Genomic DNA, 57,671 nt, shown 5'->3' with positions numbered 1-57,671 from the left:
CTGAATGCGTCAAATAACTCCTATGAGTTTGATCTTAGAAAAGCGCTTGATCATCCTGATGGCAATCAGCAAAACAACATTGTAATCGAACTGCCAATCACCGTGACTGACGGTGATGGCGATGTATCACCAGTGTTCACGTTACCAATTACGGTGGTAGACGATGTACCCGTGGTAACGAATATAGACAGCTTACAAGTGCATGAAGATGATTTGCCGCTGGGCTCAGACGAGACCAAGGAGCCTTTAACGGTTTCTGGTCAGTTTGAAGTGACCAGCGCGGATGGTATCGACTCATTTGTACTGGCTCTCAATTCCAATCTACTGCCTGCGCTTACTTCTGGCGGCGAGAGCATCGCGATTACTCAAGACGCTACAGCGTCAACGAGTGATGCTTTGGTTTATGTCGGAAAAACCGTTGGTGGCGACACCATTTTCACGCTGACATTGCATCAAGACGGACGCTACGATTTTGAATTGTCTGGCGCGCTCGATCATGCAACGAATTCTGATGACCTGACCATCAATCTGCCGATTGTGATTACCGACGGCGATAACGACTCCGTTAACGCGACGTTGCCAGTCACTATTTTGGATGATAAGCCGACGATTGAAGCTATTCGTCCAGGAAGTCACTTGTCCATTGATGAGGATGACATTCCGAACAAAGGGTCGGATGGTCAAGGTGATCATATTATCGGCGGACATTTTGATGTCGTTGACGGCGCAGATTCTATCGTTAGCTTCCAATTGGAGGATCTTGTCTCACCAGTTGCTGGGTTAACGTCAGCAGGTCAGCCACTAGAGCTTGTTGAATACTCAAACGCGAATGGCGTGATTGAGTACCGTGCGTACGTGCAAGGCACTACCGATATCGTGTTTAAACTTACGTTAAATGCTGGAGATGATAGGTATCAATTTGAATTATTTGCTCAGCTAGACCATCCAAATGGCAATGGTGAAAACGAGCTAGTGATTGATTTTCCTGTTAATGCCACGGATTTTGATGGTGATGTGTCGAACACGATTAGTTTGCCAATTACCGTTGTTGATGATGTGCCGTCTATCACTGGGGTGGATAACAGTAGCCAGCTGACGATTGACGAAGATGATTTACCTGCTGGCTCTGATACTTCTGGCTTACGAGTGTTAGATGGACACTTTAACGTTGTTGCTGGCGCTGATGAAATCGTCAGTTATCACGTTTCTGACTTAGCTGGCGCGGTCGCTGGTTTGCAGTCAAATGGTCAAGATGTGGAACTAAGACTGGTCTCTGAAGCCGACGGTGTAAGTACCTATGAAGCGGTGATTGTTGGCACGAACACGCAGATTTTCACCCTAACGTTGGATGCAAAAGACAATAGCTACCAATTTGAGTTAGTGGGTCCTGTGGATCATCCTGCTGGCGCGGGCGAAAACAGTCTAACGTTAGATATTCCTATTTCTGTTACTGACTTCGATGGTGATACATCGGCATCTTTGAACTTGCCAATCTCCATCGTGGATGACGTGCCGGAAATCAAAACGGCGACTCCGTTGTTCTTAGATGAAGATGACTTGCCTTCAGGCTCAGAGCTGAGCAAAGACAGCCTAGAAGCAAGCGGCAGCTTTGATAGCGTAGAAGGCGCGGATACGATAGTTTCTTACCAGTTAGATTTGTCAGGCAACCCAATCAGCGGGGTAACGTCAGGCGGCCAAGCGGTCACGCTGGTACAAACTGGTGTGAATAACAACAACTACACTTACCAAGGTCAAACGCCAGATGGAAAATCGGTATTTACTCTGGTGTTAAATGCTGACGGAACATACAAATTCACGCTAGAAGGCGTACTGGATCATGGTGTTCAGGGCGAAGATTTATTGACGCTCAATCTGCCTGTGTTTGCTACGGATGTGGATGGCGATACCGCTGGTATCAATCTTCCTGTGACGATCACAGATGATGTTCCAACGATTTACGATAGTTCCATCACTCGTGTTGAAGGGCAGGGAACGCGAACCGTTCAACTGTTCCAAGACCCTGTAGAAGGCGACTTAAATTATGGGGCAGATGGCAGTGAGCTGACCTCATTTAGCGCAGACGATTCAGGTATCTATTTCAAACAGAATGGAATAGATATGACAACCGTTGATCTTAACGGCAGCAATCAAACGGTTTTTGTACATAAAACCCTAAACGGCGTTGACACTGAAATTGGGCGTTTGATTGTTCGAACTGATGGCTCTATTAGCTTTAGACCAAATGACGATCTTGATCATACCGATGCGGCTTCAATCGATTTCACGGTTCATGTTACGGCTTCCGATGGTGACGGCGATACGAGTACCGCCGATCTCGACATCTCCGTGACAGACAGAAATGCACAAATCGATACCTCATCGGTGTTGTCTTTCGAAGATAAAGGACGTGATGGTTCTATCCTTGGTACTGAGAATGCCAATACGCAAGATAACTTATCTGGTCTAGATACTACGCCAGCGAAAGTCGATCTAGTGATTAACTTGCACGACCTCGATAGAAATGAAAGCCTAGGCGATATCACGATTCGCGATGCGAGCACGCACAACGGCACGTTCTATTATCGAAATGCCAATGGTGAGTACATTGAACTTACGCCAGTCAATGGCTCTGTTGTGTTGGACGGTTCGAATGTCATTCAATCATTCAATGGTGAGTTCGTTACGCTTGAGAACCTCTATTTTGTACCTGACCGCCATTTTGCGACGGGCGATAGTGGCATAGATCCACGTATCCGAGTTGAGATCCTTAATAACGGTGTGTTTGACCACATCATCAATGGCAGGCTTAACATTCAAGTGGAAAGCGTTGCAGACATCGCGACTTGGAGGGCAAACAGTACCTTTAACTACACGGTTGATGAAGATGGTAACAACGTTTCTCTGAACATCAGCGCGCAAACACAAGACAGCAGTAACCCAGAAAGCATCGTGTACGAACTTGTCTTTACTCAAGGTGAGGGCAACGCAACGCTAGTTTACTCAGATGGCAGTGCCATCACGCAAACGGGTGGGGTATACCTTGTTGATGCAAGTCGAATTGGCGATGTGCAAGTCGATCCAATTGATAACTTCTCGGGTGAAATAAAAATTGATGTCACTGCGATCACCACGGAGAGCGTGAATCCACTGACAGGTAAAGAAATGGCTCGCTCAGAAACGGAAACCATCGTCATTGATGTCACTCCGGTCGCTGATGCTGGCAGCTTTACCGTGAATCGCATCAATATTTTCGAGGACAACGCTCGCACTCAAGATACGGTCGATCCGGTTACTGACCACGACCCACTTCAATTAAGCGAAGTGATTTCAATGAAACCATCCGCGGATATGGATGGTTCAGAAGAGCTGTTTGTTCGCATCTCGAATTTCTCTATCGACGGCGTGACGCTTGTTTGGCTCGATGGCGCGAATCCTTCACAGATTGTTGAAGTGACGGATGGCAACGGCAATGTGCTGTATTACGAAATTCCTGAGTCACAGCTGACGAATGTAGAAGTGCTGCCACCACTGCACAGTAACGACGATTTCACCTTCAACGTAGAAGGCATCGTAAAAGACAGCGCTTCGCTTTCAACAGGCTCTGCGCAAGATGTACTTTCACTCGGGAACAAAACCGTCATTGTTGATGTGAAAGGCGTAGCGGATATACCAATCGTTGAACTCAATGATAAATCAGGCATTTGGCAAGAGTTTGATGATGGCAACGTACGTGGCGTTCAAACATTTGTGGATGAAAATGGCCAAGTTGATATTTCGTTCAGCATTCTTTCTGGAGAAGTCAAAGACAACCCGAACGACCACTCTGAAACGGTAACTGTACTGCTTTCCAACATTCCTGATGGCGTTGAGATATTTGATAATGATGGCAACTCGGTCGATTTAACGTTCGTTGGGTACGATGGTAATAACCAGCCAATCTATGAAGCGAATATTACGCAAGCAAATATCAACTCGGGCATTGTGATTAAACCGGAAGCATCGTCTACCGAGAATATTCACATCACAGCAACCACGATCGTTACTGAAAACGATGGTCATACGCGCACCTCAACTGGGGAAATTCGTGTGATTGTTGGCCCTGTGATTGACGCAAGAAATAACTATACCGTGGTTTCGGAAGGTGACGAAGATACGCGCTTCAACATCGACTGGAAACCAACGACCAGCCAAAGTCCAGATGCCGATGAGTTCTTCTCAGAAGTGACGATTTCTGGCTTCCCTCCGAGTTGTACCGTGTTCGTGGATGGTGTAGCGCAAACGCTCGTCGCTGGTACGTTAACATTAACGCCGCAAGCCAATGAATCTGAGCAAGACTTCTCTGCTCGCGTTACGCAGAGTGGTTATGTTCAAGTTGAGTTGGAACAAGATTCCAGTACCGACTTTGATTTGAGCACAACGTTGACCGTGAAAGAGATTGACCATGAGTACGTTGATGCGGCAAATCCAGGACAAGGGATTGCAGAAGCGGTGATTACAGGTTCGGTTCACGTTCAAGTGAATCCGGTTGTTGAACCAGAAGATACCTCTGGTGCGATAGGCGATCAAACGCGCTTGTTGGTCACCGAAAGTAATGGTACTGCGATAGACGTTGTTAAATCGGATGCGCAAGGTGCAATCGACTTTACAATCAACACCTCTGCGGGTGGCCAAGCTGGTGCAAACATCATTAAATATCAAGAGTTTGATGCTTCTTCGGATGAGGTGGTAACTGAACTGGTTGTTCAGTTGCACACGACCGATCCTGCCATTCTTAACCAGCTAGTCATTATCGGAGCACTGAATGAAGGTGACGGCCGTTGGACGATCATTGATGAGGAGAATTTCTGCATCAAAGCGCCATCTGGCCTTGATTTGACGCCGAACGACGACACTGACAATGGTGATAACGGTGGTTTATCGCAAATTGGTTTGACGATTTACGCGCGTGTGAATGACTTAGGTGAAGATTCGGTTGAAAAAGACGCAACTGAAATAAGACAAACGGACGTGATGTTGGAGTTCCCAACGGTTCTTACTCCGCAAACCAGTGTCGCTGCCGAAATTGACGTGACCGATGACGTACAAATTGAAGGCTCAGAAGACAACTTTGTCGATCTTGGTGCTCAGCTTACTTCCAAGATTGATGTGATCAATCCTGATGGTGTGGAAGACGTATTGACCATCATCATTGACCCATCTTCACCTGGTATTCCACCGGGCCTAATCATTACGGGTACGGACGTTGATTTTATTAACGGAAAATACGTTTTCCAAGCGGATATCGACGCAAGCGGAAACATTGTTGGCCTTGAAGGCTTAACGATGCGCATGGCTGAAGATTATGCTGGCGACTTCGTTTTGCCTGTGAGATTTGTGACTAAAGATACGGGCTCTGCAGATGAAAAATCGTCCACAGAACTGATTCCGGTGCAAATTCTGCCAGTTGCTGACGTGCCAAGCTCGGCAGGCGACCAGCCGTTGGATCGCAATATCACGCCAGATGTCACAGTCGATATTACTGGAACACTTGGTCTTGATGCGAACAAGCAACCTGTTGATGATCTCAATAACGATGTTCCAACCGCTGATGGTATTGGTTACGAAGATGGATTAATTCAGCTTAATTTGAACGTCGATTTTGCAGATGGCTTCAACAACACATTAGGCGGTAGAGAAACGTTAACCAACATCAAGTTGACGCTTGATGACACGACACAGGGTGAGTTTGTCGATAGCAATGGTAATAGTCTGGGCACGAGTATCGAATTTAATGAAGCCGATATTTTAGCGGGAGCGTTGGACAACGTTCTGTTCAAACCGAGTGAAAACTACCCGGTTGGTGGTGGCCAAAATACGGTGAAAATTAACATCGAAGGCGAAATCACAGACGTTGCCGTGTTTGACCAATCGACATTGATCAATCCGGGCGATAACGTAGATGTACGCACCTTTACTGACGACGTGACATTTGAAGTCACGCCTGTCGTGGATGACATTGTAATTACGGGAACCGATCCAAGTCAGCCTATCGTCGTGACGGGTGATGAAGATACGTTGATTTCACTCAACCAGTCAGGTACTGGCGTTACGATCAGTCTGACCGACGATGATGGCTCTGAAAGCTTTGTTTCACTTAAGCTGACAGGCATTCCGAATGACTTTGTTGTTGAGTCTAATTCATCCGATTACATTGTGAAAAACGCAGGCAATGGCGAGTGGAGCATTCAAGTTAAAGACTTGACGCAAACTTCTATCGACTTGAGCGATATTCAAATTAAGCCGCCAAAACACTTTAGTGGTGAAGTTGAAATCGGTATCTCTGTCTTCATTCAAGAAGAGTTGTTGAAAGTGCCTACCGAGCGAAACAGCAACTTTACGTTAGTCGTTAACCCGATTGGCGACGACGTGGATGTTAACCCTGATACCCAAGTCTCAGGCAATGAAGGCGAAGACATTACCATCAACGTGAATGCGCTGGTGGTGGATAACAAAGAGTCGATTGGCGACGGTGCAAATTATCAAGAGAATGATCCAGAAACACTGAGGGTTGAGATTTCAAACGTACCAGATGGTGCGAGCTTGTCACTTCCAGATGGAACGACATTTGTTGATCAAGGTAGTGGTGTTTTTGTCCTTGAAATCAATGCACAAGACCTAGATCAAATCGTCTTTAATTCTGGTGACAGAAATGACAATTCTTGGGCTGGCTCGCTTCATTTTAAAGTGCAAGCGGTCGATACCGGCCTAGACGGCAGCCAAAGCTTGGGTAATGCGGAAGAGTTTGATGTGTCCGTCGATGTTACTGCGGTAAACGACAGACCTGATTTCGTTAATGTTGTCGATGTGGAAACACCTGAAGACAACGCCTTATTGCTAAATAGCTTCGGTATCTCTGATGTCGATGCGGTACTTGATAACCCGAATGCAGAGTATGTTCTTAATGTAGCGGTAGATAGCGGGTATCTGGCATTGAACGCTAACGTTATCTCGAAATATGGTTTGACGGTTCAGGGTGACGGTACAGGAGCGGTTGAGCTAAAAGGTTCAGTCGCAGATCTCAATGCCGCCATTGCTGAAGGATTGATTGAGTTCAACCCTGATCTCAACTTCTTCGGCGATGTTACTGTGAACATTACAGTCGATGATCAAGGCAACGAAGGCGTTGTTATTAGTGGTGTGGATGACACTTTAAACACCAACAGCAGCAGTTTTGTTATTGATGTTACAGCCGTGAACGATGCGCCTGAAACGTCGCCAGTTACCTTGACCAGTATTGGTGAAGACAGTGGTGTATTTGCAATTTCTGCATCAGATTTGCTTGTGAATGCCACTGATGTGGAAAACGACAACTTGACGGTGAGTAACGTTCAACTTGTGGACCCTAGTTCTGGCTCTTTGGCGTTTAACTCAGCCACAGGGAATTGGGAATTTACGCCAGCGCCAGGTTACAACGGCCCTGTCGAGCTGACTTACGATATTACGGACGATGGCACAACAAATGGTGTATCCGATCCTAAGACGGTATCGGGTTCTGCATCTTTTGAAGTGTTCGATGTAAACGATGCGCCTCAAACATCGGAAGTGACGCTTTCTTCGATAGAAGAAGACAGCGGCGCTGTAAGCATTACCGCCTCGGAACTATTGGCAAACGCGACCGATCCGGAAAACGATAACTTGGCGGTCAGTAATGTCACGCTTGCGGATCCATCGGCGGGAACGATCACGCAGATTAGCGCGACGGAATGGCGCTTTGAACCATCAGCAAACTTCAACGGCGACGTGAGTTTTGTCTATGACATTACTGATGATGGCACAACCAATGGAGCACCGGATCCAATCACAATCAGTGGCTCTGCGGTCATGAACGTTCAAGCGGTTAATGATGCTCCAGAGATTGATGGATCATTAGTAACCAGCACGATCTTCGAATCGGCAGGTCAAAAAATATCAGGCATTACGATAGCGGATGTGGATTTCACTGGTATCCATGAGAACGAGATCATGACGATTTCCCTCAGCACGAGTGAAGGTGATGTCAGTGTTATCGCGCCATCTGGCAGTGGTGTGACGCAAGGTGTTGGTTTAGCGGGTGAAACCGTGTTGATGGGAACGTTGTCCCAACTTAATGCGGTGTTGACTTCGACAGATCCAAATGTCGGTGTTTTTGTCGATGCAAGTGACGTGAACAGTTCAGCGATTTCATTGACGGTTACAGCGGACGATAATGGAATTTACTACGAGAACTCCACGGGAACGTCGCTGCAAACCACCGAAACGTTTGATATCAACGTGACACCTGTGGCAGACAAACCGACGCTTGCCTTTGACGCGAACTTTAATTACATCCAGCGCATTACTGCTAGCCAAAGTGCGAGTTTTCAGGGCGTAGCGTTAGTCGGCATTATTGCTGCACTGACGGATTTGGATGAAGTCTTAGCGTTAGAGGTTACAGGCGTTCCAAGAGACGCAACGCTAACGAGTGATGCAACCACATCGAGCATCAGTTTTGATAGCGCGACTTCGACTTGGACAGTGCCTGCTGATGAAATTGATACGCTTCACATCGATAACGTGCGCCAAGGTGATCACGATATCACGCTGACTGCGGTTTCAACGGAATCGAATGGCGATCAAGCGTTCTCAGACCCAATCGACATCAGCATCAATGTTACGTCCAACAACCGTGACATCGATGTTTCTTCTGAAACGGAAGATAATCTGTTACTTGGTAGTGATCGCGGAATTTCCCTCATCGGCGGCGCGGGTGATGACCGCATTATCGGTGGTGACGGCGATGATATTCTCATCGGTGGTCTGGGTTCGGACATCCTAACGGGTGGCGGTGGTAACGATATCTTTAAATGGACTCAAGATACCGTTGACGAAGGTGCAGTGGATACCATCACCGACTTTACGCTTAATGAAGACACGATCGATCTTAAAGACGTGATTGCGGATTTAAATGACCCAATGGCAGGAATTGATGAGTTACTTGCGCATATTCAAGCGGACTACGATGCCACGACAGACAATGTGTCTTTGAGCATTACTACTGATGCTAACGTTCATCAGACCATTGTGGTTGAGAACTTAGGTCAGGCAATAGACTTTAATGGATTAAGCTCAAACGAGATTGTTGAATCGCTTCTTAATCGAGGTGTTATTGATAACGGATAAAGTGATTTGAGAAATGAAAAGTGCGGCGGTTAGATTTGACCGCTGCGCTTATTAGCGTTTGGTGCTCTTGAATATCTGGAAAGGGAGTTGGGTATTATTTTTGAGCTTGGTTTCTTTAGACGTGAATGTCGAGAAGGCTGCCAATTACTTCGTTATTTTTCTCCACAACGGATGCACCAATACGGTTGTAACTTGCGGCTTGAGTAACTTCGATAAGAGGCTCGATAACAGTGACATGTGCGGCTAGAGAAGGATTCGCGGCGAAAGCCACGTTTTTAGCGAGTTCGACTTTATTGAATGATAAGTCTTCACCGCCTTTTGCGAAGGTTTGTTGAATCTCATGTGCAGCTTTATCCGCCATCTTGTGCGATAACTGCATGATTTGTTGACCGGAGTGAATCCCTGAAACTGGCATGATTATAATTCCACTTATTATGCTGCTGTTAGCATAGGAAGTGTTTATAAAACGTGCAAGTTATTTATATCAATAACTTAATCAAACAAACAGTTTAGATAACATTTCACGCTCTTCAGTGGAGAGCAATGGCTTTTCCTTTTTGTTCAGTGTCATGCTGATTTCGCCTTGCAATGTTTTTAACTGACTTGCCGTCAGGTCTCCAAGCTTCTTCTTTAGCTCTTTAAATTGTTGCGCTTTCATCTCTGTATCCTCGCTGTACTCAGGTTTATCCTTCATGTCCTGTCTAACGGCCTCCGTGGCCACACAACATACTTATTCAATAGAATTAGATTAGAATTTGAACGATGGTTTTTTGTCCGAGTATTGTCAAGGTGCGTTAAGTGATACGTAAGACTTTTCCTATGAAAGGTAATTTTACCTACTTCGGGTTATCTTAAATTAAAAAGGGAAGCAAAGAGTGCTTCCCTAATTGCATAAAGAACGTGTGTTAAGTCACATGCACCTTTAAGTTAGTCTCTCTAAGGTCGAGTTAGTTCACACGAACGGCAAATTTGCTCGCCAGCGAGTGAAGCTCAGGCAACATGCGATAAATAAGGTGGAGTTGTTGAAGCACCATACGCGCCGAGCTGTCATCCTCATCGCGCCATTCGTTCAAACGCTGCTCAAGTCCAGCATCGTCAATGTTGGATAAATCGCATTCTTCGCAATGTTGGTGTAATTGTTGATGCAACACATCCAAATGCTGGTGGATACAACGGTGAGCATCCAGAACCAGTTTATGAATGGATTCATCTTCGATGCGAGTACGATGTGCGCCTAAAGCAGAGATGTAGCTGAGCATGGCGTGGTTGAGCGTCAGAAAGCGGAAGCTCTCATCGACGGCTGCGCGATACTTACCTGGTTCAGCAAGCATTGTGCTGATTGCTGACGTCAATGTCGCATCATTATTGTGAGCCTGACGACGAGCAATGCGATAGCTCAGGTTGTCTTTCTTACCGATACGATATTGGCCGATGATCTGATCCAAATACTGTTTATTCGCATCTATCGCATCAGACATCACTTTATGCAGTCTTCGCGATTGCCAGTCAGGTAAAATGAACATCACAGCCGCGACGGCTAACGCGCAGCCAATCAGTGTATCGGCAAGCCGAGGAAGCACCACTGCGTAGCCTTCACCTAACTGGTTGAACAGGAACAAGACTAACAAGGTGATAAATCCGGTCGCGTAGCCATAATTGTTCATCCTAAATGCAAAGAACATCACGCCCGAAACAACGATAAACACCAGCTGACTTTCTTGAGAAGGGAAGAACGTTAGCAGCGGTACGCCAATCAATAACCCCGCTAAAGTACCGATCACACGAGCCGTAAGTTTTTGGCGCGTTGCACTGTAGTTCGGCTGACACACAAACAGCGTTGTAAGCAAAATCCAGTAACCACGGTCAATATCAAACAGCTGAATGATGCCGTACCCAATAGTAAGTGCAATTGACATACGTAGCGCATGTCGAAACAGCATCGAATCTTTATGAAGGTTAGCCGAAATGCGTTGCCACATCGCTTTCAACGTATGTGGGTTAGTATCGGCAAGCGTGTCTTCTTCTAGGCGTTCGGCATCTGGGTTATTGATGTTGTTTAGCTGCTTTTCAACCGTAGCGAGGTTATTGAACAGGTAAGTTAGCTGCATTAACAAACGCTTCCAATGACCTTGTTGCTGCTCTTCCAAATACGCCAGTGAATTTTGTAGTTCTGCTAAAGCCAGAATCGACTCATCGGTGTGAGTGTATTCGTTGCCGAGTTGAATGGCTTGAGCAATATCTCGGCAAGCTTGCGCTTGTGTCTCAAGAAGATATTTAAAGCGGAACAGTACGTCTGAACGCTCGAACTCCGTTGCCAAATCTTGGTAGCGGTAGTGGCTCGAACTCACGCGTTCGTGAATGTCTTGCGCGATAAAATAGATATTCAAGAATCGGTCACTTGGGCCGTCTACATGACCACGCTTGGAACGGGTGAGTAGCGTTGCTTTACACGCATTGAGTGCGGTGACCGTTGCAGCATTAAGGCGAGCCGCTTCAATACGCATTGGTTGCGGTGCAAGGTTCGTGACTGGGTGGAAAAGCTTGGCTTTGGCATCGAGATAATTCGCAAGCGCAAGAAACACGTTCGCGAGGCTTAATTGCACCGGCTGCAACGGCCAGAACATTTGCCAGATCATCGACATAAAGTAATACCAAGCGGCACCAGTTAGCAGTAACAACGGCTGGAACCAAATATTCGTGCTTTCGTGCGCGCCGAGCATGGTGTAAATGGCGATCAGCAACGAACCAAATGCGATACTGGCATACTTTGGCCCAATTGCGCCAAGCATGATAAAGCCAAACGTGGAAATAAACAGACCCGTGGCAAACAGCCAAGGGGTGTGAAACAGTATTTCAATAGAGAAGGCCGCAACTGCGAAACAGATAAACGTGAGAATCAGAGCTTTGATTCGTCCCATAAAGCTGTCATCACTTTCCGCTAGCGCAGCGGCAATCACACCTAGTATGAGAGGAGTGATCAAGGTGTTTTGTCCGAAGTACCAAGCAGGAATAACGACACCCAACAGGGTGATCAATATAAGAATGCTGTAGTTTATGGTTTTATTTGCCCAATAGAGGCGAAATTTAGAAGCTGCTTGCACAATGCGCCTTACATTTCCGATAAAAACGGAGAAAAATTTCCAATTTCACTCAAGGATGACGGCGTTAGAAAGTTGACGTTCTCACGGTTAACGCTCACTAATTGAGCCTTAAAACAAACGGCTTTCACGGGCGCTATCATCTTGAAGTTGTTTGGATATGTTACCAAGCTCACTATAGCGCGTTTATGATTTAATTTAAGAAAAAATCACGCTTGGTTATGAAATCGACAGAAATGTCATTGACTTAAGAATGCAGAGCAGTTTTCGGATGCGAAAACCGTCTAGAGTTTGGGTTTATAGCGTTGAAGCAATGACAATTATGTTCACAAAATCAGCAGTAATGTGAATTTTATTAAAGAATCAAGGAAGATGCGTATTTAGGTGGCGGTCGCTGCTACAATTTGAAGCCCTAAAATGATATAAATCGACAACTTCTCACTTAAAAGGCGCACGTTTCATGCAGCTTACTGCCACCAGCAAAGCACAGTTTTTTATTCAAAATGAGTATTATCATGTCGAAATAAAAGAGAACAGTGTTTTATTAAGCTCAATTGGCAGTGAAGAGCATATTCCTTTCACCGTCTGGAACGGTAAAGTCAACGTGAAACGCGGCCTGTTTTGGAGCTCGCTTCAGTTCTTTGCTCACGAGCAAGATGGCAAGCAACAAAGTTGGTTAGTACAAGGTTTACCTTGGCCTCAATGTCGCAAGTTTGCGTTAGAAGCTGTGCGTCAATATCAAGAGTGGCACAACACTCAGTGCCGAAAACTGGCGGAGTACCTTCCTAAATGGGAAGAAGAGTTGTACCAGCTCAAACACCTTCCTGCCTATCTTTCTCATTCTCAAGTTATGGCGTGGGTAGAGAAACTCAATCAAGAACTCGCAGAAATCAAGACCAGCCTAGACGAAGCTAAAATGCGCATGCCTAATCGCATGGGTGAAATTGAGCCTTGGTTGGTTGACACCTCTCATACGCTGGGAGAACGCAATCACGAATGGTTGGAAAACGAACGTCCTAATTGGGAAGTCTTGTTCAACCGCATTGAATCGTCTCCGCTGAACTTGTCGCAACAATACGCAGTGTTGCTCAATGATGATCACAACCTTGTTTTGGCTGGGGCAGGCTCGGGTAAAACTAGCGTATTGACTGCAAGAGTGGCTTACTTACTTCAAAGCCATCAAGCTCAAGCGGAAGAACTTTTGATGCTTGCGTTTGGCCGAGATGCCGCGAAAGAAATGAAAGAGCGTTTGGTTGATAAAGTCGGTTTGGCGGCAGAAGGCGTAAGAGTCAATACCTTTCATCAACTCGGCTTGTACATTCTTAATCAAGTCGAGCAGCAGCCTGTCGAAATTAGCCCTCTTGCATTAGACGATAACCAACGCACGGCTTGGTGTGTCGACTGGTTGAAAAAGCACTGGATGACACCAACAAATTTCAAACGTTGGCAAAAGCATTTAGATAAATGGCCTATTGCTTATCTGAAAGGTGATGATGAGCTGGGTAGCCATTCGGAAAATCCGAAGCTAATTGCTTGGTTGGATTCTCAATTGTCGCATTTAGCTGCTGTTGGTTTAACGAAAAAGCAAGTGCAAGAGAAGTTGGTAGATCACCAAGACTATACGCGCCTCAATAGCGAATTAGCACTGTGTTGGCCGTGTTTTTCTGCATGGCAAAAAATGCTCAAAGAGAGCAATCAAGTCGATTTCCCAACCATGATAAGTCGAGCAACGGATTACGTGAATAAAGGGAAGTTCGTATCGCCTTGGCGTTTTGTTATGGTCGATGAGTATCAAGACATCTCTCCAGATCGTTTGGCGTTGATCGAAGCGTTATGTGAATCAACAGAGAAGCAGCCTGGCGCAACCTTGTTTGCCGTGGGCGATGACTGGCAAGCGATTTACCAGTTTGCGGGCGCAGATGTGGACTTGATTACTGGGTTTAAAGAGCGATTCGCTCACTCTACGGTACATCACCTAGACACGACCTATCGTTTCAATAATCAAATTGGCGATGTAGCGAATACGTTCGTGCAGCAAAACCCATCACAGTTACCGAAGACACTCAACAGCCACAAACAACGCAAGCAAAAGAGCGTGCACACAGCGCCAAGCAACCAAGTTGAGAAAATCCTCGATCAGTTAAATCAACAAGCGAAACAAACTAAGTCTGTATTGCTGCTTGGCCGTAACCATTACCACAAACCCGATTTGTATGATGACTGGTTAAGACGATTCCCGAATCTCGATATTCGTTTTATGACTTGTCATGCGAGTAAAGGTCGAGAAGCCGATTTTGTGATTATTTTGGCTGTGGATGAAGGGCAGTTCCCTGCGAAGAAGAAGCAGATTCACATAGATGGTGCGTTGACCGAGTCCAAAGACAAATTCCCGTATGCCGAAGAGCGCCGACTGTTCTATGTCGCAATTACGCGTGCAAAAGAGAAAGTGTGGATCACGCATACGGGGGCAGGTTCTGCATTTGTGCAAGAACTCGTAAGTGGCGACTACCCAATCGTTACCTCACGTTAAACGCACTTTTTCAACCGTTAAAAACAACAAAGGCGATACTCAGTATCGCCTTTGTTTTATCTATTTGATTACGTCGATTTACATGCGTTCTGCAAGGTAAGCTTCGTAATCTGGCACTTCGATGTCGACTTCTTGTTCTAGAAGAGGAGAGTCGAAGAGGAATTTTGCCGTTGCACGGTTAGTCGCAACTGGGATGTTCCAAACACTCGCGATACGAAGTAGGGCTTTCACATCAGGGTCGTGAGGTACGGCGTTTAGTGGATCCCAGAAGAAGACCAATACATCGATTTTACCTTCCGAAATCAATGCACCAAGTTGTTGGTCGCCACCCATCGGGCCGCTGATCATGCTCTTAATTGCTAAGCCAGTTTCTTTGCTCAGCATGTGGCCAGTTGTGCCTGTAGCGTACAAGAAATGGCGTTGCAGCTTTTCTTTATTCTCTTTTACCCAGCGAAGGAGCTCAGGTTTGCAATTGTCGTGGGCAACCAATGCCACGTGTTTATGCGCAGGCATGGTACGAGTCGTTTTTTGCATCAAGTTATTCCGATTTTATGATTATGAACTGGTTATCTATCAATAAAACACTTTTTTAGCGCATCAATCAACAGCCTTTATGCTGAATGTCGGCCTATATTCTGACGGAGATAACGATTCTTCAATTGTGTCATCGTGAAGCGTCTTTGGCGTCAGTGGTTTGATGATTGGCGATGCCTGTTTTTCATACGGTTGATGGCGTAAATAGTGAGCCGCTTGCATGACAGACAGGCGGCCTTGTTGCACCATTTTGTCTGTCGGAGCAAAAAGCACTTTATTGCGCAGAAGGCCACGATACACACCGTGACTCAAATACACCGATACCAAACCAATATCATGGGTTTTATCTGCGCTGCGCAATTCACTGATGGCTGCTTCTATGGCGACCGCACTGCCGACGATGTAGTCGATGTTACCCATATCAATCACGCGTTGCACTAGGTTACGCTGTAACTCTTTATCGTTGTCTGCCCAAAAGGAGTCAACGATGTGGATGTCGCTGTTTTTGATAGCTTCATAAAACCCCGTTGTGACAGGCTTAGTGCCACCACGAGTACGTGGGCCAAGCAGTAGGGCAATATTGGTTTTACCTGAGCCTTTTGGATGGCGCTTGGCTAAGTACTTACCGGCCTCGTAACCCATCCAATACCAATCGACACCGACTTCGCCTTTGAGCAGTGTGCTCTGTTCTTCATCAAGATCGAGTTGGTTGACTGTTGCAAATACGGGCGTGTTGCCGACCCAACTTTTTAAGTTGTGTTCATAGGCGTGAGGATCAACCGTGCCTAAAATAATGGCATCTGCACCCCATTGGGTACACAGCGCAAGTTGCTGCTCTTGACGACTTTTATTTGGGTAGCCACCTGCTTCTAATACGCGCAGGTTGACGCCTTGTTTCTCTGCTTCAGAGACCATTCCATAGTTTACTGATAACCAGTAAGAATCCTTTAAATGAGGGTAGATCGCACAGATCTTTTCAGCGGCCACAGAAGGTAGTGAAGCGCAAAGTGACGCTGCCAAGACTGAATGCTTGAAAATTGTACGAATTGAGCGTTGATTTATAACCATGAAATGAAGTTCGTTGGCATAGATTAAGTAAACACTGCAAAATATAACGTAATATGTCGCCGAACACGAACATTAAGGTCATGAAAATATGTTGCTAGCAACCGCAAGCATCGGTCGTAAACTTCTGTTGTCATTCATCGCGATGGCAATGCTGGTCATGTTATCAGCATTGATTGGCGTATCCGGCTTCTCGCTGGTGGCAAAAACAGAAAGGAACGTGGTAGATGCCGCGATCCCCGCCATGATAGAAGCGCGACAAGTCTCGGAATTGAGTACTCGAATCATTTCATCGGTGCAAATGCTCTCTAATGCGCAAAATGAGCAAGAGAGGAAAGAAGCCGGGCGAGTGTTGTTCGAACAGCTTGAATCGCTGTTGACGCACATTAAAGAGTTAGGCGGTGAGTCATTTGATTCAAAACTGCTCGATGCACTTGAAAGCAATGTTCAGAATGTGATCAATAACCTCGCGGAGCTTGGTGTCACGGTTGAAAGAAAGTTGTGGCTAGCGAAAGAAATTGATACTCGTGTTGAAGAAATGCGCCTGCTGAGTGAAGAGTTAGAACAGCTCACTCGCACTCAAGTTCAAAACACCAGCACGATTGCGGTTGCTAACGTAACCCATATTTATGACCTGTTAGAAGCGAATAAAAAAGACCAAGTCTATCAAGCGCTCGATGCCTTGGTTGAAGTCGATCTTGACCTAACCGAGCGTCTGCACGAACTGCATCTTCTCGCTTTTAAAATGCTTAATCAAATTGAAGAAGCACGCACTCTGACCAACGTTGATCGTATCCAACAAATCCAGACGGCGTTTGAAAACAATCTTAAGATCATGAAGCGCCGCGTCTTAGCGGTCGAAGACCCAACACGTTCAAAACAGATGAGCCAATTGCTCACCGAGCTCGGTAAGCGCCAAGTGGTATTTACCATTTTGCTGCAACAATACGAAAACAACGAGCAATCTCAACAGTTGATGCAGAAAACGCTGGAGCTGTTTTCTGAATTGAACAGCACGGTGAACAAGCTGGTGGACGATTCCAACAAAACCACCACGTTTGCCGTTGACCAGCTGACCAATACGCTGAAATTTGCCCAATGGTCGCTAACGGTGATCTCGATTGTCGGCTTGATTGTGGTTGTGCTTATCCTTTGGCGCGTGGTGTACGTGTCGGTAGTGAAACGTCTGGCGGAATACTCTGCTGCGCTGCTTTCTGTTGCTCAAGGTAACTTGGCTGTTGAACTAGAAGTTAAAGGCAAAGACGAACTCGCGCACATGGGGCAAGCTATCATCACCGCCCGCAATACCGCCCAAGCACTCAAAGTGGTGGCAGAAGGGGAAGCAAAAGCCAAACGAGAGCTGGAAGAACACAAAGAACACCTTGAAGAATTGATTGAGCAGCGCACTTCGCAGTTGAGACAAGCTAACCTGCGCTTGAATGAAGAGGTCGTGAACCACGCTCAGGCGCGTAATGAAGCCGAGCAGGCGAGCCGCGCGAAATCGGCCTTCTTAGCGACAATGAGCCATGAAATTCGAACGCCGATGAACGGCGTGCTCGGTACTGCTCGTTTGTTAATGGATTCTGGTTTAAACCCAATTCAAAAGCGTTACGCGGAGATCATCAACCGCAGTGGTAAAACCTTGCTTGCCATCTTAAATGACGTTCTGGATTACTCGAAAATTGAAGCCGGCCATCTTGAGATTCGCCGATTGGGCTTCGACCTACATCAAATGGTTGAAGACACGTTCCAACTGATGAACAGCCGAGCACAAGAGAAGCAACTGCTGTTCTCTTACCACATTGAAAGTGACGTCAGCCGATACTGGAAAGGGGATGTAACGCGCATTAGCCAAGTGCTGAACAATCTAGTGGGTAACGCGATCAAATTCACTGAAGACGGTGAAATTGATATTTACGTCAGCCTGAATCCAGAAGACGAATCGCAAGTGCTATTTGAAGTCTCAGACACAGGTATCGGCATTTCGAAAAAAGATCAGAAAACTCTGTTTGATGCCTTCACGCAAGCAGAAGGAGGTCTGAACCAAATCGGTGGTACAGGGCTTGGTTTGGCGATCAGCAAACGCATCGTAGAAGCAATGGGCGGCGTGCTAGAAGTCGACTCAGAAGAGGGCGAAGGCAGCCGTTTCTGGTTCTCCATCCCACTTGAAGAAAGCGAGCCTGTGGAAATCGGTGTTGTGGCGAGCGCTCGCTGCAAGGTGAAAGCCAAAGTGCTGTTGGTCGAAGACAATGAAGTAAACCGCGTGGTGGCGGAAGGTTTCCTCCAGAGTATGGGGCACCAAGTTGTGATGGCGGAAGATGGCCTGCAAGCTGAACGAATCATTGATAAACAAGATTTTGACATCGCGCTTGTTGACATCAATTTACCTGATTGCGACGGCACGGATTTGATTCAACGCTTAAAACGCATCGAACGTAACAAGCCAAGTGACAAAGCGTTGTCACCGACACCTATGATTGCGGTGTCTGCTCATGTTTTTGCGGAAGAAGTGGAACGCTACTTGGCCGCGGGTTTTGATGGTTACTTGCCAAAACCGGTTGAGAAAGAAGCCCTTGCTACGTTGATTCAGGATGTTCTGGATGGCAAACAATTACTGCTTCCGCAAAGTGGAGAATGCTTACCTCTGAGCGAAACGAGCGATACCAATCTAACTATTGAAAATCAGGTCGAACAAGACCACCAACAACGAGAGGAACCAGAAATGGTCATCATTAATCCAAGCGTGATCCAGTCCGACATGAAGATTTTAGGCAGAGAAAAAATGCTGCATATCATCGACTTGTTCAGAAATACCAGTGCGGATGTACTTGGACAGTTGGTTGAGTCAGCAGAAAAAAATGACAGCCTAGCAGTGAAAAATCTCGCTCATAAACTAAAAGGCAGTGCGGGGAGTTTAGGTCTTACTGCGTTAATGAACACTTGCCAAAGTATCGAGATTGCTGCTGAACCGCTAGATACATACAACTCTCAGCAAGGTTTATTGGACGAGCAAGTTGCTGCGTCAGTTAATGCACTTGATGAACTGATGGCAGAGTAAAGCTTTGCTTTTTAAACCTAAACCTAAACCTAAGCCTAAGCCAAACCTAAAAACAAAAACCTCCGGTAAATGCCGGAGGTTTTTTCTATTTGGTCATGTCATCTTCCCACTCGAATCGAGTGTCTAAGGCATAAGGGTCATCATCTAATGGATGTTCCACTTTGCCACGCAAGTATTCGAGTTGATGCTCAAGCATGTTGACCGTCTCGTAGTCTCCCTCTGAACAGGCAACGTAAATTTGTTGCTCCAGAGCGGCAATGTTGTCTCGGATACCCATGAGAACCCCCTTAAATCATCATCGATTCTCAAAACGATTATAGTCAAGTAATCCAAATTCGATCGGTTGATTTGTACGGTACCAATTGTGGATACGATCGCTAAACGGCCAGAATTTTTCCGAGCTACGGCGAATCGCAAAATTATCCAACAACTTAACGTAATCGGCTTCGTTTTGAATCGCGCTAAACTGATCGACAAATTCTTTTACTTGGTTTTCTTTAAGGGAGAAAAATGCTGCTGGGTAGCTACCGACAACGCCACGCACGATGGTCATATCGTCGTTGGCGAAGTCTCGGTTGCTTTCTTCATCAAACAAACTCGAAATATTAGTGTGCGCATTGTTGTGAAGTAGGGTGAACAGTTCGTCCTTACCTGACTTACTACGCACCATCAGCATCGTGATTTGTGGGACGGTTTGTAGCCCTTCACCACGCACTTGACCGATGCGTTTTAACTCTGTTCCCGTTTTATCTGAAAGCGCAGTATCGGTAATCTCATAACGCGGCAACAGCACTGGCGATAAGCGTTTGCGCATCATGTTCAGTAGCTCGGTTTTTGGATCGTCCGTTTTGTAAACAACGCTGGTCGGTTGATTAAAAGGCTTCACGTTACGTTGCAAAAAGTCACTAAGCTGAGGGCTTTGATCTTGATACCAGCTCGATTGAAGCTGGTGACGCATATCCGCAGGCAGCAAGGTGACAAAGTTACTCTCGCCTTCAAGACGTAAGAAGTCCATGAACATACGCGTCATCAACTGGTGACCAAAGTTACCGTATACGTCAAACCCTGCTACCAATAGGTAGTGAATACGCTCCAGCAAAGCGTAATCTAAGATCCAGACTGTTTTGGGCTGCTCGCCAACCAACCCTTGAACTACAGATGCACTGTCGAAATGACGGAATACTGTTAATGCTGCATTTGGGTTGGTACCGTTACCGTCCCAAATGACGTCAGTCGATAGGTTTTCGCCATGCTTAAACCAATTGTTCGTGAACTCAGATTTCGCCTCAAGATAACGCGCTTGTTGGCGTGCGTACTTAACCCAGTTTGTGACTGGAAGCGTATTACTTTCTTGTTCGGCTGGCAGTTTTAAGTTATCTGCTTGTGAACGGTAGAACTCGTTAACCTCAGGAATGTCAGCTTTGTCTGGGTCTAAGAAGAATACCCAGAAGCGATCATTTATGACGTTAAGTGCAAGCTGACCACGACAAACAGGGCCTTTAATGTACGCCATTATGGTGTTTTGCGCGTTATCAAGCATGAATTTGAAGCGAGACTTCACTGGCATATCAATGAATGCCGTCATCGGGTTAGCTGCAACTTCTGGCTCGTAGCTAGGTAGCTGAGTAACGGAGTAATCCGCTTCAATAAACCACTTTTTCCAGTTGCTGATGCGCTGTTTGTTGAGCGCAAATGGCATGTGCGTTTTGTCAACAATAGTGCCTTGTTCTGGAATGATTCGGTAGTAAACGCGTTCAACGCCCGGATCGTCGTAAGGGCGGCGAGTGGAAATGCGTTTTACTGGTTGTCCTGGCGGTGTTGCGGAGCGCACGAGGGTAAAGAAGCGAGGTTTTTCGCTCAACTCAGAGAAGTACAGGTGCGACAGGAACAAGTGCTCGTAAATATAACGCGACATCAACTGGTTTTTGAGGTCTGAATGGTTGAGCAGTGTTTCGTATTGATTGATTTGCGCCTGCTCTTGGTCACTGATTGGCGTGTGCATATTCATGATCGCGCCGTTTTCTAGCCAAGTCATCAGCGTGTGGTATTCGCTGTTGGTTAGATTCGGCATACCAAATGGCATTCCCCAGTTTGGGTTGTCTTTTTCGTACTGTTCGTACTCTTCAATTGTCGGGCAGGTTTGCTCACGATCAATCGAAAAATCAAAACCTTCTAATTGCACTTGGTCTGGCAAGGGATGGCGCTCTTTCTGTTGCAATAAACGAGCGATAAGGCCAGCTTCAAGGTTTGCCGCCATGCTTTGGTCGCGTTCATTCAAAACAGGGTGGAAGCCAGCGTCGCGCCATTCTTGGGTGGTTTCTGCATCTTCAAACAAGCGAGTAGGTGCAGCAGCTGTCAGGCGAGTGCCTTCATAAACCAACGCTTTCGATGCTCCGCGGTCGATCCCTTCTACCGATGAGAGTTTTAGCTGACATGGCGCATCGTAGCAGGCGTGGCAAACCACACAGCGGTTATCGACGATAGGTTTTACCTCGCGTTGGAAGAAATCTGCCTGTGGCGTTTCAACGCTGGCAGTACGCTCACGAACCAACTGAGGGCCGAACAGTTGGTCAAAGTTCAGGCCAGCATAAGTAGCACAACCAGCAAACAGACTGGCAATGCAGAGTATAAAAATTAGACGCAAATTCATTGAGTTATTTTGAGTAAATTGAATTTTCATTAATTAAAGCAAAATAAGTGACGAAATACCAAAAATCGAGACAAATAGCCGCGCTTTCTTTACCTATTTATGGATTTAAATAGATAACCCTTACGGTGAATTGTCTGAATTTGATCTGGTGGCATGCCTTCGGCAATCAAGCGTTTTCGCATTCGACTGATGTGCATATCCAGCGCTCGGTCATGCTCAGTGAACGGACGTTGCAAAACGGTTTGATAGAGGAAAGGTTTGGTCAGTACTTTATCTTGATGCTGAATGAGCGTGCGCAGCAGTTCAAACTGAATGGGCGTGAGTTGGATATCCGTCTTCTTTGGTTGGCTTTGAATCGTAACAGACTGCGTGTACTTATCGAGCGTAAGTACATGATTTGCTGAAGAAGAGTGACCACAATCTTGGCTATCAGACGTTAAGGTTGGCAAAACTGACAAGGTTGCTTGATCGCTCACGTTGATATCCAGATTAATAATGAAATTGCGAACCATTATCATTAATGGTCAATCAAAAATCAATGCAATATATAAAGAAGATATTCAAATCGATGAAGACAAGTGGTCAGCAAATGTGCTCATTGTCCGGCCTGTTATTGCAATGCTATGCCAGTTGAGATGAGATTTGGTTATATCTTGTATAACTTCAATCGTTTTTTCAGCAGGCATACCATAAAGGAAGTTTTTAACGTGAAGGAATAAAAAACGTGAACTTTCGCAAAAATACTCTAGTACTCACGATGCTTGCAACGGCAGCTCCGATTGCCGCACAAGCAGCTTCTAAACCCAACATGCTGGTTATCATGGGTGATGACATCGGCTACGGTAACATCTCTGCTTACAACCAAGGCATGCTTGGCTACAACACACCAAACATCGACAGAATTGCGCAAGAAGGTGCGCTTTTCACTGCGTACTACGCGCAGCAATCTTGTACTGCGGGTCGTAGTACTTTCATTACCGGTCAAATGCCAATCCGTACCGGTTTGACGAAAGTAGGCCTACCGGGTGCAGAACAAGGTCTTCAACCGCAAGACATTACAATGGCGACGGCACTTAAAGATATGGGCTACGCGACAGGCCAATTTGGTAAAAACCACCTTGGTGACAAAGATGAAATGTTGCCAACAAACCACGGTTTTGATGAGTTCATGGGTAACCTTTACCACTTGAACGCGGAAGAAGAGCCTGAAAACCCTGATTACCCGAAAGATCCTGCGTTCCGCAAAAACTTTGGCCCACGTGGTGTAATCCATTCTTATGCCGATGGCAAAATTGAAGATACGGGTCCTTTGACACGTAAGCGCATGGAAACGGTCGACCAAGAAACGCTAGACGCGGCAATGAACTTCATGGAGCGTCAGGTTAAAGCGAACAAGCCGTTCTTCTTGTGGTACAACGCAACGCGCATGCACGTTTGGACGCATGTGAAAGAAGAAAACCGTACAACAGGTTTGGGTGAATACGCAGATGGTATGGTAGAGCACGACAACATGGTTGGTGAGTTGCTAGATAAACTGGATGATCTGAAAGTTGCCGACAACACCATCGTGATTTACACCACCGATAATGGCCCGATGAACGCGACCTGGCCTGATGCGGCATTTGGTCCTTTCCGTGGTGAGAAAAACACAGGTTGGGAAGGTGGCTTCCGCGTGCCAGCAATGGTTCGTTGGCCTGGACACATTGCACCAAATACGAAATTAAACGACATTTTTGCGGGTGAAGACTGGTTCCCAACACTGCTTTCTGCGGCGGGTAACAACACCATCAAGCAAGACTTGCTGAAAGGTTACAAATCATCGTCTGCTGATCGCACATACAAAAACCATTTAGATGGTTACAACCAAATGAATTACTTGATGGGTAAAGACAAAGAGTCTGCTCGTGATGAGTTCTTCTACTGGTCAGACGATGGCGACTTGCTGGCAATGCGTGACAAGCGCTTCAAGCTTCACTTCAAGATCCAAGAGCATGAAGGTTGGGATGTTTGGACGAAAGAGTTCACAAACCTACGTATACCAATGATCTTCGACCTTAAAGTTGACCCACTAGAGAAGGGCGACCAAGGCTTCGGTTACGAAACATGGCAGTTCAACCACGTATTCTTGCTTGTTCCTGCTCAAGCAAAAGTAGCGAAAGTTCTGAAATCATTCAAAGAGTTCCCACCACGTCAAGAGATCCCAAGCTTCTCGGTTGATAAAGTGATGGAACAAATGAAGAACCTAAGTAAAGTTCAACAAGCGAAAGGTTAATCCTAAGCGTATTTGAACCCCCAACGGTTCGCAATGATGATCTATCTTGGTTGTCGGCGCGAACCGTTTTTTATTTTATCTATTTCGCAACCCTCTAATCGTTTGTTATCTCTTCCTGCCATTCCTTGCGTTAGCGAACCTTCTGTTATCTAAACGCCTTCAGATCTTTGTTGTCGCCGTGTGAATATGTTCGCGGAAATTATTAAACCCCATTGCCTTTATTCTCATTTTGAATATTCGCAAATCCGGAGGTTGTGAACTATACATTCTGTTGCAGGAAGCACTTTTCTAATACACACAGAGGTTTATATGACAGCGAAATATGGCGTTAAACGCCGATTAGCGATTCTTGCCGCGGCTTTAATTGGCGCGACAAGCAGCAGTATCGCGGCAGAAAAACCTAACATTCTCGTCATCTGGGGTGATGATATTGGCCAGTCCAATCTCAGTGCGTACACCTTTGGCTTGATGGGATACAAAACACCAAACATCGACAGCATCGCGAAAGAGGGCATGATGTTCACAGATTACTACGGTGAACAATCTTGTACTGCGGGTCGTTCCACCTTTATTACCGGCCAGACTGTGCTCAGAACGGGTCTAAGTAAAGTCGGACTTCCTGGTGCTGATCTAGGTTTGAAAGCGGAAGACGCAACTATTGCGGAAATGCTTAAACCAATGGGTTACATGACTGGTCAGTTTGGTAAAAACCACTTAGGGGACAAAGACGAACATCTTCCTACTAACCACGGCTTCGATGAATTTTTTGGCAACCTTTACCACCTGAACGCTGAGGAAGAACCGGAGAACGTCGATTACCCTAAAGATCCTGAGTTCCGTAAGAAGTTTGGCCCACGCGGTGTGATTCGTTCGTACGCTGACGGCAAAATTGAAGATACAGGGCCTTTGACTCGTAAGCGTATGGAAACGGTGGACGAAGAGACGTTAGATGCGGCACTCGACTTCATGGATCGTGCCGTGAAAGCGAAAAAACCATTCTTCGTGTGGTGGAACGCAACCCGCATGCACTTCCGTACTCACGTGAAGCCAGATAACCAAGGCAAAACCGGCATCAGTACTTATGCTGATGGTATGGTGGAGCACGACAACCATGTTGGTCAGCTACTGAAAAAAGTGGATGACTTAGGCATTAAAGACAACACCATTGTCTTCTACTCAACCGATAATGGCCCACACATGAACTCGTGGCCAGATGCGGGTACAACGCCATTCCGTGGCGAGAAAAATACCAACTGGGAAGGTGCGTACCGTGTTCCTGCAATGGTACGTTGGCCAGGTAAAATTAAAGCGGGTTCTGTCTCGAATGACATCATGCACCACATGGACTGGATGCCTACATTTGTAGCCGCCGCTGGTGATGACAACATCAAAGAGAAACTGCTTAAAGGTTACAGCGCGGGTGATAAGAAATTCAAAGTTCACCTAGATGGTTATAACTTCCTGCCATACCTCACTGGTAAAGAAGAGAAAGCACCGCGTGAAGAGATTTTCTACTTCTCGGACGATGGCGATTTAACTGCGCTTCGTTACAACAAGTGGAAATTGGTCTTCATGGAACAACGTGCAAAAGGTACGTTGCGTATTTGGGCTGAACCATTCACCAAATTACGTGTGCCGAAGATCTTCAACTTGCGCATGGACCCTTATGAAGTTGCGGATGTTACCTCCAACACTTACTACGATTGGATGCTTGATCGCGCCTACATGTTGGTGCCAGCACAAACGTATGTTGGTCGATTCCTAGAAACCTTCAAAGAGTTCCCGCCAAGGCAAAAAGCCGCAAGTTTCTCGCTTGATCAAGTGATGGAGAAACTGCAAGAGAACCCGAATAAGTAGGTTTGCTACACGATCAACACTCCAAATCGAGAGGCTCTAAGGAGCCTCTTTTTTTTGCGCACCGTTTAAGTTTTTCTTAAAACTCATGTAATTACTTGTCCAAAAAGAAAAAGTCATCCTACAGTTGATGAAGAACAAAATTAGAATAACAAGGATCGTTATGACTCAGTGGGCAAGTTGGAAGCAGGCAATAGTGAGCCTTGCTATGCTCGTCACTTTTTCTCTGTTTGGGCAGCAAAACGCCCAAACTCCACCAGAAGTTGTTCAAGCTCAGTTTATTGGTAATGAAACGTGCATCGATTGTCACCAAGTCGAAGTGGAAGCGTGGCAAGGCTCGCACCATGATATGGCGATGCGCCATGCTGATTCAGAATCCGTACTGGGTAACTTCGACAATCAAGCCGTTGAACATCAGGGCAAGACAAACCGTTTTTTTCGCAAAGGCGATGAATATTGGGTCAACATCCAAGGGCCAGATGGACAGTGGCACGATTACAAAATCAGCTATACGTTTGGTTGGGTGCCATTACAACAGTACATGGTGGAATTTGATGATGGGCGCATACAACTGATTCCTTTTGCTTGGGATTCGAGAAGTGTGGAACAAGGCGGGCAACGTTGGTTTCATTTATATCCAGACACGACCACAACCGATGAGTTTTACTGGACCAATACAGGGCAAAACTGGAACTTCATGTGCGCTGATTGCCACTCAACCAACTTGAAGAAAAACTACGACGCGCAAAGCAATACGTATCAAACAACGTGGTCAGAAATCAACGTTAGCTGCGAAGCGTGTCATGGCCCGGCAAGTCTGCACGTGGAAATGGCGAAGCAGGCCAAGCAAAATGGAATGCCAATTGCCACCGAAAATCATTATGGTTTTTCTCGCGATCTTTCAGCCGCAGTCAAAGAGTGGGTTTACAAAGAAGGGCACAGTACGCTTCAGCCCAAAGACATTGTGCCAACCAACCAAGTTCAAACTTGCGCTCAGTGCCACAGTCGACGTACCCAGTTGAATGAAGAAGCGGATCACGTCAAAGGTACGTTTCTTGATAAGTACCGTCTGAGTTTAATTACCCCTGAGCTCTATTATCACGATGGCCAAATTTACGATGAGGACTATGTCTACGGCTCGTTTCTGCAATCGGCCATGGCAGAGAAAGGCGTAACGTGCACAAATTGTCACGATCCACATAGCGCCCAACTAAAAATCCCAGAAGAAGCAGTATGCGCGCAATGCCATGTAGCGTCAGATTATCTGCCAGAAAACCACACCTTTCATCAAGCGAACACCGAAGCATCAAAATGCACAACGTGTCACATGCCGGAGACGACCTATATGCAGGTAGACCCGCGCAGAGACCACAGTTGGCACGTTCCGCGCCCAGATTTAAGCAAGCATATTAATACGCCCAATGTTTGTACCGCTTGTCATGATGATAAAGATGCGAACTGGGCCGATGAGCAGATTGGTCGATGGTTCCCAAAATCAAAGTATCGCAACACTCAGCACTTTTCGGTCGCATTTTATGCAGACGCGATAGGTCATAGAGGTGGTTCAGATGCCTTGGCTTATACGGCTCAAGATTCTTCCATCAGTGACATCATTCGCGCATCGGCTTTAGAGCGAATGGCTGGCAATACTGGCCAGAATACGTTGGTTGCGCTTGCGCGCGCCGTGAAACATGAGAACGAGATGATTCGACTGGGTGCTGTTGCTGGCTCGGCAGGGTATGACTTTAGTGACCGTTGGCAGATTTTACAGCCGTTGCTGAGTGACCCGGTGTTGTCGGTGCGAACCGAAGCGGCGGCTGCGCTAGTCAGTCATTATGGGGAAATGAATCCGCTACAAAGAGAGCGCATTCAAAAACCGTTAGATGAATACATGGACATTCAACGCTTTAATGCCGATCGCGGATTTGGGCGAACTAACTTAGCCAATGTATATCGCAGTTTGGGAGATGCTAATAAAGCGATCGAACTGTATCAACAAGCTATCGACATCGAACCTTATTTCGAAAATAGCTACGTCAATTTAGCGGACATGTATCGCCGACAAGGTGATGAAGCCAAAGCGGTACAAATTCTGAGTGCGGGAATGAAAGCGAAGCCGAAATCAAGTTCGCTGCCTTACAGTGCAGGGCTTGCGCTGTTAAGACAAGGCAACAGCAAACAAGCTAATCAGTATTTAAAACAGGCCGCAGAAAGCGCGAAAGATAACGCTCAGTATTGGTATGTGTACGGTTTAGCGTTGGAGAAATCCGACGTATTAGAAGCGAGTAAGGCGTTAAACAAGGCGTTTGACGTTGGTGGCGACCCACGGCATCTTTATGCCCAGTGCGAAGTGTTGGCGAGAAACTATCGACAAGGCGGCGTTGCATTTGCCTTTGAACAGTGCACCAAGCAGCTTGGTGCACATGCTCCAGAGGAAGTTATTCAACAGCTCAAAGCGACCGTGACTACAGAGAAATAGGTTCGTAATGTGCAGCTGTCAGGTGCGTTTTGATCTTCTCGCGAAGTGCAATATGAGCAGGGTTGTTTAATTCGCGCTTATGGTAAACAAACTTGTAAGGGACAGTGCGTATAGAAATGGGGCAAGGCAGAATTTGAAGCTTAAGGGCTTTGCTCCATTTGTTTGCAAAAGATTGAGACACTAGACCTAAACAATCTCGTTGTGCGACGTACAACGCCATACCAGCGATCGAAGATGTAACGAGTTCGACTTTCCTTTCTAGAATGGTTTCATGAGCGAGTTGCTCAAAACCCGACATGTTGTTCCATTTACCTGAAAACAAACAGTGAGTTTCATCATAAAATTGCTCTTTACTCAAAGAGCCTTGGATTCGAGGATGTTGCTCTCGACAAATGATGACGGCTTTTTCTTCATATGCCTCCTCCATGACAAACGCCGCATCTTTTGTGATCACTGTATCAATTACAAGATCTGCTTTTTGTTGTCTTAAAAGCTCAAATAAGATGTATTTTTCGGGAGGTGATTCGTAAAAAATCGTATTTTTTATTGGGTCCATAATGTGCAGCAGAATCTCGGAACAGTACACCTCAAAGTGTTTCTTCTCCGTGATAGCATTATCAATAATACTCACCGCTTGCTCGAACTGAGGCAGTAGTTGATACGCCGCAGATGTCAGCGTAATTCCCCGTCCTTTTTTCACAAATAATTGTTTATCTACGACTTGCTCTAAACGCTTTATTGCAGCGCTCACAGCAGGTTGCGTAAGCCCCAATTGTTCCGCGGCTTTTGTATAAGATTGGAACTCCGCGACAACAAGAAAAGTTTGGATCAAATTCAAGTCCATAATGTTACTCATAAATTCAGTTTATGGGTTAACTAATTTTGACTGCATTTATCGCCTGAAATTAGTGCTTTATCTTATATCAATAATGATATTGAAAAGCGAATATCATTTTTTAGCTATTAGTTCTTATGGAGAAACTATGAAAAAGCAATCAAAATTCAGCGGTAAAAAGCTAGCGTTAAATGCATGTACATTAGCTTTAGGCGCTACGTCTTTAATAGCCCATGCCGCTGATAAACCAAACATTGTTGTCATCATGGGTGATGACATCGGGTATTGGAATATTAGTTCATATAGTCAAGGGATGATGGGATATCAAACCCCTAATATTGATCGTATTGCAAAAGAGGGGGCCAAATTTACGGATTATTATTCTCAACAAAGCTCAACCGCTGGTCGTTCTGCATTTATCACTGGGCAAATGCCTGTAAGAACAGGGCTTACAAAAGTGGGAGTTCCAGGTGCGAAAGTCGGTATTTCTGATGAAGACCCTACAATGGCTACTTTGTTAAAAGAACTCGGGTATGCAACTGGACAATTTGGTAAGAACCACTTAGGGGATCGAGACGAATATCTACCGACAAAACATGGTTTTGATGAATTTTTCGGCAATTTGTATCATTTAAATGCAGAAGAACAACCAGAAAACGTTGATTATCCAAAGGATCCTGAATTTCGTAAAAAATATGGTCCGCGAGGTGTTATTCGTTCGAGTGCCGATGGTAAAATTGAGGACACAGGACCACTAACGCGCAAGCGTATGGAAACCGTGGATGATGAATTTTTAGATGCTGCACTTGCTTTTATTGATAAAAATGTGAAAGCGAATAAACCATTCTTTACGTGGATAAATACTACAAGAATGCATAATAAAACGCATATTAGTCCTAAGTGGAAAGGTAAATCGGGTTTAGGTGACTATGCTGATGGTATGTTGGAACACGATAACCAAGTTAAAACGATCCTAGATAAACTGGACGACTTGAAGATTGCAGATAACACTGTTGTAGTTTATACAACAGACAATGGCCCTATGGTAATGAGCTGGCCAGACGCGGGTATGACGCCATTCCGTAGTGAGAAGAATACTGGTTGGGAAGGAAGTTTCCGCTCACCTGCAATGGTTCGTTGGCCTGGTCACATTAAGCCAGGAACTGTCGTAAACGATATTATGGCAGGTGAAGACTGGTTCCCTACATTGTTAGCAGCAGCTGGTGAGCCAAATGTCAAAGGAGAGTTATTAAAAGGCAAGAAGGCTCAAGGTAAAACGTATAAAGTCCACCTAGATGGCTATAACCAATTGCCATTCTTAACTGGTAAAGAAGAGAAAGGTCGTAGAGATTGGTTCGCATATTGGAGTGATGATGGTGATTTGTTAGCTTTCCGTAAAGACCGTTGGAAATTCCATTATCAAATTCAAGAAAACGAAACTGGTTGGGCAGTTTGGGAACGACCATTCACAAAATTGCGTGTACCTAAATTATTTGACCTAAAAATGGATCCATTTGAACGTGGTGATACTAGTGATTTTTATGGCCCGTGGCAATATGACCGCCAATTCTTGATTACAGGTATTGCCTTGCCAGAAACTGCAAAAATGTTGCAAACATTCAAAGAGTTTCCTGTTCGTCAAAAGCCAGCTAGTTTTACTATTGGCATCGAAAAATAGCTAATTTCTAGCTAACCACATCAATGTGACAAGCTCTGATTAAATAGCTTGTCACATTGCCGTTTTGGGTTAAAAGCATGAAAATTTTTCCTAATCATTCCACTGTAATGGAACTTATTCCATTAAAAACATCCCAGAGACCTTCGTTGAAGGATGCGTATGTCCGTCGATTCCATGTAATGGCAAAGCCGGGCGGGGCAAAATGCAACATCGATTGTCAGTACTGCTTTTATCTGCATAAAGAAAATCTACTGCACCAAGAAAAGCAACCAAAAATGGACGACGCAACATTGGAAGCGTTCGTGAAAAGCTACATCGAAAGTCAGGATGGCGAAGAAATTGTATTCTCATGGCAGGGTGGGGAGCCAACGCTGCTTGGGTTGGACTATTTCCGCAATGTCGTAGCTTTGCAAAAGAAACATCAGCCGAAAGGCGTTCGCATTGAAAACGACCTTCAGACCAACGGCATTTTGCTAAACGATGAGTGGTGTGCGTTTTTAAAAGAACACAACTTCCTAGTTGGCTTGTCGATTGATGGGCCACGAGAGTTGCACGACAAATATCGCAAAACCCGCAGCGGTAAGCCGACGTTTGATCTGGTGATGAAAGCGGTAGATAAGCTCCAAGCGCATGGCGTGAAATTCAACGCGTTGGTGACGGTGAATCGTCACAATGCGAAATACCCGCTCGAAGTGTATCGATTTTTAACCCAAGAATTGGGTGTGACATACATTCAGTTTGCACCGGTGGTTGAAGCGAACGACTTCCAAACAACCGCACCGCAGTTTTGGAACGAACAGATGATCCCGACCAAAGGCAGTGATCTGGCGAAACCGGGTCATCCAATGTCTGTTGTGACGGATTGGTCGGTCGATCCTGAAGACTGGGGACGCTTTTTAATGGCGACCTTTGAAGAATGGGTGAATAACGATCTTGGCCGTGTACTGGTTAACCTGTTTGAAACTGCGGTAGCGCAAGTAATGGGGAAACCGTCTCAGCTTTGCGTGACGGCTGAGTTTTGTGGCAAAGGCTTGGCGATTGAGCACAATGGCGACGTGTTCAGTTGCGACCATTATGTGTACCCAGAATACAAACTCGCCAACATTCATGAACACTCATTGAATGACATGGCCTTCTCTACACGACAATACACCTTTGGCATGGCAAAACGCGAATCTTTGCCGACGTATTGTAAGCAGTGTCCCTACTTGCCTTATTGCTGGGGCGAGTGTCCGAAAAACCGTCTGATCAAAACGCCGAATGGCGAGCCTGGACTAAACTATCTGTGTTCGGGAATCAAAATGTTCTTTGATTACGCGTTACCGATGTTGGTTGGTCTTGCACAGCTTCTCCAATCTGAAGAACCGCAAAGATAACATAGTGAATATAACCTTAAGTTATTTCATTTGTTCTTATACTTAACTATTGAAAAGACGGCTTAAACCACTGAAAAGGTACCCTATGAACCACGCACAACAAGCGATAAAAGAACTCATCGAACAAACAGAAAAAAGCGTCATTGGACAAAGCCACGTGGTTCGAGCTTTAGTCATCGGGTTATTAACGAACGGGCACATTCTTCTAGAAGGTTTGCCGGGAACGGCAAAAACACGTTCTGTAAAATCGTTGGCGAACTTGTTAAACACCAGTTTTGGTCGAATTCAGTTTACGCCAGATCTTTTGCCATCGGACGTGACGGGAACCGAGGTTTATCAAGAGTTGGATGGTAAGCCGCAACTCCATTTTCAACCAGGGCCAATTTTTAACAGCATAGTGCTTGCCGATGAGGTCAACCGTGCGCCAGCCAAAGTACAAGCAGCACTACTTGAAGCCATGGCCGAAGGCACAATCACGGTAGGTGATAAAACTCACGTATTGCCAGACTTGTTTATGGTGCTTGCAACGCAAAACCCAGTAGAACAAGAGGGCACGTATCCGCTGCCAGAAGCGCAAATGGACCGTTTTATCATGAAGGTTACCGTCGATTACCCAGAAGACGACGCTGAACGTGACATCATCCGTTTGGTGCGCAGTGAAGAATTAGGTGCGGAAACCAGCAGCGAAATTATTACGCCAAAACACATCGAGCCAGACGTGGTGCTAGAAGCGCGCCGTCAGTTACCAAACATCGTGGTATCAGACCTAGTGGAGAACTACATTGTCGCGTTGGTGATGGCGACTCGTAAGCCAGAGCGTTATGCCGATTCAAACTTAGCAAAATGGATTGAGATTGGCTCTAGTCCCCGTGCCTCCATCGCACTAGACAAATGCGCTCGTGCGTATGCGTGGATGCAAGGACGTGACCATGTCACTCCTGACGATGTGCGAGCCATGGTTCCGTCCGTACTGGGCCACCGTTTTTCTTTGACCTACGATGCACTAGCAGACGGAGTCGATCACCAACGCGTCGTGCAAGAGCTGCTAGATTGTGTAGAAATTGGATAAGCGGGAGGCATTATGGCTAAGCCAACTCTTGCGCCAAAATCACAGGGGATAGATCCCCGTTTGTACTGCGATTACGCTCGCTTAGTACGCTTGCAAGCACAAGCAGAATCATTCAGTTTACTTCCACATCTAAAAGCGGGTAGCGTACTCTCAGGCCGCCACAATTCGCTGTTTCGCGGTCGTGGATTGAACTTCGAAGAGCTGCGCCATTATCAATTGGGTGACGACATTCGTAACCTGGATTGGAAAGTCACGATGCGCACAGGCAAGCCGCACGTGCGCAGCTACACCGAAGAAAAAGATCGCAACGTGATCGTGTGTGTCGACCAACGCAGCGCAATGTTTTTTGCTTCGACACAAGTAATGAAATCGGTTGTCGCGGCAGAAATCGCGGCCATGTGCGGGTGGCGCGTGTTAAAAGATGGCGACCGAGTCGGTTTTGTCATCGCATCCCAACAGGCGTTGTTTCACAGCAAGGCGCAGCGTTCGCAAAACGATCTTCTGGCTCAACTTAAGCGTCTCGCTAAAGCCAATCAATCGCTCAATGTGGACTCCCGCAATTCCGAAAAAGTGACGTTCAGTCAATGGATTGAGCTCATTAAACGCATGAAGCTCAAACAATCCACACTGATTTTTATCAGCGACTGGAGCGACTGCGAGGAGCACCATCTTGACCACCTTAAACAGCTACAACAGCACAATGATGTTCTCGCAGTGATGGTCAGTGACCCATTCGAACAAGCGCTACCAGACGATTTGGCAAAATCGAAATGGGTGGTTGGTGATGGGCAGTATCAACTCAATTTAGACAGCAAAGCAAAGGTAGAAGCCGCGAGCGCAAAGCTTGAGGCTCGAACCAACTTACAGCGTCAATCACTCTCTCAATTTATGGCGATGAAACACCTTCCGCACATCGAACTCGATACGACAGGCGAGCACATTAAACAATTTCAAAAACTGGTAGGAGGGCGTTAAATGAGTGGTCTTCCTACGCCTCCGAGTACTTACATACTCAGAGATCTACATGATGTGGCCGTGCCACCAAGCGTGAGTTGGTATCCGCAAACTATTGGCTGGAAGATTTTAGCGGTGGTTGCGCTCATTGCACTAGTGTATGTCGCGTATCGTTTGGCTCAACAGTGGTGGTGTAACCGCTACCGACAAGAAGCTCTGTTGGCGATTTCGCAAATCAAACCGAGCGACAAAGGCATGCCTAAAGCATTGTTCTCTTTGCTTAAAATTGTGTTGATTCATGTTGATAGCCGTAACGCGAAATTGTTTGATACCGCCTTTTTGCGCAAGCTCGATGCGCTATATCCGCAAACCGGAGATTCTCTAGCAAACTCGCAAGTGGTCTTTAACGATGAGCTTTCAAAGCGCTGGCTACAAAGTATTGTTGACCCAAGCGTTACGCTAACCAACGAAGAGCGAGTAACGCTTATTGCTCGTGCGAAAAACTGGGTGAGTGAACACCGCTGTGATGCTCAAAAAAGCGCGGCAAAGAAATCTCCATTATTGAAACGCAAAGCAAATCAGGGAGGTCAACATGAATGATCTTCTTGCATCGCTAACTGGTTTGTCTGGTTTTGAATTTGCTCACCCAATGTGGTTTCTGATTTTGCCGCTGCCATTGGTGGTGTACTACTTGGTGCCTGCATATCGCACTAAGCAAATGGCGATCAAAGTGCCGTTTTTTAGTCAGTTGGTGGAAGCGATTGGCGAGACGCCATCAGAAGGTGCAAGCCAGTTAACCCCAAGCTGGTGGCAACGAGCAACGTTAATTCTCTCATGGCTTTTGGTGGTGTGTGCGATGGCCAAACCCACCGTGTTAGGCGAGCCTCAAGTTCGCGAGAGTTTAGGGCGCGATGTGATGGTCGTGGTGGATCTTTCGGGTTCCATGGCTGAGCCTGATTTCACCTCTCGTACAGGTGAAAAAATTTCTCGCCTTGATGCGGCGAAAGAAGTGCTGACGGAGTTTGTTCAGTCTCGTAAAGGTGACCGATTAGGCTTGGTTCTTTTTGGTGATGCCGCTTTTGTGCAAACTCCATTTACCGCAGACCAAAAAGTGTGGCTCGAACTGCTTAACCAAACCGATGTGGCGATGGCAGGGCAGAGTACCCATCTTGGTGATGCGATTGGCTTAGCGATTAAAGTTTTTGAGCAAAGCGATAAGTCGCGTGGTGCTTTAGAACAAGATCAAAACCGTGAAAAAGTCGCGATTGTATTAACCGATGGTAATGACACGGGCAGCTTTGTCGAACCGATTGATGCGGCGAAAGTTGCGAAAGCCAAAGGCGTGCGAGTGCACGTGATTGCGATGGGTGATCCGGAAACGATAGGTGAAACCGCGTTGGATATGGACACGATTCATCGCATTGCGAAAGAATCCGGCGGTGAAGCGTTTGAAGCTCTCAACCGTGATGAACTGTCGGCTGCCTACGACGAGATTGGCAAACTGGAACCTCAACTTTACGAAAGCACCACATACCGCCCAAAACAAAGCCTTCACCATTACTTGATGGCGTTAGTGGTCATCATGCATTTACTCGCGTTCAGCGTCGCGACACTCAAAAGAAGGGCTGCAACACGATCATCATTAGGAGAGAGCGATGTTTGATTCTCTTAGTTGGACGCAATTCTTTACGCAGTTTCATTTTATCCGACCGCTGTGGTTAATGGCTTTGATCCCCATGTTTTTCTTGGTGTGGTTGCGCTGGCGAGAAGAAAGCAAACCAAGCTGGAAGGATATTCTGCCCGAACATTTACGCAATGCTTTGACGATAGGCGAGCGAGGTTGGCGCAAGCAACTGCCGCTTAAGCTCTTGATGCTGATTGTGCTACTCGCCCTTGTGATTTGTGCAGGCCCAACGTGGCAACGTGAATCTTCTCCCTTTGGTGAAGATAAAGCCTCTCTGCTTGTGGTGCTTGATAACAGCGACTCGATGCTGCAAAAAGATCTCCCACCAAGCCGCCTTGAGCGTTCCAAACAGAAAATACGCGATTTGTTAGTTGCGCGAAAAGGCGGAAAAACGGGTTTAGTCGTGTTTGCGGGCAGTGCTCATGTGGCGATGCCTGTGACTCAAGACAGCAAAGTATTTGACCCATTCTTGGCGGCCATTACGCCAGAAATCATGCCCGTGCAAGGTAAGCTTGCTGAAAAAGCCTTGCCGTTAATTGATCAACAATTGCAAGGTCAACCAGGCTCCACCGTTTTGTTGGTGAGCGACGGCGTGAACCCGGCCACAATTAAGCAATACCAAGCGTATTTTGCAGGCAAACCTTATCAACTGTTAATTCTTGCTGCGGGGAATACAGACATCGTGAGTAACAACCCGATGGATTTGGATTCTCTGCAAAAACTGGCCAGCCAGACCAACGGTCGATTGGTGGAAGTGACGGTCGATAACAGTGATATCGAACAACTGAATCGATACGTTGAGCGCAATATGCAGCTTAATGGCGAATCTTCAATGCCTTGGAAAGACATGGGTTATCAACTTCTGTTCCCAATCGCGTTGATCATGATGCTGTGGTTTAGAAAAGGGTGGTTAGTGCAGTGGTGCGTGATCGTAATGGTGAGCGGTACACTGTTGATGCCGACCAGTGCAATGGCGGAGAACATTTCTGTGAAAGCCGAGCAGCCACAAGTTGTGCAAAAAGTGACGACCTTCGACAAGGTGGCGCAATGGTGGTGGGATTTGTGGCTGACGCCAGACCAACAAGGACAGCGTTTGTTCAACCAACAAGCGTATTTAGAAGCTGCAAAACACTTTGTCGATCCATTACGCAAAGGCACGGCGTACTACTACGCTAGCGAGTTTGAGCTCGCGCACAGTGCGTTTTTGGAAATGCAAAACGACCCGTCCGAAGAGGTTCGAGATTACGGTCTTTACAATGCGGCGAGCGCATTGGCACGCCAACGTGAATATTTGGCTGCTCGCGACTTGTTAAAATCCCTAGCCAGCAAGACAACGTTGAGCGAGTCGTTAAGACCTGATGTTGAGCACAACTTGAAAGTGATTGCTGGCATCGTCGATGAGATAAATCAGATGAGTGAAAGTCAAGCCGGAACAGAGCAAGAGGCGTCAACCGAGCTAGGCGACAACCCTCAAACCGCAGAAGGAGCGGATGAACAAACGTCAGCAGAGTTGATGATTAAAGAGACGTTAAGCGCAGACGACATCTTAGGTAGCCAAGAATTAGCCGACAAGTGGCTAAAGCGAGTCGAAGCGGATCCGAAGTATTTCTTACGCGCTAAATTTCAAATTCAATTACGCTCGCCAACAACGGGTAGCTCAACTACGACAACGGAACACAATACAGAGGAGGCGGCCCAATGATGATGAATGTCCATCGCGTTACCTCTTTTGCACTTCCTGCAAGGATAGTGGCATGGTTAGTGGTTTGTTTGAGTCTGTTCGTAAGTCGTCACGTTTTCGCTCAGGATATTTACGATCTTCAACGCAATCATGGTGTTGAGTTGCAAGCGTGGGTCGGTCAACAACCAACGGCTGGGGAAAAGCGTAAAACGCCAAGTTTTAGTGTCAACGAGCAAGTCATTTTAACCATCGAAGTGGCAACGCCGCGCTGGTTTACGGGTGGGACGCGAATTGGCAGTATTGAAATGCCCAATGTTATCGCCAAACAGCGTAATCAGTTAGCCACTAACTTCACGGAGCACAAGGGCGGACAAACTTGGTCGCGTCAACGCTGGGAAGTGACTTTGTATCCACAAGCATCTGGTGATTTTGTGATTCCACCTGTCGCTGTGGGCGTTCAGGTGTCGGCGCCGGACGGCGAGAAGGTGTCAGGCACACTTTATACGCAGCCGATTAAGTTCAAAACTGTCTTGCCATCGGGATTGTTGAGCGGTGATACGCCTTGGTTTTCTGCAACGCACGTAGACGTAAAACAAGAGTGGGAAACCTCCACTGAGTCACTCAAAGTTGGGGATGCAATCACGCGTAAAATCACTATTTTGGCTCATGATTCGCTATCTGTGTTGCTACCAGACTTGTTGAAAGGAGAATCAACAACCCGTTACCAAGCGTATCCTCAACCGTACCGTCTTACAGATACGCAAACACGTGGTGATTACCAGTCAACACGCACAGAAGAGAGCGTGTACGTGATTCAACAAGGTGGTGAATTAACCCTGCCAGATTATGAGTTCCGTTGGTGGAACAGTAAGACTCAGCAAGTGGAAACGGTGGTGTTAGAGGGCAAAACATTTGCCGCGAAGCACACGTTGAAATCCTTCATCAAAACGTATTTTGCATGGATTGTTTCCACGCTTGTATTGTTGGGTTTTGTGACTGTTTCGTTGGTAGCCATTAAACGTTACTACCGCAACAGACCGACACCAGCATGGTTGACGTTCCACCGTTTGTTAAAGGCTAAACGTTGGTCTGAAGCAAGGACCGTATTGTACAAACAATTGCGTTTAAATACGGCAGAGCTGGAAATGACCAAAGCCGATTCGAGTGAATCGTGGCAAAAAAGTGCGTCGCGAATGCAAAATGGTGAAAATAGCGCTCATTTAATGAAGTCGATGTGGCGCAAGATCCAGACCAAACAACAACGTTTTAAATTCCGTATTCCGCGAGCGTTACCAGAACTGGACAAAGTCATTGGAAGAGATGGCAATGAATAAAATGGGGCGCTAATATAGCGCCTCGTTTTTATTAGAGAATAGAGTTCAAATGAGCCAAGAGTTTATGCGCCGCGCATTGGAAGTGTCCAAAAATGCGCTTCCTGAATGTCAACCCAACCCGCCGGTTGGCTGCGTGTTAGTGAAAGACAATCAAATCGTTTCAGAAGGTCATACTCAAGCTATTGGTGGCAACCACGCGGAAGTAGAAGCGCTGAATGCATATCAAGGCTCGTTAGAAGCGGTGACGGCATACGTTACGCTCGAACCGTGTTCGTTTGTAGGTCGTACGCCAGCTTGCGCGGTGACATTAGTAAAATCCGGTATTGGCAAAGTCGTCGTAGCCATGTTGGATCCAGATCCGCGCAACAGTGGTCGAGGTATCGAGATTCTAAAACAAGCCGGTATTGAGGTAGAAATTGGTTTATGCGGCAAGGAAGTCAGCGAGTTTCTTACCCCATATTTAGGCAAATCTTAATGTAAGCTTTGGCCTGCACGCTAGCTGCTCACTTATGCGGTGAATGGTGTACGTCAAAATTGAGTTAAAACTCATTAAAACAGGTCGTACCGCCCATTTCTTGTACTTGGCTGCGTTAACTATCATGCTGTTAGATTAAAATAGAAAAAGTGATTTTCGAAAAATTTAATAGCATGAAACCGACCGATCTTAATCTCATTCCCATTTTTATCGCCATCTACGAAGAGCGTAATTTGTCTCGGGCGGCGGCACGTTTAGACATCACCCAACCCGCGGTGAGTAAAGCGCTAGCAAGATTGCGCGATATCTACGACGAACCATTGTTTCACCGCAGTTCTTCTGGTGTTGAGCCAACATCGTTTGCTGTCGATATTTATCCGGCCATGGTTGCGGCGATAAAGAACTTTACCTCGACGCTGTCGGCATCGGTTGAGTTTGATCCTAAAGTTTCCAATCGCATTTTCTCTATCGCTTGCGTGTCGATATTAAGCTACGAGTTGCTGCCACAGTTGATGAAGCAGATTCACGAGTTAGCGCCGAATATCGCTTTGGAAGTGCACCCACTGTTTACTGAGGATTACGAAAGTGATCTACGCTTACAACGCTATGATTTGATTATCGATTTAGCGCCACGCGGGAGAACGGTCTTGAAAGTTGAACCCGTGATCACTGAGCGTTTGATGGTGGTGTGTAACAAAGATCACCCTCGCATCGCTGAGAGTATTTCTCAAGAGCAGTTTTTTGAAGAAGAGCACGTGGCAATATCGCAGTGGCAAAGCCGAAAAAGCATGCTGAGTGCAGAAGACATTGTTGATTTGGACAAACGCAAAATCATGTATCGAGCCGCAGGAGCACTGGAAATGTTGCCGGTTATCTGCGGTAGCGAATACATTGGTTTGATGCCAGAATCGATGATTAAGTTGTTCAGTAATACCTATCATGTGAAAGCACTGCCGTTTCCATTTGATGTAACAACTTACGATCTTTGCACCATTTGGCACCCTAGTCGCACTAATGAAAGTGCCCATCAGTGGTTGCGCGCGCAAATCAAACACGCAGGGAAAGTCATCAAGAAATAGGAAGTCCATATGAAGACAATACGAGCGATTCTAAACGGCAAAAAAGCCGGTAATCCTGAGCTAAGAGACGCCATCATGAAAATGAGAGACAGGGGCGTAGATGTGCAAGTTCGCGTCACTTGGGAATCGCAAGATATGCCGCGTCTCGTGAAAGAAGCGGTAACGGATGGTATTGAGCGTATTGTTGTTGCGGGTGGCGATGGCACTGTCAATGAGGCTGCTTCGGCACTTATCCACATTGATCATGAAAGTCGCCCTGAACTTGCCATTATTCCGCTTGGTACGGCCAATGATTTTGCGACCGCGAATCATATTCCAGATTCGATTGCTGATGCATTAACGTTGGCAGTGGAGGGGCAAGCGCTGTCTGTTGATTGCGTTAAGGCGAACGATCGTTGCTTTATCAATGTTGCGGCGGCAGGCTTTGGCGCAGAAGTGACGGCAGAAACGCCAGTTGAGTTAAAAAACTTTCTCGGTGGTGGGGCTTACACACTGACTGGCGTTGTGAAGGCGCTCGGCTTCAAACCTTATGATGGCAGCATCATTATTGAAGGGGGCCGCTACGATGGCGAAATGTTGTTAGGGGCATTTTGCAACAGCCGCTTAGCTGGTGGCGGTCAACAGCTCGCTCCCCATGCGATGATTGATGATGGTTTGATGGACTTAACGCTGGTTCGTCCGTTTTTACCGCATGAATTGCCCAAAGTCATTGAAGAGATTAACAACCCATCCGAGAAAGGCGAGTTTGTGAAACACACCCGAGCCAGTTGGTTGGAGATCGATTTTCCGAATCCTCTACCACTTAACTTGGATGGCGAACCGTATCACTCCCGTAAAATTCGATTTGAAGTGCAGCCAAAGAGTTTGAAGTTGGTGCTACCTAAAGATTGCCCGTGCGTGACGCACTAAGTCTAACCTTATGAGATGAGCAAAAACAAAGCCACCGATGGGTGGCTTTGTTTTATCACTATTTTTTACTGTTTCAACGAATAGCTCCTTGGCTAGAGGACTTTCCTTGTTAGGACTCGTTTATAGCTTTTGGATGGTATCTACGTCGATTTGCATGGTGGTCCATTCTGAATCGATTTCGCCACGAATTGCCACTTTGTCGTTTGGTGTCACGTCTAAGCCCATCCATTCTTCGTTGTCGATCTCTACTTCGATTTCGCCAGTGCTGTCTTTGAACAAGTAAGTCTCGTTACCTAGTGATTGAATGATGTGCCCAGTGAGCATTACGGCGCTGTCTTCGGTTGCGTTTTGCGCATCTTTCACTGTGTTGATTACGCTTACTTCTGGGCCATTAAAAGCGGCGAAAGCCGAGCTTGAAAGTAGGGCAAACATGGATGCCAAAATCATTTTTTTCATTATCGGTTCCTTAAATTAAAAGTAGTAAGTTGTGCCTACGTTAAAGGATGCTGTGTTTGCGTAGCTGTCTAGTTGGTATTTTGCGTTTGCGCCAATGGTGAGCTTTGGGAACACTTGGTATTCCGCACCCACAGAGAACATTGCGCCTAACTCGTTATTTTTCTCCGCGCTATGGAAAAGCGTGTTGGTCATTTCCACATCGTCGTTCGCGACAAGCTCGTATTCTTGATGTTTAGAAACCTTGGTGTCGTATTGTGTGTAAGTTAGACCCGCTTTGAATTTGGTTGTCCATTTATCACTTAATGCATAACTAAACACTGGAGCCAACGACACTTGTTTGGCTTTGATTGACGCATCCCAATCCATTTCATGATGGTAATCTTTGCCATCGATTGGCTTGATACCTAGGTTTTTTGAACGACTATCATCAAGGTCAAACTGGCTGTAACCCAGTTCCAATGCCCAGTTGTCATTAAATGCGTAACCGACAAAGCCTGAGAAAATACCATCTTCAAGTTCAGGGTTGAGTGTTACGTTGTCAGCTGAAAAGTGAGGTTCCAAATCATGGTCAGTGGTGCCTAGTCCATATTCCAGACCTACATAAGGAGCCGCAGATACCGAAACTGAGCAGGTAACAAGTAACGCAAGAAGTGTTTTGTTCATTCTAATTTTGCCTCTTCAAATCAACTTAGTGAGTAGAAGCGCATTTTGTGAGATGAAGCGTGAAGTGATCGTGAAGAAATAAAAGAATTTGGCGTGCAAATAGAAAATTCCCCAAAGCGTGGGGAATTTTTCGGTCTTGGTTCGTAAATTAATTGGGCTTCGAACAGCACTCCTGTTTAATAAACAGCGCACCAATCGTTTTTCATGTCGATAAGCTGCCAGTTGTCACGCGCATTGGCTTCGTCTAACGCTTTATCTAAGCGGCCAACGTCCGATTGACGGTCGTATTTCCACTCGCGCGCTTCGTCAGTGTGATGCACAATCATCGCCATAGAGTTTGGTTGGCTTGTCGCCCACTGCATCATCGCTTGGTCTCCGTCCGAGTTACCAACGGCGAGCACTGGTTTCTTACCAATAATGTACTGGATGTTTTCGACTTTCACTTCTTTATCATCGAGCGTTAACAGTTCGCCCAACTTCATCACTTTAGGTTGACCATCATTAAAGCTGTATTCGTACTTCAACGCACTGCCGATGATTTGTTCTTCAGGAATGTTGTACGCCTCTGGCGCCCACACGCGCATAAAGTCCACGCCACCACCCGAAACAATGTAGGTTTTGAAGTTGTTCTCTTGCAGGTAAGTAAGCATTTCGCGCATCGGCTTAAAGGTGAGGTCGTTGTAGGCTTTACCAAAGCGCTTGTCTTTCGCCGCTGCAAGCCATTGCTCAACGGATTGTTGGTATTCTTCAACGGTCATGCCGCTGTGGGTGACTTTCATAATTTGGAGTAGCGATTCTTTGCCGCCAGCAAAGACTTTCTCTAAGTCGTTTTCAATGACGGATTTAAAAGGTTCCTGCGTTTTCCATTCTGGATGCGTTTTCGCAAGGGCTTTGATTTGATCTAACGCGAACGCAATTTGGAAATAAATCGGCTTTTCTGACCAAAGTGTACCGTCGTTGTCGAACACGGCAATGCGGTCAGAAACGGGAATAAATGTTGCCTTTGAACTGTCGGTAGATTGATCGACAAAATTCACAATGGCGGTTTTGCTGTCGCTGTCTTTCCAAGAAGGGAGCAAGTTGGCATCGCAATCTTTCGCGAGGCTGGAAAAAGATAAGCTAGTTAAGACGGCAAGAGTACAGAGATGGATTTTGTTCATTATTTACCTCGATTGATTTCACTAGGTTGTGATCCCTAAAAAGGGCAATGAGGGCGGATAACCTTAAACGACCACTTACACGTTGTACTCATGTCATTTTCTCGCTCACGCGTTAGCCATGAAAATTCGCCTTCATCATAAGCAAGCGTAGTCGCATTCCTTGGTTGTGCACGAAATGAATAGCGTAATGCTTCCAAAACGCCGCATACGGGTTATCTCAAACTGCCCAAAGTAGAGTAGCAACAAGCGCCATGAAAATAGGTTATAAGCGGTATAACAAGCCTGCGGTATTAATGAAATTTATGATTGGGTCATCAAGGTGAATCGCGGGCAAATATCCGGATCACGCCTTCAAATTCGCAACAGCAAAGGTGACTCATGCAAATTACTCAAAGTCCTCAGTTCAACGGCAAAGCGTCTAAGCGTTTACATGTTATGGCAAAGCCCATTGGTGCTGCCTGTAACATTGACTGTACTTACTGCTACTACCTCAGCAAACAGGACTTACTTGAGTATAAAAAAGGATGTTCACCAATGATGGATGAAGCCACGTTGGAGGCTTACATCAAACAGTATATTGAAGGGCAAAACACACCTGAGATCGTCTTCTCTTGGCAGGGCGGTGAGCCAACGATGCTGGGTTTGGATTACTTCAAGAAAATTGTCGAGTTTCAAGCGAAGTACCAACCCGCAGGCGTGAAGATCTCAAACGATCTGCAAACAAACGGCACGTTATTGAATGACGAATGGTGCGAATTTTTAAGCGAGAACCATTTCTTGGTGGGCTTGAGTATTGATGGCCCTGAAATGCTGCACAACGCGTATCGAACCAACCGAGCCGGTCGGGGCACATTCAAACAAGTCATGAATGCGGTGGAGTTGCTGCATAAACATCAGGTGAACTTTGCCACGCTTACCTGTGTGAACAACCTGACGAGCCGAAATCCGCTTGAAGTATACCGTTTTCTTCGAGATGAAGTCCGCTCGCCACAAATGCAGTTTATTCCTATTGTTGAACAGAAAACGTTCCGCACCACTGCGCCTCAAAAATGGCAACCGCAAGAACAGCTTAAACAAGGAGACAAGCGTTTGATTCCGGGTCACAAAGATTCTGTCATGGAACCTTGGTGTGTTGCTGATGAAGCTTGGGGTAACTTCCTGATTGCGGTTTTTGATGAATGGATTAAGAACGATATCGGCAAAGTGTTTGTGCAATATTTTGAAGCCAGTGTAGAGGCTTGGATGGGGCGCGCTAATCCACTTTGTACGCTGGGTGAGGTGTGCGGTAAGGGGTTAGCGATGGAGCCAAATGGCGATGTGTTTGCGTGCGATCATTACGTTTATCCGGAGTATAAAATTGGCAATATTCATCATGACAAGCTGGATGAACTGGCCTACAGCAAAGAGCAACAGAAGTTCGGTTTTGCAAAATCTCGCTTGTTAACGCAGCAATGTCGAGACTGTGAGTATCAGTTTGCATGCTACGGTGAATGCCCGAAAAACCGTTTCATTCGTACTCGTGATGGTGAGCCGGGACTTAACTATTTATGTGCAGGATGGAAGAAATTCTTTGCACATGCTGACAAAGCGATGGCATACATTTTACGCGCAACGGGTAACGTGGTGGCTCATGGCAAATACAGCGATTCAGTCGTGCGCCAAGAGAGTGAACAACGCCCAGTATTCGAAACAAAATTTTGAGGAATTGGTATGTCATTGTCTACAGAAGCCCCCCTGTTAAAGACACCGTGTTTGGCACCGCGCAAACGTCGATCGAACAAAGTGAAGATGCTTTCTAAGTCGTTATTGGCGGTCACGTTAGGCGCGGTCATTAATCATTCTGTTATGGCGCAAACGCCGACGGAACAAACGCAAGCTCAGCCGACTGCGGCAGAGCAGGTGCAACAACCAACGCCGCAGCAAGTGATTTCTAAGCTCGCTTATCAAGCCCAAGATCAAAAGTTGCCGACCGAACAACGTGTTCAAGCGCTGCGCGAACTGGGTAATTACCCAAACCAGAATGCTCTGGTGGCTGTTGCTCGAGGTTTACAAGATAAAGACGCGGCAATTCGCGAAGCTGCGATAGTCGGCGCGCAACCTTACGCGATCGAAAACCGCTGGCGCATGGTGGAACCACTACTTAAAGACGAATCCTCTTCCGTGCGTATTGCGGCAGCACTGAACTTAGTGCGTGACTATTCTGTTTTGACAGAAGCGCAAAGACCAGCGATAGAAAAGCCTGTGGACGAGCTTTTAGCGAGTTTAAAGAGCGGAACGGATAACAACACCCAATTGCTGTTAGCCGATGTGTATCGCTGGCATGAAAACTGGAAACAAGCGGACGATATCTATCAAGCATTGTTATCCAAAATGCCGGAAAACCCAGATGTTTGGCTGAACTTAGCCGACAATTACCGCGCGCAGCAACGTGAGCAAGAAGCGATTGATACACTGGATAAAGCGATTGAACGCCTTCCAGACAATGCCGCCCTGCATTATTCGAAATCTTTGACGCTCGTTCGTTTAAACGACAAAGAGCAAGCCGCAAATGAAATCGAAAAAGCGGCTAACATGGCGAAAAACAATAGTTATTTTTGGTATTTGAATGGTGTGCTACAAGAAGAGTTCAGTGTCGATAAGGCTGTGAAATCTTTTGAACAGGCTTACTTGATTTCAGGCGCGCCAGAGCAGCTGTACGCGGTTTGTGATATCTATATTCGTTACGATAATCCGAAAACGGATGAATGCTTGACGGAACTAGAAAAAGTCGCACCAAGCTATGTGATTGACCAGCTAAAACAGAAAAGAGTGCTGACTTCTGCAAAGCCTAAAAGCTAGTCAACCCGCTTTTCATCTTCTTTTCGCGCGGTGACGTAACACACTGCAAATGGCACATTAAGGCGAGAAAACTCTTTGATCCAACGCCATTGGTTATCTTGGAGTTTATCGCCGGGCCCTTTTACTTCAATCCACTCGAACTCGTTGTCTCTAAAAGCAATCAGATCCGGCATCCCATTACGGTAAAGCTTAAGATCGCTTAACTGAACCTTAAATAGTTCGAGTAATGTGCGGGTAGGAATGGTGTTGAGTGACTGTTCAAGCAATTTCTTGCCTATTAAGTTCCATTGAACAAACGGATTGCTGATACCAAACTTTTCATCGTATTTCGCTAAAATCGCTTGTGTATTACCCAATTCTAACTGTGCGAAAGCTTCATCAATCAGTGCTTGGCGCTTTGCTACAAAATCGGAATGGTACAAATCCAGAGGACGGTGTTGATAGGCATTGATGAATGCCCCTTCAATGGGAGCGAAAATCGCATCCCAAAAAGTGAGCCCAAGTAATGCATTCAGCAGTGCATTTTCGGCGTAAAATACACTCCAACCTAAAGATTCAAAGTGCGCTTTGCTGGCGAGTTCGACTCTCTGTTGAGATAAATCCAGTTCAACTCGGTACTCCATACAGGTTGGCTTTGTCACTCTTGGCACTTTCTCACCTTGTTTTCGTTTCAGCCGCTGCTCAAGTTTTTGTGCGACTTCGAGCTCAGACACATCGAGCGGTGAGTGAAGCATCTCTGTGACAATGTCACTAAATAAATCATCATGGTTCAGTTTGTCATAGATACGTGCGCGTCGTTCTCGGCTTGGCGTAAGCTGAGTTTGGCCAAATAGAGATAGGGCGGTCTCTAGCTCATCAATCCGTTCGTAGTCACGCGCGATGTCATTCAACATGTGCTCACGTTTACGATCCACATAAGGATGATGAACAGGGTGAGGCATCGCCTCAACAAGGAGGTCGAGATTGGCTTTGTCTTTTCGGTCAAATTGCCAGTACAGGTTGGCCAGTTGGCTCAGTTCAATTAAGCGGTCTATTTGCTCTCGTGAATTAAAGAAGCGGCGCACTTTACTCAATTGATATTGCTCGAACTGATGTAGACCTAAGTCATCAAGCACAAACTGACTTAAGTCTTGATGGGTGTTGGCAAAAAACAGAGTGAGCAACACGTCGATCATGTGGGCGGAGTTGAGTCTGACGATCGTAAACTCAAGTTGCTCTACGCGATCAAATTCCGTATTACTCAAACGTTCGACAAGGGCGTCTTTCTTGAGTGATTTCGGCAGTTCGGGATAAAGCGCGGAGATCTCTGGTTTGGTCAGTAAGTTAGCCGCCAACTCTTGATGAGAAAGTGGTGGGGATAGTGAGATGAAATCTTGTTCGCCTAATTCCGCCAGCGCAGCATCGATGAATGGGATTTCTTGATAATTGAGTTTATCGCTTCGAAACCAACATCCTTTTCGGCTGTATAAACGCACTAAAAGGCACTGGGCGTGTTTGTTCAAGGAATCAAACGAACAAAGCCAGGCGTGTTCTTCCTCGGTCAGTAAATCGCTGTACCACGTTACTGCGTGGTGAGTCAGCTTAAAGAAGTTCTCTAGATAGTAGTCTGGCGCGAGTTCGATAGGGCTTTCCATAAACGACCGATAACAAAAAAGGCTTAACCCATAGGTTAAGCCTTTTCGCTATCAAATCAATTCGCAATTATGCGTTTTTTAGCTGTGCTACTTTCGCTTCAGACAGTGGCTTAGTGATGAACGCAAGTACGATACATACAGCCATCATTGCTGAAGAAATAGTGTAAGCCAAGGTGTAGCCGTCGCCATTTGTCATCGAGAAACCAACAACTGCTGCGCCGATTGCACCACCGATACCCCATGCAGTGTAAAGCACACCGTAGTTAGTACCGTAGTTTTTCAGACCGTAGAACTCAGCTGTTAGAGTAGGGAACACCGCTAGAAGCGTACCGTAACCTACCGCTGCGATTGCTGTACCGATGATGAGAGTAAACTCAGAATCGAACGTTGCGAACAACACCATGTTTACGCCTTGTAGAACGAACGCGAGTAGAAGCGTACGAACACCGCCGATTTTATCTGCAAGCATACCCGCAGCAACACGACCGCCAGAGTTGAATACAGCAAGAATGGACGCTAGGTAAACCGCGTTTGGCAAGTTTGCTTGAACGCTTGCGATTGTTGTGATGTTACCGATGATCATTAGACCAACAGAAGCTGCGAACGCGTACATGATCCATAGAGAGTAGAACTGTGGCGTTTTCAACATTGCTTTCCAAGTTAGGTCATCTGACTTTTTCACCGCTTTAGGTGCTTGGCCTTCTTTTACTTTCGGCTCTGCAGGTGTGTAGTCTGCTGGTGGGTTGTTGATGGTTGCTGCAAGAGGAACCGCAATCGCTAGGATACCAACACCAAGAACCATAAAGCTGGTTTGAATGCCCATGCTGTCGATCAGCGCAGACGTTACTGGCGCAAGATAGATAGCCGCTAGACCAAAACCTGCCGCAATAATGCCGTTGACCATACCTTTCTTCGAAGCGTGGAACCACTTCATCGCAGAAGGTGACAGACATGCATAACCAAAACCGATACCTGCACCTGTGATCACACCAAACGTAATGTTCAGCATTAGTGGAGAATCAACAAAGCCAGATGCGATCATGCCTAGACCTGTAAGAACAGTACCTAGGATAAGGATCATACGCGGACCCATACGGTCTTGAAGGATACCTGCAACAAGAAGACAGATAGAGAAGGTGATCGTTGCAGTTGCGTAAGGTGCAGAAGCTTCTGCAGCACTCCAGCCTGATTCAGTCACCAATGCCTTGTTGAATACACTCCAAGCATACAGGATGCCAAGACAAAGGTTGATACAGAACCCTGCAAGCAGGATGCGCATAGCTTTATCAATCTTGCTCATTTTCATTCTCAGTTTTACCTCTTGCTACAACGCAAAGAGGTGTTGGTTTAAAGATGTTTTTTCTCAAAATTAGTTTGCGTTTTTCAACGTTTAACGCAATGAGCGCGGATTATAACCAATAAAGATGTGATTGGAATCTCTTTTTACTTACAGATCTAAAAATAATTTGAAAATATAAAATCAATTGTTAATTGATGGTTTTGTATATAGGAAAAATGTTGATCTAACGTAATGTGCTTTGTTTTCAATCCTGTAAAGCTAAGTGCAACTGAGTGAATTCAGAACGACTCGACGTTTAGCTCACATTTCCTGTAAATAGTTTCAAAATGTTTTTGAGTTAATTTTTTGTAACAAAAGTGCTCAAAATAAGTGCTAAGCAGCCGAAGTGCCGAATTTAAAGGCTTTATAAAATTCTGCTTGTTAACTGTATGTAAAGTGCGCGCTCTGAGTTGTCAGCAAGGACGAAAGTGAATAAAAAATGTGCTTGATATTGCGATCTAGATAAGCAAAATGGAGCGCAAAATGAGTTTTCATTTATGAAGGGATGCTTTTTTAGACTTGTTGTGAGGTGACTTATGAAATTGTTCCTATTACTCATGGCTTCTGTTTCTGCTGGTGTAGCATCTGCAGATCACATCCATTCATTTATGTTAGGTTTATCTATTGCTTCTCTGGCAGTGGGTAGCTGTTATTTCTTTGCTTTCCGTAGCTCGCGTTTTCCGCAGTTAGCGCTGTTTTTATTGATTTGCGGCATGTTATCTAAACTGACTATTACGGTTGTAGGTGTTATGTGGGGTATGTCTGCGCAATTGATTACTTCACCAATCGTGTTTGCGTTGTCTTATCTTTTCTTTTCACTTGCTGTTACGTACTTGTGGTTCAGCTATCGTGAAAGCATCACGCAAATTCCAGAGCGATTTAAAGCAGCTTAATTTAGCGCTTTGATACCGACAAATATGAAAACGCCAGCGATTAACGCTGGCGTTTTTGTTTTGGTGATACTTCGCTATTTGGCGTGAAGTTTCTTCTTAAGTTGAAGTAAATAATCTTCGTTTGGAGCGAAAGGCTTAAAAAGACACGCCTGAGCTAACCCGAGATGGTAAGTGGTGGTTCCGGTACTTCAAGGAAGCAAGCAATGACGCGATAGAGTTCTCCTTCCGCAACGGTAATTTCCCCATCTGATTCAATCGCGAGTCGACAAGCTTTGACGAATATGCGTCTGTCTTTGGGTTTCAGTTGCAGCAACAACTCTAATGCGGCGCGACTTAAATGCCAATTGCTGTTAGCTGGTTCTAACTTCACTTCAGGAAAGCCTAAATGGGCGAGGGCACAATGGTAGGCGCGCTGAGCTTTGTCTGCTTGAGAGTGGCTGACCCATGCCAGTTCTCGCAATAGCCAAAACACACTTTCCTCTAATTGCTTCAACGTCTTGTGTTGTTTGATGAATCCAAAAGAGGCGAGTAGCTGCTTTTCTAGTAAGTTGATGACACACCATTCGGCTAGCGAGTATTGATTATCCGTCTCTGAGAGCTCACGTAGCACTTTACATAAGCTGATTTTCTGGGCTTCACTCAGCGATTTAAGTGCCGGCAGAGCGAGTTCGAGTAACGGGAAACGCAGATGAAGTGGTAAGTCGTAATCTAACCAGGGAAGCAATGTAGATTGCGATGCGAGTGGAACGTGCGACTTAATCATTTCGCGCTGAATATCGCTGCCATCAAAAATGAGGGCGAATGCGACAAATCGGGCGCTATATGGTTCACGTGCGATATCAACTAACTCTGGTGGTAATTGACTGATCAACTGTTGGCCTGTCTCACTCAATTGCTCCGATGGTGAGGCAGATTGCGAAGCAGGAGAGCCGCCACTTACGGCAAAGCCACTGACTTGTTCGTTATCAAACGCCGTGTTTTGAGCATGAGAATGTTGAGCGTAGCTTCCGTCCCAATTGGGTTCGATTCTTCGAATTCTTTCGTCCAGTGGTGGGTGTGTCGCGAACAAACTAGAGAAACCGGACAATTTACTCTGTCCAAACATCATGTGGCTCATTTCATCACTGGCTTTCGTGTTTAAAGTAGAGCCTTGAACGTTACTGCCAATCTTCTTTAACGCTCCCGCAATCCCTTGATCGTTGCGAGTGAACTGCACGGCACTGGCGTCAGCTAAAAACTCGCGTTGGCGCGAAATCGCTGCTTTGATCATGTTGCCGAACAAGGTTCCTAACCAACCCAGCACCAAGCAGACAATCGCAATCAGTATGATGACAGCGAAGCCTTTGTTTGAATCAGAAGAACTGCGTGATACGTGACGAGTGCTGTTCGAGTTATCCAAGATCAGATGACCAAAATGAGCAATGCAGGTAATGCCAAATAACGCACCAATCAGACGAGTATTCAACCGCATATCACCATTTAAGATGTGGCTGAACTCATGGGCAATTACACCTTGAAGTTCGTCACGGCTAAACGCATCTAGTGCTCCTTGCGTTACTCCGATGACAGCATCATCAATGCTCATGCCTGCAGCAAACGCGTTGATGCCGTGCTCTTCCGCCATCACATAAACTGGTGGCACGGGAATCCCTGACGCGATGGACATTTCTTCCACAACATTGAGTAACTGGCGGTGTTTCGCATTTGACGTGTCTGTCGAAATCAACTTGCCGCCGATACTTTCTGCAACGCCACGTCCACCATTGGCGTTTAGCTCACTAAGACGAATGAATGAGCTGATGCTAACAACCGTTAGCACGCCCACAAAGCTCAACAAACAATAACTGATGATGGATTGAGTGGTGAACGGTTCGCCAGTGAAATAAAAGTAGATGCCAATCGAAATGACACTCACTAGCCCTGTGATGGCTAAAACGGCCAAAGTGAATAGCATCACCAAAAGTCCAGTTCGCTGGCGCGCATTGTCTTGATGATGAAAAAAGTCCATTAGAACGCAACCTTCGGCGCTTCTTGGATTGCTTCTGTGTCTGCAAACTCAAGTAACTTACCGTCTTGGAAACCAAATGTGTTCGCGAAGATAACGGGTGGGAATGTTTGCTTGTAAGTGTTGTAGCTGGTCACGGCATCATTAAATGCTTGGCGGGCAAACGCGACTTTGTTTTCGGTACTGGTTAGCTCTTCTTGGAGTTGGCTCATCGTCTCGTTTGCTTTCAATTCAGGGTAGGCTTCTACCACAACGTTCAGTTTGCCGAGAGCGTTTTGTAACATGCCTTCTGCTTGGCTAAGCTGGCTAATTGCAGCATCACTATCTGGGGCATCACTGGCGGCTTTTAAACCTGCTATTGCTTGGTTACGAGCTTGGATCACGCGTTCAAACGTTTCCTTCTCATGATCCATGTAACCTTTAGCGGTGTTTACTAAATTCGGAATTAGGTCGTATCGACGTTTCAGTTGAACTTCGATTTGAGCGAAGCTGTTTTTAAAGCGATTTCGTAGAGTAACGAGCTTGTTGTAAATACTGATTGCGTAAACCACAAGCAGCAGAACAATAACAATAAAGACAATCAGTGCAGTCATAGTGAGTTCCATTTTGTGAATGTATCAGTGTTTTATATAAGTAGTTGAGATATTAAGCAAATTAGACTTACTTATAATGTGGGGTATTTTTAAATATGGCACGTATTGCGTAAGAAATATGAGAGCCATTTGGGATAAGAACAAAGGGAAAGGATTCTCAAGGAGAGCAAAATAAAAAGGCCCGGCGTGAAAGCCGAGCCTTGTGGAATGTAGAAATTCTAATCCGTGATTAAGCTGTCATCGGAACAAGTACCATAGTACCGATGATTACCGTCAATAGGCCAGCAAGCACAGGCACTGAAGTGCGTTTTACAACTTCAAATGGGCTGATGTTCGCCATACCTGATGTTGCAACGATTACGCCAGATACTGGCGAGATGGTACGACCTAGGTTTGATGCTTGAAGCATAGGGATGATTAGGAACGCTGGGTTGATGCCCATTTTCGCCGCTAGAGAAGGCGCAAGTTCTACAAACGCATAGAAAGGCGCGTTACCAGAACCAGTAGCAATAGCCGCTGCAACGGTTAGACCTGTTAAGATCAGCATTAGTGCAACGCCACCCGCACCTGCGTTATCGGCAAGGTGAAGTAGGTTATCGATAGCACCAATAGACATCAGACCTTGTGCAAATACGCCTGCCGCAACCAACAACATCACAACGCCTTTAAATGCATCGGCCATGCCTGCGTAGCATGAGTCCAAATCTTCAAGCGCTTTTTTGCCGTCAAATTTGTTCACGACATAATGGATAAGTGCGCCAAGGAAAATAGAACCTACAACGATGGTGTAGATATCTAGACTAAGACCAGGAATCGTACGTCCATTAAATAGGAACACACCGATGATTGGTAAGAATGGTAGTGCTGCGTAAAACGCTGGTGCATCTGCTTTAATTTCTGATACGTCGATTTTTTCCATCGGCGTATTTTCTTTCTTATCTAGGTATTTGTTCCAGAAGAAAGCTGCTGCCGCCATTACGACGATTGCACAAATCGAAACAGGAAGAACAGTTTGTACCGCAAACACATCTAGCGCCAAGCCAGACTTTTCTGCAGCAATAACAACGTCACCTGAAGTAGGAGAAAGAATAATAGCAGCAGGAGATGCACACACTGCCACAGCCGCAGGACGAGAGATTCCCATCGCAACCATCATTGGGAATAGGGTAGCCATCAATAGAACGCCAAGACCTGTTGCAGAGCTCACCGCTAGAGACATCAAACACGCCACAATGTAAGCCGCTACCAAAAGGACATAAGGAGACTTGATAACAGAAAGCGGTTTAGAGAACTGTTTCACGACAACGTTGTTTGCGCCGATGTGAGTCATGTAAGAAGCGAAACCACATAGCAACATGATTTGCATACCAAGGCCGCCGCCACGGTATTGTAGCATGTATTTCACATATTCTAGCGAGTCTGTCACCATGTTACCGGTTGAGGTGATGCTTGATGGCAGAACGTCATGGCCCAAAAAGCCAGTCATAAGAAGCAAACTGATACCAGCGGTTAAAAGTACGCCAGCTGCCTTGTAACCTTTGACAATGAAATAGCCCACCGCAATGGTTACTACCAAGCCAATTAAGAGCTCTAGCATAGGGGTCTCCAGATGTTATGAAAAAAAGAAAGATTCTGTTTCAATTTATGACAAGGAATTTACAGAATTCTTAACTGTGGCACGAGGCTAATCTGGGACTTGCATGATCTAAAACAAATAATAATTTAATAATTAAATCCGACAGATTCTCTTGTTTCAATTTCGTTTTGTAGGTGTTATGTGCTGGTTTTTTGGGTTTTAATGGAAAGAAAATATAAGCAGATTGGTGAATGAAATGCAGATGAAATAATTAAAAGTAATCGAAAAACATTATTCGAGTTAGATCACATTTGTAACGGCTAAAATGAACAAAAAGCCCCGACTAATCGGGGCTTATTCAGCAACTTAATGCATTATGCGTAACGACGGATCATCAAGTTCCAACTACGTTGTTGACGCTCAAACTCAGTTTTAAGTTGTTGATACTTCAATTTCGATACAGAGCACTCGTATTTCTTCACTACGCTTGCAGTTTTCTCTCCAAGCAACTCTTTGCGTGCTTCGTAGTATTCCTGCATATGGTGAACCAATGCATCAAACTCTTGCTGAAGTTGATCGAGAACTGTTTGCGCATTGGGTTTGGACTCCAGTTTCTCTTTCGCTTTCTTCAACAACTGGGTTGCTCGCGCTTTTTCAATTCGGAAAGTTGATGTAGTGCGAAGCTTGGACGTCAGCCCCAACCAAGAACAAGACTTGATCAGCCATTTAGTTGGATCGTAGTGCCACCAATAAACACCATTGCGGTAGTCATTCTCAAAGATGTGGTGAAAATTGTGGTAACCCTCGCCAAAGGTAAAGAAGGCTAAGACACCGTTATCGCGGGCTGTATTTTTGTCCGTAAAAGTTTGCTTACCCCAAACATGCGCCAAAGAGTTAATAAAGAAGGTTGTGTGATGGCTCAAGAACAGGCGAGCTGCGCCAACAACCAGCAGCATTCCCCAAACATCCCCATAGATAAGACCCAAAGCTACAGGGAAACCGATATTAGTCAGCAAAGCTAACGGCACGTAGTAGTTGTGTTGCCACATCACAATCCCATCGCGTTTTAGATCGCGGCAATTGGTGTACTCATTTTCTTTAGACTTATTGTAGTCGCGCAACATCCAGCCAATATGTGAATACCAAAAGCCACGTTTGGCGGAGTAGGGATCTTTGTCATTGTTATCGACATGTTTGTGATGCACTCGGTGATCAGAAGACCAGTGTAATGCACTGTTTTGGAGAGAAAAAGCGCCGCCAATCGCGAAAATTGCACGTAATACAGGATGAGCTTCGTAAGTTTTATGGCTCCAAAGGCGATGATATCCCGCAGTAATCGACAGGTTAGTGAAACTGAATGCAAGGATACCCCAAATCAAGTGCTCCCAGCCCAGTCCATAATGATATGCGTACCAAGGCATTACAATAAACGTTAGAACAAAACTGGCTGAAAAAATCAATATATTCAACCAGATAAATGGTGGTTTGTTTTGATTCACTGAGGTATTCCTAACTTTGAGCTAACAACTGTTCGCTAGAATATCAGCGAACACGTGTAAGTCAAATTAAAGTTAGATAAATGTGACTATTCTTGTTGAGCTGAGCCGGAATTCTAACTGGGATATTTTGCTTTTAATTTAATAATGAGTAGTATTAAAAAATGAGCTATGGCTTGAGGTGTATGAAATCTGCCAAGTAATTGGCTTTATAAAGGTGGAATATGCCAAGGCTCTGTGGAAAAGCAAAAATGTAAGAAAATAGGGATACGTAATGGAATTACGATTAGCGGAATATAAGGACTATGAACGCATTGCTCAATTGCATGCGGACAGTTGGAAACGTCACTACCGAGGCATTTTAACGAACACTTACCTGGACAGCGAAGCCATCGACGACAAATTGTTGATTTGGCAGACTCGCTTAACCAATCCTCCATTTAACCAACATATCGTTCTTGCAGAAGAGGGGGGCTTGTTACTCGGCTTTGTCTGTGTCTTCGGCAATCATGACTTTGAGCGCGGTACATTCATTGACGCTCTGCATGTTGATGATAGCTATCGTGGTCGTGGTATCGGCAAACAACTCTTGCTTGCCGTTGCAGAGTGGCAACAGCAATACTTCAAAGATTCAGGATTGTATCTAGAAGTAGTCTCGCAAAACACATCAGCGATTTCGTTCTATCAACATATTGGTGGACAAGAATGCCAAGAGCGTACGTGGCGTGCTCCGGGCGGAACAGAAGTAATGGAAAAAGTGTTCCGTTGGTCTAACGCGCAAGCGCTGGTAAGTGGCATTGAGGAAAACGTCATCTATTCATAACGCTTTCTAAGCGAAAGAACGGAGACGATAAGAGCAGCACTGACGCTGCTCTTTTTTGTTTGCGGGATAGTTAACAATCTGGCGAGTTAAAAAGACAGGCCCATTTCCTTTAACTCACTTTCACATTGGCTCGCGTTTTCAAACTGAATAGCAGCCATACCCACCTGTTTAGCCCCTTCGACGTTGTAAGGCATATCATCCAGAAAAACGGTTTCTGATGGGTTTAAGTCGTAGCGGGAGAGAAGCGCTTGATAAATTTCCGGTTGAGGTTTTAAAAGGTTCATCGCGGCTTTCCGGGGAAAGCCGCTTTTATCTTTAAGAAGAAGTAATCAGTGTCTCGATAGCCATATCCCATCCTCTTGATTAACTTTATCTTGTTATTTATCCCTTCAAGCGTACAGGTA

At 45.8% G+C, this 57,671-nt stretch carries 40 protein-coding genes and 1 pseudogene (1 of these 41 running past the window's edge); 21 read left to right on the top strand and 20 right to left on the bottom strand.

Annotation, left to right across the window (positions count from 1 at the left end):
• Positions 1–9,177, top strand: partial view of a retention module-containing protein gene (locus tag UF05_RS17275; RefSeq protein ID WP_045546094.1) — the 3' portion only. Its footprint begins 6,507 nt before the window's first position; 9,177 of the gene's 15,684 nt are visible here — the last part of the coding sequence; the start codon falls outside the window, past its left edge; the stop codon is at positions 9,175–9,177.
• 115 nt (positions 9,178–9,292) lie between these two features.
• On the opposite strand, the gene UF05_RS17270 is transcribed toward UF05_RS17275, so the two are convergent.
• The 3 genes from UF05_RS17270 to yccS all read right to left on the bottom strand — a co-directional run bounded on the left by UF05_RS17270 (position 9,293) and on the right by yccS (position 12,278).
• Entirely contained in the window at positions 9,293–9,592 is a 300-nt protein-coding gene (locus tag UF05_RS17270; protein ID WP_025631646.1) for a hypothetical protein, read from the bottom strand.
• Between the two features lie 81 nt (positions 9,593–9,673).
• Positions 9,674–9,871 (bottom strand): hypothetical protein, encoded by a 198-nt coding sequence (locus UF05_RS17265; RefSeq protein WP_017448124.1) that lies wholly within the window; start codon positions 9,869–9,871, stop codon positions 9,674–9,676.
• 253 nt (positions 9,872–10,124) lie between these two features.
• Positions 10,125–12,278: a YccS family putative transporter gene (yccS, locus tag UF05_RS17260; protein WP_005454352.1), complete on the bottom strand. Its 2,154-nt coding sequence runs from the start codon at positions 12,276–12,278 to the stop codon at positions 10,125–10,127.
• A 457-nt stretch (positions 12,279–12,735) separates the two neighbouring features.
• Between yccS and helD the strand changes: the two genes are divergently transcribed.
• Positions 12,736–14,805, top strand: coding sequence for a DNA helicase IV (gene helD, locus UF05_RS17255; RefSeq protein WP_015313109.1), 2,070 nt, complete (start codon positions 12,736–12,738; stop codon positions 14,803–14,805).
• A 78-nt stretch (positions 14,806–14,883) separates the two neighbouring features.
• Here the strand turns inward: helD and UF05_RS17250 are convergent, their stop codons facing one another.
• The gene (locus UF05_RS17250) at positions 14,884–15,339 is read right to left on the bottom strand and encodes a methylglyoxal synthase (protein WP_005454351.1); all 456 of its coding nucleotides are present in this window, start codon (positions 15,337–15,339) and stop codon (positions 14,884–14,886) included.
• Between the two features lie 63 nt (positions 15,340–15,402).
• Complete coding sequence (gene torT, locus UF05_RS17245; RefSeq protein ID WP_256095226.1) at positions 15,403–16,452, bottom strand: TMAO reductase system periplasmic protein TorT; 1,050 nt, start codon at positions 16,450–16,452, stop codon at positions 15,403–15,405.
• A gap of 43 nt (positions 16,453–16,495) precedes the next feature.
• Here torT and torS point away from each other — a divergent pair, with 43 nt between their 5' ends.
• Positions 16,496–19,462: a TMAO reductase system sensor histidine kinase/response regulator TorS gene (gene torS, locus UF05_RS17240; protein ID WP_025631645.1), complete on the top strand. Its 2,967-nt coding sequence runs from the start codon at positions 16,496–16,498 to the stop codon at positions 19,460–19,462.
• 85 nt (positions 19,463–19,547) lie between these two features.
• Here the strand turns inward: torS and UF05_RS17235 are convergent, their stop codons facing one another.
• The 3 genes from UF05_RS17235 to UF05_RS17225 all read right to left on the bottom strand — a co-directional run bounded on the left by UF05_RS17235 (position 19,548) and on the right by UF05_RS17225 (position 22,588).
• On the bottom strand, positions 19,548–19,739 hold the full coding sequence (locus UF05_RS17235) for a hypothetical protein (protein ID WP_005454225.1): 192 nt from the start codon (positions 19,737–19,739) through the stop codon (positions 19,548–19,550).
• Positions 19,740–19,757: 18 nt separating this feature from the next.
• On the bottom strand, positions 19,758–22,112 hold the full coding sequence (locus UF05_RS17230; protein ID WP_025631643.1) for a fatty acid cis/trans isomerase: 2,355 nt from the start codon (positions 22,110–22,112) through the stop codon (positions 19,758–19,760).
• An 89-nt stretch (positions 22,113–22,201) separates the two neighbouring features.
• Positions 22,202–22,588, bottom strand: a complete 387-nt coding sequence (locus UF05_RS17225) for a winged helix-turn-helix domain-containing protein (RefSeq protein WP_079400723.1) — start codon at positions 22,586–22,588, stop codon at positions 22,202–22,204.
• Between the two features lie 281 nt (positions 22,589–22,869).
• Between UF05_RS17225 and UF05_RS17220 the strand changes: the two genes are divergently transcribed.
• The 3 genes from UF05_RS17220 (at position 22,870) to UF05_RS17210 (ending at position 28,717) form a co-directional block, all read left to right on the top strand.
• Complete coding sequence (locus UF05_RS17220) at positions 22,870–24,384, top strand: arylsulfatase (RefSeq protein WP_223848353.1); 1,515 nt, start codon at positions 22,870–22,872, stop codon at positions 24,382–24,384.
• 309 nt (positions 24,385–24,693) lie between these two features.
• Positions 24,694–26,241 carry an arylsulfatase gene (locus tag UF05_RS17215; protein WP_005454162.1) on the top strand — a complete coding sequence of 516 codons (1,548 nt, stop codon included), beginning with the start codon at positions 24,694–24,696 and terminating at the stop codon, positions 26,239–26,241.
• A gap of 160 nt (positions 26,242–26,401) precedes the next feature.
• Positions 26,402–28,717, top strand: coding sequence for a tetratricopeptide repeat protein (locus UF05_RS17210; protein ID WP_045546093.1), 2,316 nt, complete (start codon positions 26,402–26,404; stop codon positions 28,715–28,717).
• On the opposite strand, the gene UF05_RS17205 is transcribed toward UF05_RS17210, so the two are convergent.
• The gene (locus UF05_RS17205; RefSeq protein ID WP_020841979.1) at positions 28,704–29,561 is read right to left on the bottom strand and encodes a LysR family transcriptional regulator; all 858 of its coding nucleotides are present in this window, start codon (positions 29,559–29,561) and stop codon (positions 28,704–28,706) included. The two genes, UF05_RS17210 and UF05_RS17205, sit on opposite strands and share 14 nt — an antisense overlap.
• Before the next feature lie 139 nt (positions 29,562–29,700).
• Here UF05_RS17205 and UF05_RS17200 point away from each other — a divergent pair, with 139 nt between their 5' ends.
• The 11 genes from UF05_RS17200 to yegS all read left to right on the top strand — a co-directional run bounded on the left by UF05_RS17200 (position 29,701) and on the right by yegS (position 41,791).
• On the top strand, positions 29,701–31,230 hold the full coding sequence (locus tag UF05_RS17200) for an arylsulfatase (protein ID WP_020841980.1): 1,530 nt from the start codon (positions 29,701–29,703) through the stop codon (positions 31,228–31,230).
• A 107-nt stretch (positions 31,231–31,337) separates the two neighbouring features.
• A complete protein-coding gene (locus UF05_RS17195; protein WP_025632215.1) occupies positions 31,338–32,606 on the top strand; it encodes an anaerobic sulfatase maturase in 1,269 nt (422 codons plus the stop codon).
• 85 nt (positions 32,607–32,691) lie between these two features.
• On the top strand, positions 32,692–33,675 hold the full coding sequence (locus UF05_RS17190; protein WP_005376549.1) for an AAA family ATPase: 984 nt from the start codon (positions 32,692–32,694) through the stop codon (positions 33,673–33,675).
• Between the two features lie 12 nt (positions 33,676–33,687).
• The gene (locus UF05_RS17185; protein WP_045546092.1) at positions 33,688–34,650 is read left to right on the top strand and encodes a DUF58 domain-containing protein; all 963 of its coding nucleotides are present in this window, start codon (positions 33,688–33,690) and stop codon (positions 34,648–34,650) included.
• On the top strand, positions 34,651–35,229 hold the full coding sequence (locus tag UF05_RS17180; RefSeq protein ID WP_045546091.1) for a DUF4381 domain-containing protein: 579 nt from the start codon (positions 34,651–34,653) through the stop codon (positions 35,227–35,229). It begins immediately after the preceding gene.
• A complete protein-coding gene (locus UF05_RS17175; protein WP_005477545.1) occupies positions 35,222–36,292 on the top strand; it encodes a vWA domain-containing protein in 1,071 nt (356 codons plus the stop codon). The genes UF05_RS17180 and UF05_RS17175 overlap by 8 nt, the downstream gene beginning before the upstream one ends.
• Positions 36,285–38,015, top strand: a complete 1,731-nt coding sequence (locus UF05_RS17170) for a VWA domain-containing protein (protein ID WP_045546090.1) — start codon at positions 36,285–36,287, stop codon at positions 38,013–38,015. Before UF05_RS17175 ends, UF05_RS17170 begins: the two co-directional genes overlap by 8 nt.
• Complete coding sequence (locus UF05_RS17165; RefSeq protein WP_079854140.1) at positions 38,012–39,328, top strand: BatD family protein; 1,317 nt, start codon at positions 38,012–38,014, stop codon at positions 39,326–39,328. The genes UF05_RS17170 and UF05_RS17165 overlap by 4 nt, the downstream gene beginning before the upstream one ends.
• Positions 39,329–39,377: 49 nt before the next feature.
• The gene (locus UF05_RS17160; RefSeq protein ID WP_017448138.1) at positions 39,378–39,803 is read left to right on the top strand and encodes a bifunctional diaminohydroxyphosphoribosylaminopyrimidine deaminase/5-amino-6-(5-phosphoribosylamino)uracil reductase RibD; all 426 of its coding nucleotides are present in this window, start codon (positions 39,378–39,380) and stop codon (positions 39,801–39,803) included.
• A 173-nt stretch (positions 39,804–39,976) separates the two neighbouring features.
• Positions 39,977–40,882, top strand: coding sequence for a LysR family transcriptional regulator (locus tag UF05_RS17155; protein WP_025794418.1), 906 nt, complete (start codon positions 39,977–39,979; stop codon positions 40,880–40,882).
• Between the two features lie 9 nt (positions 40,883–40,891).
• Positions 40,892–41,791 carry a lipid kinase YegS gene (gene yegS / locus UF05_RS17150; protein ID WP_005454287.1) on the top strand — a complete coding sequence of 300 codons (900 nt, stop codon included), beginning with the start codon at positions 40,892–40,894 and terminating at the stop codon, positions 41,789–41,791.
• A 120-nt stretch (positions 41,792–41,911) separates the two neighbouring features.
• Here yegS and UF05_RS17145 read toward each other — a convergent pair whose 3' ends face one another.
• The 3 genes from UF05_RS17145 to UF05_RS17135 form a co-directional block, all read right to left on the bottom strand.
• Positions 41,912–42,247 carry a YgiW/YdeI family stress tolerance OB fold protein gene (locus UF05_RS17145; RefSeq protein ID WP_005454158.1) on the bottom strand — a complete coding sequence of 112 codons (336 nt, stop codon included), beginning with the start codon at positions 42,245–42,247 and terminating at the stop codon, positions 41,912–41,914.
• A 15-nt stretch (positions 42,248–42,262) separates the two neighbouring features.
• Positions 42,263–42,910, bottom strand: coding sequence for an AcfA family outer membrane beta-barrel protein (locus UF05_RS17140; RefSeq protein WP_031854375.1), 648 nt, complete (start codon positions 42,908–42,910; stop codon positions 42,263–42,265).
• A 176-nt stretch (positions 42,911–43,086) separates the two neighbouring features.
• A complete protein-coding gene (locus UF05_RS17135; RefSeq protein ID WP_025794415.1) occupies positions 43,087–44,070 on the bottom strand; it encodes an HAD family hydrolase in 984 nt (327 codons plus the stop codon).
• Positions 44,071–44,448: 378 nt separating this feature from the next.
• On the opposite strand from UF05_RS17135, the gene UF05_RS17130 reads away from it, so the two are divergent.
• Together UF05_RS17130 and UF05_RS17125 are read left to right on the top strand one after the other, a co-directional pair.
• Positions 44,449–45,771 (top strand): anaerobic sulfatase maturase, encoded by a 1,323-nt coding sequence (locus UF05_RS17130; protein WP_029799185.1) that lies wholly within the window; start codon positions 44,449–44,451, stop codon positions 45,769–45,771.
• A gap of 9 nt (positions 45,772–45,780) precedes the next feature.
• Positions 45,781–46,908 (top strand): tetratricopeptide repeat protein, encoded by a 1,128-nt coding sequence (locus UF05_RS17125; protein ID WP_082064048.1) that lies wholly within the window; start codon positions 45,781–45,783, stop codon positions 46,906–46,908.
• On the opposite strand, the gene UF05_RS17120 is transcribed toward UF05_RS17125, so the two are convergent.
• Together UF05_RS17120 and UF05_RS17115 are read right to left on the bottom strand one after the other, a co-directional pair.
• The gene (locus UF05_RS17120) at positions 46,905–48,542 is read right to left on the bottom strand and encodes a VRR-NUC domain-containing protein (protein WP_045546089.1); all 1,638 of its coding nucleotides are present in this window, start codon (positions 48,540–48,542) and stop codon (positions 46,905–46,907) included. The genes UF05_RS17125 and UF05_RS17120 overlap by 4 nt on opposite strands.
• Positions 48,543–48,609: 67 nt before the next feature.
• Entirely contained in the window at positions 48,610–49,842 is a 1,233-nt protein-coding gene (locus UF05_RS17115) for an L-lactate MFS transporter (protein ID WP_005486542.1), read from the bottom strand.
• A gap of 575 nt (positions 49,843–50,417) precedes the next feature.
• Here UF05_RS17115 and UF05_RS17110 point away from each other — a divergent pair.
• Entirely contained in the window at positions 50,418–50,774 is a 357-nt protein-coding gene (locus UF05_RS17110; RefSeq protein WP_005454342.1) for a hypothetical protein, read from the top strand.
• A 154-nt stretch (positions 50,775–50,928) separates the two neighbouring features.
• On the opposite strand, the gene UF05_RS17105 is transcribed toward UF05_RS17110, so the two are convergent.
• The 4 genes from UF05_RS17105 to UF05_RS17090 all read right to left on the bottom strand — a co-directional run bounded on the left by UF05_RS17105 (position 50,929) and on the right by UF05_RS17090 (position 56,447).
• On the bottom strand, positions 50,929–52,782 hold the full coding sequence (locus tag UF05_RS17105) for a M48 family metallopeptidase (RefSeq protein ID WP_045546088.1): 1,854 nt from the start codon (positions 52,780–52,782) through the stop codon (positions 50,929–50,931).
• Positions 52,782–53,372 (bottom strand): LemA family protein, encoded by a 591-nt coding sequence (locus UF05_RS17100; RefSeq protein WP_025553289.1) that lies wholly within the window; start codon positions 53,370–53,372, stop codon positions 52,782–52,784. Before UF05_RS17100 ends, UF05_RS17105 begins: the two co-directional genes overlap by 1 nt.
• A gap of 229 nt (positions 53,373–53,601) precedes the next feature.
• Entirely contained in the window at positions 53,602–54,969 is a 1,368-nt protein-coding gene (dcuC, locus tag UF05_RS17095; protein ID WP_005454288.1) for an anaerobic C4-dicarboxylate transporter DcuC, read from the bottom strand.
• A gap of 353 nt (positions 54,970–55,322) precedes the next feature.
• A complete protein-coding gene (locus UF05_RS17090) occupies positions 55,323–56,447 on the bottom strand; it encodes an acyl-CoA desaturase (protein ID WP_024701330.1) in 1,125 nt (374 codons plus the stop codon).
• A 271-nt stretch (positions 56,448–56,718) separates the two neighbouring features.
• On the opposite strand from UF05_RS17090, the gene UF05_RS17085 reads away from it, so the two are divergent.
• Entirely contained in the window at positions 56,719–57,267 is a 549-nt protein-coding gene (locus UF05_RS17085) for a GNAT family N-acetyltransferase (protein WP_005481267.1), read from the top strand.
• A gap of 86 nt (positions 57,268–57,353) precedes the next feature.
• Here the strand turns inward: UF05_RS17085 and UF05_RS17080 are convergent.
• Both UF05_RS17080 and UF05_RS24980 read right to left on the bottom strand, forming a co-directional pair.
• Positions 57,354–57,557 (bottom strand): annotated as a pseudogene (locus UF05_RS17080) (HAD-IA family hydrolase); the annotation flags it as partial.
• The coding region (locus UF05_RS24980; protein ID WP_137406502.1) for a transposase at positions 57,548–57,671 on the bottom strand (124 nt) is incomplete at its 5' end. The gene UF05_RS24980 and the pseudogene UF05_RS17080, both read right to left, overlap by 10 nt.

It is taken from the genome of Vibrio sp. S457-15 (assembly GCF_000960545.1).
Classification (GTDB): Bacteria; Pseudomonadota; Gammaproteobacteria; order Enterobacterales; family Vibrionaceae; genus Vibrio; species Vibrio parahaemolyticus.
The sequence above is the reverse complement of the archived record's forward strand: the minus strand, read 5'-3'. Positions and strand labels throughout refer to the sequence as shown.

What these genes read in the sequence shown, in the direction of transcription:
- UF05_RS17100 (WP_025553289.1), bottom strand. Translation starts at nt 53,372, where the DNA reads ATGACTGCACTGATTGTCTTTATTGTTATTGTTCTGCTGCTTGTGGTT.
- UF05_RS17195 (WP_025632215.1), top strand. Translation starts at nt 31,338, where the DNA reads ATGGAACTTATTCCATTAAAAACATCCCAGAGACCTTCGTTGAAGGAT.
- UF05_RS17145 (WP_005454158.1), bottom strand. Translation starts at nt 42,247, where the DNA reads ATGAAAAAAATGATTTTGGCATCCATGTTTGCCCTACTTTCAAGCTCG.
- UF05_RS17210 (WP_045546093.1), top strand. Translation starts at nt 26,402, where the DNA reads ATGACTCAGTGGGCAAGTTGGAAGCAGGCAATAGTGAGCCTTGCTATG.
- UF05_RS17130 (WP_029799185.1), top strand. Translation starts at nt 44,449, where the DNA reads ATGCAAATTACTCAAAGTCCTCAGTTCAACGGCAAAGCGTCTAAGCGT.
- UF05_RS17175 (WP_005477545.1), top strand. Translation starts at nt 35,222, where the DNA reads ATGAATGATCTTCTTGCATCGCTAACTGGTTTGTCTGGTTTTGAATTT.
- UF05_RS17125 (WP_082064048.1), top strand. Translation starts at nt 45,781, where the DNA reads ATGTCATTGTCTACAGAAGCCCCCCTGTTAAAGACACCGTGTTTGGCA.
- helD (WP_015313109.1), top strand. Translation starts at nt 12,736, where the DNA reads ATGCAGCTTACTGCCACCAGCAAAGCACAGTTTTTTATTCAAAATGAG.
- UF05_RS17085 (WP_005481267.1), top strand. Translation starts at nt 56,719, where the DNA reads ATGGAATTACGATTAGCGGAATATAAGGACTATGAACGCATTGCTCAA.
- UF05_RS17135 (WP_025794415.1), bottom strand. Translation starts at nt 44,070, where the DNA reads ATGAACAAAATCCATCTCTGTACTCTTGCCGTCTTAACTAGCTTATCT.
- UF05_RS17205 (WP_020841979.1), bottom strand. Translation starts at nt 29,561, where the DNA reads ATGGACTTGAATTTGATCCAAACTTTTCTTGTTGTCGCGGAGTTCCAA.
- UF05_RS17220 (WP_223848353.1), top strand. Translation starts at nt 22,870, where the DNA reads ATGCTTGCAACGGCAGCTCCGATTGCCGCACAAGCAGCTTCTAAACCC.
- UF05_RS17270 (WP_025631646.1), bottom strand. Translation starts at nt 9,592, where the DNA reads ATGCCAGTTTCAGGGATTCACTCCGGTCAACAAATCATGCAGTTATCG.
- UF05_RS17105 (WP_045546088.1), bottom strand. Translation starts at nt 52,782, where the DNA reads ATGGACTTTTTTCATCATCAAGACAATGCGCGCCAGCGAACTGGACTT.
- UF05_RS17170 (WP_045546090.1), top strand. Translation starts at nt 36,285, where the DNA reads ATGTTTGATTCTCTTAGTTGGACGCAATTCTTTACGCAGTTTCATTTT.
- UF05_RS17115 (WP_005486542.1), bottom strand. Translation starts at nt 49,842, where the DNA reads ATGAGCAAGATTGATAAAGCTATGCGCATCCTGCTTGCAGGGTTCTGT.
- UF05_RS17230 (WP_025631643.1), bottom strand. Translation starts at nt 22,112, where the DNA reads ATGAATTTGCGTCTAATTTTTATACTCTGCATTGCCAGTCTGTTTGCT.
- torS (WP_025631645.1), top strand. Translation starts at nt 16,496, where the DNA reads ATGTTGCTAGCAACCGCAAGCATCGGTCGTAAACTTCTGTTGTCATTC.
- UF05_RS17250 (WP_005454351.1), bottom strand. Translation starts at nt 15,339, where the DNA reads ATGCAAAAAACGACTCGTACCATGCCTGCGCATAAACACGTGGCATTG.
- UF05_RS17165 (WP_079854140.1), top strand. Translation starts at nt 38,012, where the DNA reads ATGATGATGAATGTCCATCGCGTTACCTCTTTTGCACTTCCTGCAAGG.
- yegS (WP_005454287.1), top strand. Translation starts at nt 40,892, where the DNA reads ATGAAGACAATACGAGCGATTCTAAACGGCAAAAAAGCCGGTAATCCT.
- dcuC (WP_005454288.1), bottom strand. Translation starts at nt 54,969, where the DNA reads ATGCTAGAGCTCTTAATTGGCTTGGTAGTAACCATTGCGGTGGGCTAT.
- UF05_RS17110 (WP_005454342.1), top strand. Translation starts at nt 50,418, where the DNA reads ATGAAATTGTTCCTATTACTCATGGCTTCTGTTTCTGCTGGTGTAGCA.
- UF05_RS17215 (WP_005454162.1), top strand. Translation starts at nt 24,694, where the DNA reads ATGACAGCGAAATATGGCGTTAAACGCCGATTAGCGATTCTTGCCGCG.
- UF05_RS17185 (WP_045546092.1), top strand. Translation starts at nt 33,688, where the DNA reads ATGGCTAAGCCAACTCTTGCGCCAAAATCACAGGGGATAGATCCCCGT.
- UF05_RS17140 (WP_031854375.1), bottom strand. Translation starts at nt 42,910, where the DNA reads ATGAACAAAACACTTCTTGCGTTACTTGTTACCTGCTCAGTTTCGGTA.
- UF05_RS17265 (WP_017448124.1), bottom strand. Translation starts at nt 9,871, where the DNA reads ATGAAGGATAAACCTGAGTACAGCGAGGATACAGAGATGAAAGCGCAA.
- UF05_RS17180 (WP_045546091.1), top strand. Translation starts at nt 34,651, where the DNA reads ATGAGTGGTCTTCCTACGCCTCCGAGTACTTACATACTCAGAGATCTA.
- UF05_RS17200 (WP_020841980.1), top strand. Translation starts at nt 29,701, where the DNA reads ATGAAAAAGCAATCAAAATTCAGCGGTAAAAAGCTAGCGTTAAATGCA.
- UF05_RS17160 (WP_017448138.1), top strand. Translation starts at nt 39,378, where the DNA reads ATGAGCCAAGAGTTTATGCGCCGCGCATTGGAAGTGTCCAAAAATGCG.
- UF05_RS17120 (WP_045546089.1), bottom strand. Translation starts at nt 48,542, where the DNA reads ATGGAAAGCCCTATCGAACTCGCGCCAGACTACTATCTAGAGAACTTC.
- UF05_RS17235 (WP_005454225.1), bottom strand. Translation starts at nt 19,739, where the DNA reads ATGGGTATCCGAGACAACATTGCCGCTCTGGAGCAACAAATTTACGTT.
- UF05_RS17190 (WP_005376549.1), top strand. Translation starts at nt 32,692, where the DNA reads ATGAACCACGCACAACAAGCGATAAAAGAACTCATCGAACAAACAGAA.
- UF05_RS17155 (WP_025794418.1), top strand. Translation starts at nt 39,977, where the DNA reads ATGAAACCGACCGATCTTAATCTCATTCCCATTTTTATCGCCATCTAC.